The organism is Neobacillus sp. Fa239, from assembly GCF_055395235.1.
Genome location: NZ_AP041611.1, coordinates 2378118 through 2435788, shown reverse-complemented (window position 1 = coordinate 2435788; position 57671 = coordinate 2378118). Strand labels below are relative to the sequence as shown.

At 39.2% G+C, this 57671-nt stretch carries 64 protein-coding genes, 1 pseudogene and 1 riboswitch (1 of these 66 only partly in view); of the genes and pseudogenes, 16 read left to right on the top strand and 49 right to left on the bottom strand.

Annotated features, from left to right (window positions below; genetic code table 11):
• On the bottom strand, positions 1–668 hold the 5' portion of the coding sequence (locus ACZ5XR_RS11715) for a YhgE/Pip domain-containing protein (RefSeq protein WP_464501827.1). It extends 526 nt beyond the left edge of the window; 668 of the gene's 1194 nt are visible here — the first part of the coding sequence; its start codon is at positions 666–668; its stop codon lies off the left edge, out of view.
• Between the two features lie 167 nt (positions 669–835).
• On the opposite strand from ACZ5XR_RS11715, the gene ACZ5XR_RS11710 reads away from it, so the two are divergent.
• Positions 836–1453 carry a TetR/AcrR family transcriptional regulator gene (locus ACZ5XR_RS11710; RefSeq protein ID WP_464501826.1) on the top strand — a complete coding sequence of 206 codons (618 nt, stop codon included), beginning with the start codon at positions 836–838 and terminating at the stop codon, positions 1451–1453.
• A 137-nt stretch (positions 1454–1590) separates the two neighbouring features.
• Here the strand turns inward: ACZ5XR_RS11710 and ACZ5XR_RS11705 are convergent, their stop codons facing one another.
• From ACZ5XR_RS11705 to ACZ5XR_RS11655, 11 genes are all read right to left on the bottom strand, one after another.
• On the bottom strand, positions 1591–2232 hold the full coding sequence (locus ACZ5XR_RS11705; RefSeq protein WP_464498158.1) for a hypothetical protein: 642 nt from the start codon (positions 2230–2232) through the stop codon (positions 1591–1593).
• Positions 2233–2415: 183 nt separating this feature from the next.
• Positions 2416–2787, bottom strand: a complete 372-nt coding sequence (locus tag ACZ5XR_RS11700) for a DUF2185 domain-containing protein (protein ID WP_464498159.1) — start codon at positions 2785–2787, stop codon at positions 2416–2418.
• Positions 2788–3057: 270 nt separating this feature from the next.
• Positions 3058–3585, bottom strand: a complete 528-nt coding sequence (locus ACZ5XR_RS11695; RefSeq protein WP_464498160.1) for an exosporium protein C — start codon at positions 3583–3585, stop codon at positions 3058–3060.
• A 529-nt stretch (positions 3586–4114) separates the two neighbouring features.
• Positions 4115–4576 (bottom strand): hypothetical protein, encoded by a 462-nt coding sequence (locus ACZ5XR_RS11690; RefSeq protein WP_464501825.1) that lies wholly within the window; start codon positions 4574–4576, stop codon positions 4115–4117.
• A gap of 1264 nt (positions 4577–5840) precedes the next feature.
• A complete protein-coding gene (locus tag ACZ5XR_RS11685) occupies positions 5841–6320 on the bottom strand; it encodes a hypothetical protein (protein ID WP_464501824.1) in 480 nt (159 codons plus the stop codon).
• A gap of 181 nt (positions 6321–6501) precedes the next feature.
• The gene (locus ACZ5XR_RS11680; protein ID WP_464501823.1) at positions 6502–6942 is read right to left on the bottom strand and encodes a hypothetical protein; all 441 of its coding nucleotides are present in this window, start codon (positions 6940–6942) and stop codon (positions 6502–6504) included.
• 272 nt (positions 6943–7214) lie between these two features.
• Entirely contained in the window at positions 7215–7472 is a 258-nt protein-coding gene (locus tag ACZ5XR_RS11675) for a hypothetical protein (protein WP_464501822.1), read from the bottom strand.
• Positions 7473–7494: 22 nt separating this feature from the next.
• Complete coding sequence (locus ACZ5XR_RS11670; RefSeq protein ID WP_464501821.1) at positions 7495–7710, bottom strand: SMI1/KNR4 family protein; 216 nt, start codon at positions 7708–7710, stop codon at positions 7495–7497.
• Positions 7711–8441: 731 nt separating this feature from the next.
• Positions 8442–8594 (bottom strand): sporulation histidine kinase inhibitor Sda, encoded by a 153-nt coding sequence (gene sda, locus ACZ5XR_RS11665; RefSeq protein ID WP_464501820.1) that lies wholly within the window; start codon positions 8592–8594, stop codon positions 8442–8444.
• A 297-nt stretch (positions 8595–8891) separates the two neighbouring features.
• Positions 8892–9338: a GNAT family N-acetyltransferase gene (locus tag ACZ5XR_RS11660; RefSeq protein ID WP_464501819.1), complete on the bottom strand. Its 447-nt coding sequence runs from the start codon at positions 9336–9338 to the stop codon at positions 8892–8894.
• A 1353-nt stretch (positions 9339–10691) separates the two neighbouring features.
• A complete protein-coding gene (locus ACZ5XR_RS11655) occupies positions 10692–11216 on the bottom strand; it encodes a GNAT family N-acetyltransferase (protein WP_464501818.1) in 525 nt (174 codons plus the stop codon).
• A gap of 360 nt (positions 11217–11576) precedes the next feature.
• Here ACZ5XR_RS11655 and ACZ5XR_RS11650 point away from each other — a divergent pair, with 360 nt between their 5' ends.
• A complete protein-coding gene (locus ACZ5XR_RS11650; RefSeq protein WP_464496974.1) occupies positions 11577–12800 on the top strand; it encodes an IS110 family RNA-guided transposase in 1224 nt (407 codons plus the stop codon).
• Positions 12801–12933: 133 nt separating this feature from the next.
• On the opposite strand, the gene ACZ5XR_RS11645 is transcribed toward ACZ5XR_RS11650, so the two are convergent.
• Complete coding sequence (locus tag ACZ5XR_RS11645) at positions 12934–13470, bottom strand: AAA family ATPase (RefSeq protein WP_464501817.1); 537 nt, start codon at positions 13468–13470, stop codon at positions 12934–12936.
• A gap of 145 nt (positions 13471–13615) precedes the next feature.
• On the bottom strand, positions 13616–13975 hold the full coding sequence (locus tag ACZ5XR_RS11640) for an HIT family protein (protein WP_464501816.1): 360 nt from the start codon (positions 13973–13975) through the stop codon (positions 13616–13618).
• Positions 13976–14259: 284 nt separating this feature from the next.
• Here ACZ5XR_RS11640 and ACZ5XR_RS11635 point away from each other — a divergent pair, with 284 nt between their 5' ends.
• Together ACZ5XR_RS11635 and ACZ5XR_RS11630 are read left to right on the top strand one after the other, a co-directional pair.
• Positions 14260–14499 carry a DUF6429 family protein gene (locus ACZ5XR_RS11635; protein ID WP_464501815.1) on the top strand — a complete coding sequence of 80 codons (240 nt, stop codon included), beginning with the start codon at positions 14260–14262 and terminating at the stop codon, positions 14497–14499.
• A 249-nt stretch (positions 14500–14748) separates the two neighbouring features.
• On the top strand, positions 14749–15117 hold the full coding sequence (locus ACZ5XR_RS11630; RefSeq protein WP_464501814.1) for a hypothetical protein: 369 nt from the start codon (positions 14749–14751) through the stop codon (positions 15115–15117).
• Positions 15118–15739: 622 nt separating this feature from the next.
• On the opposite strand, the gene ACZ5XR_RS11625 is transcribed toward ACZ5XR_RS11630, so the two are convergent.
• The 17 genes from ACZ5XR_RS11625 to ACZ5XR_RS11545 form a co-directional block, all read right to left on the bottom strand.
• A complete protein-coding gene (locus ACZ5XR_RS11625) occupies positions 15740–17344 on the bottom strand; it encodes an N-acyl-D-amino-acid deacylase family protein (RefSeq protein ID WP_464501813.1) in 1605 nt (534 codons plus the stop codon).
• Positions 17338–18666 carry a 6-phospho-beta-glucosidase gene (locus ACZ5XR_RS11620; RefSeq protein WP_464501812.1) on the bottom strand — a complete coding sequence of 443 codons (1329 nt, stop codon included), beginning with the start codon at positions 18664–18666 and terminating at the stop codon, positions 17338–17340. The genes ACZ5XR_RS11625 and ACZ5XR_RS11620 overlap by 7 nt, the downstream gene beginning before the upstream one ends.
• Entirely contained in the window at positions 18663–19643 is a 981-nt protein-coding gene (locus ACZ5XR_RS11615) for an N-acetylglucosamine kinase (RefSeq protein ID WP_464501811.1), read from the bottom strand. The genes ACZ5XR_RS11620 and ACZ5XR_RS11615 overlap by 4 nt, the downstream gene beginning before the upstream one ends.
• Positions 19643–20521 carry a carbohydrate ABC transporter permease gene (locus ACZ5XR_RS11610; protein ID WP_464501810.1) on the bottom strand — a complete coding sequence of 293 codons (879 nt, stop codon included), beginning with the start codon at positions 20519–20521 and terminating at the stop codon, positions 19643–19645. Before ACZ5XR_RS11610 ends, ACZ5XR_RS11615 begins: the two co-directional genes overlap by 1 nt.
• A gap of 12 nt (positions 20522–20533) precedes the next feature.
• Positions 20534–21430, bottom strand: a complete 897-nt coding sequence (locus ACZ5XR_RS11605) for a carbohydrate ABC transporter permease (protein WP_464501809.1) — start codon at positions 21428–21430, stop codon at positions 20534–20536.
• A gap of 57 nt (positions 21431–21487) precedes the next feature.
• Positions 21488–22858: an ABC transporter substrate-binding protein gene (locus ACZ5XR_RS11600; protein WP_464501808.1), complete on the bottom strand. Its 1371-nt coding sequence runs from the start codon at positions 22856–22858 to the stop codon at positions 21488–21490.
• 62 nt (positions 22859–22920) lie between these two features.
• On the bottom strand, positions 22921–23550 hold the full coding sequence (locus tag ACZ5XR_RS11595) for a bifunctional 4-hydroxy-2-oxoglutarate aldolase/2-dehydro-3-deoxy-phosphogluconate aldolase (RefSeq protein ID WP_464501807.1): 630 nt from the start codon (positions 23548–23550) through the stop codon (positions 22921–22923).
• A 12-nt stretch (positions 23551–23562) separates the two neighbouring features.
• Positions 23563–24507 carry a sugar kinase gene (locus tag ACZ5XR_RS11590; protein ID WP_464501806.1) on the bottom strand — a complete coding sequence of 315 codons (945 nt, stop codon included), beginning with the start codon at positions 24505–24507 and terminating at the stop codon, positions 23563–23565.
• A gap of 2 nt (positions 24508–24509) precedes the next feature.
• Entirely contained in the window at positions 24510–24884 is a 375-nt protein-coding gene (locus ACZ5XR_RS11585) for a RidA family protein (RefSeq protein ID WP_464501805.1), read from the bottom strand.
• A 31-nt stretch (positions 24885–24915) separates the two neighbouring features.
• Entirely contained in the window at positions 24916–25644 is a 729-nt protein-coding gene (locus ACZ5XR_RS11580; protein WP_464501804.1) for an amino acid ABC transporter ATP-binding protein, read from the bottom strand.
• A complete protein-coding gene (locus tag ACZ5XR_RS11575; RefSeq protein ID WP_464501803.1) occupies positions 25641–26288 on the bottom strand; it encodes an amino acid ABC transporter permease in 648 nt (215 codons plus the stop codon). Before ACZ5XR_RS11575 ends, ACZ5XR_RS11580 begins: the two co-directional genes overlap by 4 nt.
• A gap of 6 nt (positions 26289–26294) precedes the next feature.
• Positions 26295–26960 (bottom strand): amino acid ABC transporter permease, encoded by a 666-nt coding sequence (locus ACZ5XR_RS11570; protein WP_464501802.1) that lies wholly within the window; start codon positions 26958–26960, stop codon positions 26295–26297.
• Positions 26961–27017: 57 nt separating this feature from the next.
• A complete protein-coding gene (locus ACZ5XR_RS11565; protein WP_464501801.1) occupies positions 27018–27896 on the bottom strand; it encodes a transporter substrate-binding domain-containing protein in 879 nt (292 codons plus the stop codon).
• 26 nt (positions 27897–27922) lie between these two features.
• Positions 27923–29011: an alanine racemase gene (locus ACZ5XR_RS11560; RefSeq protein WP_464501800.1), complete on the bottom strand. Its 1089-nt coding sequence runs from the start codon at positions 29009–29011 to the stop codon at positions 27923–27925.
• Between the two features lie 13 nt (positions 29012–29024).
• Positions 29025–29669, bottom strand: a complete 645-nt coding sequence (locus ACZ5XR_RS11555) for a helix-turn-helix transcriptional regulator (RefSeq protein ID WP_464501799.1) — start codon at positions 29667–29669, stop codon at positions 29025–29027.
• Positions 29670–29873: 204 nt separating this feature from the next.
• Complete coding sequence (locus ACZ5XR_RS11550) at positions 29874–30005, bottom strand: hypothetical protein (protein WP_464501798.1); 132 nt, start codon at positions 30003–30005, stop codon at positions 29874–29876.
• A gap of 281 nt (positions 30006–30286) precedes the next feature.
• Positions 30287–30610: a barstar family protein gene (locus ACZ5XR_RS11545; protein ID WP_464501797.1), complete on the bottom strand. Its 324-nt coding sequence runs from the start codon at positions 30608–30610 to the stop codon at positions 30287–30289.
• Positions 30611–30735: 125 nt separating this feature from the next.
• Here ACZ5XR_RS11545 and ACZ5XR_RS11540 point away from each other — a divergent pair.
• Positions 30736–31575: pseudogene (locus ACZ5XR_RS11540) on the top strand (tyrosine-type recombinase/integrase).
• Between the two features lie 650 nt (positions 31576–32225).
• On the opposite strand, the gene ltrA reads toward ACZ5XR_RS11540, so the two are convergent.
• The 4 genes from ltrA to ACZ5XR_RS11520 all read right to left on the bottom strand — a co-directional run bounded on the left by ltrA (position 32226) and on the right by ACZ5XR_RS11520 (position 35631).
• Positions 32226–33551: a group II intron reverse transcriptase/maturase gene (ltrA, locus tag ACZ5XR_RS11535; protein ID WP_464497298.1), complete on the bottom strand. Its 1326-nt coding sequence runs from the start codon at positions 33549–33551 to the stop codon at positions 32226–32228.
• A gap of 694 nt (positions 33552–34245) precedes the next feature.
• A complete protein-coding gene (locus ACZ5XR_RS11530) occupies positions 34246–34446 on the bottom strand; it encodes a cold-shock protein (protein ID WP_071354810.1) in 201 nt (66 codons plus the stop codon).
• 190 nt (positions 34447–34636) lie between these two features.
• The gene (locus ACZ5XR_RS11525; protein ID WP_464501796.1) at positions 34637–34834 is read right to left on the bottom strand and encodes a sporulation protein Cse60; all 198 of its coding nucleotides are present in this window, start codon (positions 34832–34834) and stop codon (positions 34637–34639) included.
• Positions 34835–35154: 320 nt separating this feature from the next.
• Complete coding sequence (locus ACZ5XR_RS11520) at positions 35155–35631, bottom strand: CarD family transcriptional regulator (protein ID WP_464501795.1); 477 nt, start codon at positions 35629–35631, stop codon at positions 35155–35157.
• Positions 35632–36231: 600 nt separating this feature from the next.
• On the opposite strand from ACZ5XR_RS11520, the gene ACZ5XR_RS11515 reads away from it, so the two are divergent.
• Entirely contained in the window at positions 36232–37821 is a 1590-nt protein-coding gene (locus tag ACZ5XR_RS11515) for an alkaline phosphatase family protein (RefSeq protein WP_464501794.1), read from the top strand.
• A 623-nt stretch (positions 37822–38444) separates the two neighbouring features.
• Complete coding sequence (locus ACZ5XR_RS11510) at positions 38445–38858, top strand: hypothetical protein (protein ID WP_464501793.1); 414 nt, start codon at positions 38445–38447, stop codon at positions 38856–38858.
• Between the two features lie 112 nt (positions 38859–38970).
• On the opposite strand, the gene ACZ5XR_RS11505 is transcribed toward ACZ5XR_RS11510, so the two are convergent.
• On the bottom strand, positions 38971–40164 hold the full coding sequence (locus tag ACZ5XR_RS11505; RefSeq protein WP_464501792.1) for a PucR family transcriptional regulator: 1194 nt from the start codon (positions 40162–40164) through the stop codon (positions 38971–38973).
• Between the two features lie 138 nt (positions 40165–40302).
• Between ACZ5XR_RS11505 and ACZ5XR_RS11500 the strand changes: the two genes are divergently transcribed.
• On the top strand, positions 40303–41139 hold the full coding sequence (locus ACZ5XR_RS11500) for an EamA family transporter (RefSeq protein ID WP_464501791.1): 837 nt from the start codon (positions 40303–40305) through the stop codon (positions 41137–41139).
• A gap of 155 nt (positions 41140–41294) precedes the next feature.
• Here ACZ5XR_RS11500 and ACZ5XR_RS11495 read toward each other — a convergent pair whose 3' ends face one another.
• A complete protein-coding gene (locus ACZ5XR_RS11495; RefSeq protein WP_464501790.1) occupies positions 41295–41723 on the bottom strand; it encodes a hypothetical protein in 429 nt (142 codons plus the stop codon).
• Between the two features lie 237 nt (positions 41724–41960).
• Here ACZ5XR_RS11495 and ACZ5XR_RS11490 point away from each other — a divergent pair, with 237 nt between their 5' ends.
• Together ACZ5XR_RS11490 and ACZ5XR_RS11485 are read left to right on the top strand one after the other, a co-directional pair.
• Positions 41961–43580, top strand: a complete 1620-nt coding sequence (locus tag ACZ5XR_RS11490; protein WP_464501789.1) for an APC family permease — start codon at positions 41961–41963, stop codon at positions 43578–43580.
• A 279-nt stretch (positions 43581–43859) separates the two neighbouring features.
• Complete coding sequence (locus ACZ5XR_RS11485; RefSeq protein ID WP_464501788.1) at positions 43860–44864, top strand: NADP-dependent oxidoreductase; 1005 nt, start codon at positions 43860–43862, stop codon at positions 44862–44864.
• Positions 44865–45035: 171 nt separating this feature from the next.
• Here ACZ5XR_RS11485 and ACZ5XR_RS11480 read toward each other — a convergent pair whose 3' ends face one another.
• From ACZ5XR_RS11480 to ACZ5XR_RS11450, 7 genes are all read right to left on the bottom strand, one after another.
• Positions 45036–45728, bottom strand: coding sequence for an LrgB family protein (locus tag ACZ5XR_RS11480; RefSeq protein WP_464501787.1), 693 nt, complete (start codon positions 45726–45728; stop codon positions 45036–45038).
• Complete coding sequence (locus ACZ5XR_RS11475) at positions 45704–46099, bottom strand: CidA/LrgA family protein (RefSeq protein ID WP_464501786.1); 396 nt, start codon at positions 46097–46099, stop codon at positions 45704–45706. Before ACZ5XR_RS11475 ends, ACZ5XR_RS11480 begins: the two co-directional genes overlap by 25 nt.
• Positions 46100–46208: 109 nt before the next feature.
• Positions 46209–47087: a LysR family transcriptional regulator gene (locus tag ACZ5XR_RS11470; protein WP_464501785.1), complete on the bottom strand. Its 879-nt coding sequence runs from the start codon at positions 47085–47087 to the stop codon at positions 46209–46211.
• A 117-nt stretch (positions 47088–47204) separates the two neighbouring features.
• A complete protein-coding gene (locus ACZ5XR_RS11465) occupies positions 47205–47393 on the bottom strand; it encodes a hypothetical protein (RefSeq protein WP_464501784.1) in 189 nt (62 codons plus the stop codon).
• Positions 47394–47606: 213 nt separating this feature from the next.
• Positions 47607–48158 carry an NADPH-dependent FMN reductase gene (locus ACZ5XR_RS11460; protein WP_464501783.1) on the bottom strand — a complete coding sequence of 184 codons (552 nt, stop codon included), beginning with the start codon at positions 48156–48158 and terminating at the stop codon, positions 47607–47609.
• A 30-nt stretch (positions 48159–48188) separates the two neighbouring features.
• Positions 48189–48635, bottom strand: coding sequence for a MarR family winged helix-turn-helix transcriptional regulator (locus tag ACZ5XR_RS11455; protein ID WP_464502287.1), 447 nt, complete (start codon positions 48633–48635; stop codon positions 48189–48191).
• A gap of 263 nt (positions 48636–48898) precedes the next feature.
• Entirely contained in the window at positions 48899–49252 is a 354-nt protein-coding gene (locus tag ACZ5XR_RS11450; RefSeq protein ID WP_464501782.1) for a DoxX family protein, read from the bottom strand.
• Between the two features lie 306 nt (positions 49253–49558).
• Between ACZ5XR_RS11450 and ACZ5XR_RS11445 the strand changes: the two genes are divergently transcribed.
• From ACZ5XR_RS11445 to ACZ5XR_RS11435, 3 genes are read left to right on the top strand one after another with little or no spacing between them, the layout of a single operon-like run.
• Positions 49559–51058 carry a spore germination protein gene (locus ACZ5XR_RS11445; RefSeq protein ID WP_464501781.1) on the top strand — a complete coding sequence of 500 codons (1500 nt, stop codon included), beginning with the start codon at positions 49559–49561 and terminating at the stop codon, positions 51056–51058.
• A 30-nt stretch (positions 51059–51088) separates the two neighbouring features.
• Positions 51089–52177: a GerAB/ArcD/ProY family transporter gene (locus tag ACZ5XR_RS11440; protein WP_464501780.1), complete on the top strand. Its 1089-nt coding sequence runs from the start codon at positions 51089–51091 to the stop codon at positions 52175–52177.
• Positions 52174–53262 carry a Ger(x)C family spore germination protein gene (locus tag ACZ5XR_RS11435; protein WP_464501779.1) on the top strand — a complete coding sequence of 363 codons (1089 nt, stop codon included), beginning with the start codon at positions 52174–52176 and terminating at the stop codon, positions 53260–53262. The genes ACZ5XR_RS11440 and ACZ5XR_RS11435 overlap by 4 nt, the downstream gene beginning before the upstream one ends.
• Before the next feature lie 217 nt (positions 53263–53479).
• On the opposite strand, the gene ACZ5XR_RS11430 is transcribed toward ACZ5XR_RS11435, so the two are convergent.
• Both ACZ5XR_RS11430 and ACZ5XR_RS11425 read right to left on the bottom strand, forming a co-directional pair.
• On the bottom strand, positions 53480–54067 hold the full coding sequence (locus tag ACZ5XR_RS11430; protein ID WP_464501778.1) for an O-methyltransferase: 588 nt from the start codon (positions 54065–54067) through the stop codon (positions 53480–53482).
• A gap of 111 nt (positions 54068–54178) precedes the next feature.
• A riboswitch (SAM riboswitch) is annotated at positions 54179–54287 on the bottom strand.
• A 213-nt stretch (positions 54288–54500) separates the two neighbouring features.
• Positions 54501–54842, bottom strand: a complete 342-nt coding sequence (locus ACZ5XR_RS11425) for a DUF2339 domain-containing protein (RefSeq protein WP_464501777.1) — start codon at positions 54840–54842, stop codon at positions 54501–54503.
• Between ACZ5XR_RS11425 and ACZ5XR_RS11420 the strand changes: the two genes are divergently transcribed.
• Positions 54799–55086, top strand: coding sequence for a TMEM164 family acyltransferase (locus ACZ5XR_RS11420; RefSeq protein WP_464501776.1), 288 nt, complete (start codon positions 54799–54801; stop codon positions 55084–55086). The two genes, ACZ5XR_RS11425 and ACZ5XR_RS11420, sit on opposite strands and share 44 nt — an antisense overlap.
• 115 nt (positions 55087–55201) lie before the next feature.
• The gene (locus ACZ5XR_RS11415) at positions 55202–55654 is read left to right on the top strand and encodes a hypothetical protein (RefSeq protein ID WP_464501775.1); all 453 of its coding nucleotides are present in this window, start codon (positions 55202–55204) and stop codon (positions 55652–55654) included.
• A 519-nt stretch (positions 55655–56173) separates the two neighbouring features.
• On the opposite strand, the gene ACZ5XR_RS11410 is transcribed toward ACZ5XR_RS11415, so the two are convergent.
• Together ACZ5XR_RS11410 and ACZ5XR_RS11405 are read right to left on the bottom strand one after the other, a co-directional pair.
• A complete protein-coding gene (locus ACZ5XR_RS11410) occupies positions 56174–56551 on the bottom strand; it encodes a RidA family protein (RefSeq protein WP_464501774.1) in 378 nt (125 codons plus the stop codon).
• A 42-nt stretch (positions 56552–56593) separates the two neighbouring features.
• Positions 56594–57130 carry a spore germination protein gene (locus tag ACZ5XR_RS11405; RefSeq protein WP_464501773.1) on the bottom strand — a complete coding sequence of 179 codons (537 nt, stop codon included), beginning with the start codon at positions 57128–57130 and terminating at the stop codon, positions 56594–56596.
• Between the two features lie 26 nt (positions 57131–57156).
• Between ACZ5XR_RS11405 and ACZ5XR_RS11400 the strand changes: the two genes are divergently transcribed.
• Complete coding sequence (locus tag ACZ5XR_RS11400) at positions 57157–57330, top strand: hypothetical protein (protein ID WP_464501772.1); 174 nt, start codon at positions 57157–57159, stop codon at positions 57328–57330.
• A gap of 15 nt (positions 57331–57345) precedes the next feature.
• On the opposite strand, the gene ACZ5XR_RS11395 is transcribed toward ACZ5XR_RS11400, so the two are convergent.
• On the bottom strand, positions 57346–57633 hold the full coding sequence (locus ACZ5XR_RS11395; protein ID WP_464501771.1) for a hypothetical protein: 288 nt from the start codon (positions 57631–57633) through the stop codon (positions 57346–57348).
• Positions 57634–57671: the final 38 nt, after the last annotated feature.

The window sequence follows — 57671 nt, the reverse complement described above, 5'->3', positions numbered from 1 at the left end:
AAGATAATAGCAGCACCTGCCAAGCTTCCAATCCATAATGGCTGAAATAAAGAAACAGGAGAATTTCCGCTTGCACTATTAGTACCAATTTCATTAACATTTGTGACTTTTTTTGTAATAGGAGTTGCTAGGCTTGCAGCTTGCTTCGCTGTTAATGTTGCTCCTTGTTTTTCAAATCCTTGAAGGAGTTGGGTACGAACATTATTATTCATATTGTCAACAAGTCCATTCAATATCTGTCCTGCCATCGTTGAGGCTGCTGTATTCATTCCCTGATTGATATAAATTTGAACTTCTGGTGAAGCAGGTGCTGGTGTCCTTAATGATGCCTGCTTAGCACTAAAATCATTCGGAATGACTAATGCAGCATAATATTTTTGATTATCCATTCCTTTTTGTGCTTCCTCTGAAGTTTTTATTTCAACCCATTTTACAGCAGGGTCTTCACCTGTATTTGTTTTGGATTTTTTTTTCATCATTTCAACAATTGTTTGACCCATATTCATTTTTTGTTGATTAGGAATCTGAACTCCTTGATCTTCGTTAACAATGGCAATAGGCAAATTTTTTGGTTGTGGCTGGACCGATGGAAATAATGTAAGTGAGAATATAAAAATCACTGCCAATGCAATGATTGGTGAAACTAAAAACAGTTTGTTTTTGAACATAATTTATTCCTCCCCTTTTTTTGTTATAATAATGAACAACCTGTTGTTTATTACATTCCTAATTTTATAATTGAATTCTTTTCTCCTCAATAATCAAAAATGTCGGATGTGTTGGTTACGGAACACTTTTTATAAATGTGTTGGATAAAAGTTAGGGAGGAAGTACATTGCGTGAAAATAATACGGATTTACGGGTCATTCGGACAAAAGAATCCATCCGAGATGCCCTCGTAGAATTAATCGATGAAAAAGGTTTCGAGGCAATTACAGTAAAAGACATAACAACCAGAGCAAGGATTAATCGAGGAACATTTTATGCACACTATCAAGACAAATTTGATTTAATTACTAAATGTGAAAACGAAATTATGCTTGAGATGTACCGAATTGCCAAACAGGGCATACCAGGAGTTATTGCCGAACTTGAAACCAATTCACCGACTTTAATACCAGTTCCCTTTTTAGTTTCAATTTTTGAATATCTAAATGAAAATAGTGGTTTTATGAAAGCTGTGTTAGGTCCAAAAGGAGATTTATCATTCCAAACAAGGTTGAAAGATTTTATTTGGAAAATAATATCTGGGAATAACCCAGATGCTCTTTTTAAGAAAGAGAATTTGCTTGTTCCAGGACAATATTTAGCTTCTTACATTGCATCTGCACATATAGGAGTGATTCAACGATGGTTGGAAAGTGATAGGAAAGAATCTCCTCAAGAAATGGCTCGTATTCTATCGACTATTTCAGTTAATGGTCCCTTCTTTGCTGCTGGGTTAAAAAAATAAATTAGTAAAAGGGACAGTACCTTAAAAAATAGGTACTGTCCCTTTTTTATAATTATGCTTATTCAACTAACCTGCACCGTTAGTTGAATAAGAAAAGAAAAAAGAGTGACCTCAATTAGACACCCCTAGGAAAGAATTTAATTTGGCAATTGAATATTAATTGAACTTAGTTTCTTGGAAAATTCATTTCCCATGTTATCTGTATCGTTGCTATAGGAATTTAGAGAACCAGACGGACTTTCAGACATCTTTTCATAATTAGTTAGAGTAGAATATAAATCAACTGTTTCACTATAAAGTTCCTTATATTTAGATGGAGGTTCTTTTAACTGATTCATAAGATTATCTATAGTTGACATTTCTTTTTGTAATTCAGAAACTGTTCCTGCTTGATCAAATGCATTTTGTTGGAGACTGATAGCTTGATTAAAGTCACTTACAATTTGAATTTGACCATCATCTGAAGTGTATGTATGATCCCAAATTGCGTCATGCCAAACCTGCTGATATTTATCAATCAAATCTTTGGCTTTCGCATTTGCATACGTTATATCCAATACAACGTCTTTTAATTTTTTTAAATATTGTATTTCAGCTTGTTTTTCCTTTTCGGCTTTTACTTTTGCAGCATGAATTTCTGCTTGTTTTTCAACTTGGACATTATAATAATGATACCCATAGGCTGAACCACCAATTACTAAAACCAGAATAACTCCAATAGAAATAAATAACCCTTTTTTCTTTTTCTTTGGTGCTTCTAATTGTAGTTCATCGGACATATAATCTCCCCCCCTTTTTACCTTTATAGGTAAATTTTACTGTATTACAAATGGAATTATTTAGAAAATTATCGACAAATTCTTATAAAAAAAAGAGTGACATTTTAGCCACTCATTCTAAAAATTTTATAGAATTTTTTTATTGATATTCTTCAACTATTGCATCCGTTGAAGAACTGCATTTTAATCTTCTGGTTGTTCCCACTCTTCATCAAGGACGAATTTACCCTCTTCATCTCGAATATATGCCGTACCTGGAGGGGAACTAAGAAACCGAATTATTTCGTTATCGTAATTACATATTGTATTAACTTGATAAACGGAATGGTTCTTAGAGTTATCCATATATTCTTCACTCTCATCACCAGCAAGAAATCTCCAACCACTATCAGGATTTCCGTTTTGGTATGGTTCTTCTCTATACATAAATCCAACTTTGCAGCCATCAACCGTTATTCTATCAGAAGCAATGCAACCCTCCTCAGAGTGAATTAATCGTTTAATCTTGTCACCTGGTATGTAGAATTTTTTTGCTTTCTTTTTAAAGCTAAACATTTCCTCACTCCTGTTCCATTTCATCGTAAATTCGACATTGAGAAAACATTTTCCTTCTTCAAGTAACCTCCACGTTGGCTCAATAACAAAAGGCTGCCTTTTGTGGCAGCCAGTCTTCAAGAAGGGGCAAGGCATCCTCTGTTTAATTGTGAACGAATTATTGACTCTACTTTTTATATTTCTTGTTTATTTCAGTATCGTCGCAACATTTAAGAAAAATAAAAACCAATCAATAATTTAATGGCTGCCTGTCCAACAAATTTTACTGGTTTAATAGGAAAACCAGAAGTCGTTGGATTTATTAGATTTCCCTTCAATTGCTAACGCACTAAACGAGATAGGTCCAACTACAGCTGCTTCCGCACATGATGTCGCATTTTCAACTGTCAGCACGTACGTATGAGATCCAGATCTTACATTTGTATCGATTGCTTGGAATGTTTCTATATAAAATAATTCTGATGCAGGATCTGATTCAACTCCCGCCTGTGCTTCAAAAATTTGTGAACCATCGCGGAAAATACGAAATTTTAATTGCGATGTTTCTGTTATACCTTCTACACCTACGGTGGCAATCAATTCAACTCTATTGTTTCTTTTATGAAAGCTGTTCGGAATAGTTACAATGAGTGTTGCAAGTGTTAGAAGATTTGGACTGTGGGGGATAGGTTGGGGTTCGGCATCATTCGTGTTATCCCGTGGTTGTGTAGCTTGGTAATCTACAATTTCAAAATTTCGGTCTTTTGAGTGAGAGCCTGAGCCAACTCCTTCATCATTCGGTTGAGTTGCTCCACTCATATCCGCCCAACCGGGATTATTTCTACTATCTAGCATTTAATCACCTCACTTTCAAAGCATGTACCATAATATATTCAGGATTTAAAAGAGTGCTTGGACAATTGTGACCGTCTAGTTAAATGACACAGTTTTTGCTCATTTAAGTGACACACTTAAATGGAAATTAGATTAAAACTAATGTCCTTTGACATGGAGCCTCTACGAACATGATTCCTTTATAAACGAAGTCAAACTGTTTTTGGCAAATAAAAAGGCAGTATGTTTTATGAATATAAAATGAGCCTAAATATACATGTAGTGCATAAAAACATGCATAATTTAGGCTCTTTCTAGTTTATTCCTTGTTTCAGTAACGCACCCGTTTCTTTAATTACAATGCCTCACAATCTTGAAGTTATGTTAAAAAAACTCCCTAAACATATTACATTAGCAGAAAAGAACCACTTTTAATGAGTCAGTCTTTTTAGGCTTCAATTATTGTAATCTTCATCCAATGTCCTATCGACCTTGACAAATTACCTGTAATGCTTTAATTAGATTCCACTTTTGATACTCCAAACGCTTGATTTTGCCAAAGAATCTGCTCTATTTTGTTCGCCAGTTCTTTTTCGCTATCAATCATCAGCACAACTTCTGTCTTTGAATGTTTTTTTATCTTTTGTGAAGAACGCTTTATGGAAATAATCTTTATCACGATTCCCAGAATCAATCCCCCGAAAAATCCAATGAGTCCCCATAATACAGGTCCACAGTATAACACGAACCCGTAAATGGTTCCTAAAGCACAGAAAAATGCTGCCACTAGCGAGGGAATGTCAAGAAAGGATCTTCCATCAGCGTGATGCATCGAATCTAACGAAACAAAAGCACTCTCCTTGTCTTTATTGATTGGTACAGCAAATATCTGATCTTTTGGGATACCTAATTTCTCTATAATCACAATTGCTTTTTCCAAATATACGTTATGGTTAAACGTTGAGACAATACGCATTTGGTTTTCCTCCTCTTTCAAATGCAAAGGGAATATGGGGGATTGGTACAGGGCTTTCAAAAAGTTCGATTGTTGTTTATCGAATAGTTTGTTGTGTTCGACCACAGCCGTATACGCCCAATACATACTGAAGCCGTAATTCGATGGTAAGAACAAAATCCATTCAGGATCGAGAACGGTGACTGCCTGTTCAAAATTTCCAGTGGGGCTATTTTTAGAAGAAAACCTTATCGTCCGTTTTCAGGCTTTCAGTCATTTCCTTGATGTATTTTAGGTAAAAATTCACATTTGATAAGTTATTGAAACACAAAAACCCGCAGGTCCTTTCCTGCGGGTTCTTGCTGAAATTATAAAATTAGGCTCTAACCACATGAGGTATGTCGCTTGCATTTTCTATTATCTTCAATTTTACCAAGTGAGCTAAAATTGAGCTACAAAAAAAGCTTCAGTCGCAGCCCTGATTGCTTATCATGGTTTTAGATGAAGTAGCATGCTTTTCTAGTTTTCTCTTTTTCTCCTGTTCTCATTTTCTCTTATTCTATCGTTTTCCCACTGTCGGTAGAGCGAGTAATATAAATATAACTAAACTAATTATAGATAAAGTAGATATCCACTAGTTATTAGCACTCATACTAATTATTTTAAATACCAAATTATACAATTATATTACAAGCAATGTAAAAGTAATTAATGGAACCACAAAACAGGGAATGAGGTGATCCTCATTCCCTGTTATATTTATGAGCCGGCTAATGTTTGTGAAAATCCTTCTTGTAGTATAGCACCCCGTTAGTGGAAGAAGAGGCTTGATATCGGGGGTAATATCAATAACACTATTGATGTGAAAATAAGTAATTTTGATACTTTTTTTGAGAGTTTTTTTCTACTTTTCCCAATAAACCACGTAGACCATCCCCAACCACTAAATTGCAATTCGTTTTTATATAATACAAAAAATAAAATTAGTATAGCTACTTGAACCATCAATCCATATCCATTTCCATAATCAATGTTAACAGCTAATTTTGAGTAAATAAAATGTAAAAAACTCCCTAAGAATAATTCAAAAAATACAAAAACCACCAAAATAAAAGCTATTCGTATTAACTCAAATATTATCTTCACTAACTCGCTACCCACCTTTAAAACCTATTTTAACGTAAAACCTTATTCAACTTTTCTACCTACGTTATTTCAACAAAAACAGGACCGCCCGCAGCGATCCCATCTTTCACTCAAGCACCCGTTACTTCAATAAGATTTTTTAATCAATCAAACCCATATAGCGTTCAGCTGCGTACCCATCAACTGGATAATCATCTATCGTGACCGAGTTATAATAAAATTCTGGTAATGAACATTCTAAACTAATATATATTTCCCTTGGATTGATTTCTTCATCTTCCCATAATTCATCATGAAAAACATAGCCAATTTGTTTTGTATTTAAATCAAGTACAATGGGGTCCCCATTTAGACCGGAACCAATAATAAACAAACCATTATCAATGCATCGATTGTGTTCCTCGTATAAATTGTTATCAGGCATTTCATTTACTATATCAAAATAAACATGTTTAAATTGTACATTTTCTGTAAATGAAAAGTCTTTGAAAAAAGAAATTACATCTTCGGGAATCTGATAATCCTGAAAAAATTTCTTTGTTATGGAATTAAAGCCAACGTTATTAAGATTTTGTTTATCTATCTTCTCTAATGCCTTTCTAAATAACTCATTATCCATGTCTACCATCCTTTTTTTAATCAATATATCAATATACTATCATGCTGTTCTTAAACTATCCTGCCAGATAGTTCAACAAGAAAAAGACCGCTGCAGCGATCATCATCTTTAACTATTGCACCCGTTTGTTTAAGAACATTCCTTCACAAACTTATTTTCTCATGAAGGCTATTGATTCATATTAATATATATCAGACTGCCAGTCCTCCCACTTTTCTTTAATTTTTTTTATGAATGCTTTACCGCCAAAAGTAATAGAACCTTCGTGAGAAGCGTAAATCACCCAATTCATCTTCTCGCTAAACCAAATTTTCTCCCCGTATCCGTCCGCTGAGTAAAAGGGTTCGAGAGATACGGTATCAATTTCGTAGATAGAGTTTTCAAATTCGTTCATATCATAAATTGCCAAATCCCCAAGTTCCAAAATACTGTCTATAATAATTTGTACCTTTATTTCATCTTTCTTTTCTTCAATATCTAACTCTTTAAAAGCGGCAACATCTTCTCGCTTACATTTGTATAGTGGATACCAATAATGCTTTCCCATCTCTATATCCCACTTTTGTTCAAGGTTTTTAATAAGAATTGCTTGTTCTTCTTCAGAAATTTTTCTTTTGTTCATAATACCTCCGTAAATTAAACGACTAACAGTTAATTTTCTATAACCAATGTAGAATGTCCTTTTTTGTGGAAGAATCACTCTTTAGCTAACCTGCCACTTTACAATAAAAAAAGACCGCCATACGACGATCATGCTCCTTTTAGCTTCAATTCAGAAAAATGAACCAGCATAACATAATGGTTAGGTTCTCCATCTTCGACAATCTCACAGTAGCCAGATGCGTTTCTTATCTGTTAAAAAAAGGCTCCAATTGGAACCTCTCATTCAAAACCTTACTCGATCTCATTCTCCTTGATCTTTGCCATTACCCATTTAACATACATTCCATAACCTCTATATCCGTTGTGTGAAATTGAATCATTGCCGTTTGGTTGATAAAACCTCTCTCCACTTTCTAAACTCCTTTTCACCCAACCACCATTACAGATCCCTTGATCAACACAAAACTTCGTTGCCTCTGCTAATGTAGTAAACATTTTAACCGCTTTGCCATTGGGTTTAAATAATGCGATCCGCTTTTCTCTTTTCAATTGATTTGCCTCCTCTTATCCATTACTCAAAACCTTTTTCTATAGCTTGCTCGAGATCTTTACCGTATATTTGAATAGCAGAGAGAATCCGTTCAACAATCTCCGCATTATTTATTAACTTCAAAAGTTCCTTGTACTGTTCTGGAAAAATCAAACCTAACTTTTCCTCTGCAAGCTTTATATCCGATTCATGAACGCCTGGTTTCTTTTTTTTGATTAAATTCCGTACATTCTGCATTTAGATAAAACTCCTTAACCCATATATCTTTCATTATTATTAATTCAATAACAAATTTATCATTTCATTCTTCAAGTAACCTAATCCGTTAGCACAAAAAGAAAGCAGCCAAAAATGGCAGCTAGACCTTTAATATAATCCCTTGTTAGTTGAATAGTCCTTACTTTATTACACATAACAGTCCTATTTCACCTTACAATAATTGGAATGAATATGATGATTAAAGTGAAAACTAAACCTAAGTGCAGGGAAATAAGCACATTTTGATTCGTCCTCCATGCGATTCCTTGCCTTATCTCTTCCTTACCTCAGGTATCCTCCTGCCTGAGGATTTCTTTTAGGTAACTCCCACATAAAGATAGATGGATTTTCATTTTGTCGTTACAGTAACCTCCTACCTTTCGTTCAACAACTGCTGCCTAAAAAATAAGCAAATATAATTTAATCATTGGTAATAAATCTTCTCATTAAAAAATGACCGCCACTCAGACGGTCATATCCTTTAAGCTTCAACTCAGAAAAATGCACCAGTATTATTTTATGATTGGGTTTTCCCTATTCGACGATCTCACAATAACCAGATGCTTATTGATAAATCATTATATAATCTTTTTCTTGAAAAATTACAGGGAATTTTTTCACGATAACACATCCAATCACTTTTTCCTTGCTTATTTCATCAGATTGTCTCTAGACAGCCTGTGACAAATACCACGGAAAAAACTTACCATTTAGTTACTTGCTTTTTTTACTATTAGGTTCCTTTTTATTAACTCTTGCTTTAGTAGTTCAATAAAATCCCGATCGATGTTTTTGCTTCCGATTGCTTTCATATAGGCTTTTATCAATTCGTTATCGCTTACAATTTTAAGTGCTGCTCCCATGCTTTTCTCCCTATTGGATTTATTTGGTTAAACGGGAATACAGAAGCAATTATCCAACCAATTGGCGAAACAATAAATGGGGAAAAATACCTGTTTTAAATTTAAGTTACTCTTACTATGTTTCAATTGTTCTATTATAAGAGAGTCTGCGATGGCATAATTGTTAATTTTATAATTTTATTGTGCTCATTCAAGTAAACTGTTTCGTTAGTCGAATAAGAAAGAGGGCTTCCGCAGCAACCATGCTTCTTAAACTCAAGCCCCCGTTACTTTAAGAAGGATAATGTTTAAACATCATTAAGAAGTAATATTTTTAGAGAATAAAATACGGTCTTGTCCCAAACCTACGTAATTGGTACTTAAGGATACAGAAAAACCCATTGATTTATGGAATGAAATAGAACCTTCGTTGACTGGAGAAGTAATGCACCGAACAGTATTACAACCTAAGTTACGAACCTTAGTAAAAAACAATTCATAAAGTTCTCTTGCTAAACCGTTCTTCCTAAGTTTGGGATTAACACCCACGAAATGTATGTAGGCTTCATTTGAATGTGTTTGCGACACGAATCCAATTAGAAAAGCGGATAAAGCTTCATTATCTTCGGCTATAAAACTTGTTGATTGGAAATGTTCGAAAAACAGTCGAGGCAACAAATGTGTCATCTGTCGTCCACCCCACCAATCATTCAAAACATCAATTACTTTATAATAATCTTCTTCTATAATGTTTCGAGTGTTCATTAGAAACCTCCTTTCATTGGTCTAAATTCACAATATCATAATCTAAACTTTTTATTAAAGTAACCTGACACGTTTGTTGAAGAAGAAATAAAAGACCGCCGCAGCGATCATTTAGTGTTACCAGCCGGAATATGATCTTTTACTCAAGCACCCGTTTGTTTAATAAAAAACATGTTGCCTCTCATCCAGATTTTCTGTTTCGGAAACTCTGGATTATTCGTGAAATCGCAAGAAATAATGTAATAAAAATAATAGCTACAAGGTTCAGTATTAAATATTCAACTATAATGCCTGTAACAGTAAACGGTGTGTGCGTAACTAAACACATAACTATATCTATAATTATAAAAACAAGAGCCCCTATGATAAACGATTTCAACTTTATCACCTACCAATTAATTAATATGCGGTAGATAGAATCAATAGTCCTTCTTCAAATAGTCGAGTAGAATGGAGACTTTCTACCTTTCGGTAGATTGTACTCCACCCCCTCCCAGAACCGTGCTTGCACTATTAATGCACACGGCTCCTCCTAGTTACCATTCACATTTCTGCTATCCTTAATAGTTTTGTTTCCATCATTATTCCTACCTCAGAGTATAGTAAATGTGTCCCTATTAAGGTTGATAACTGGTAGCTAGCCTTTCCTCCATCGGCATTACCCAACTTCATTGGTACTACGCTGCTATCCGACTCCCTATTCGGCATTTGGCTTCCTTGCTTGTTATCGCTTGTACACCATACTCTTCCATTAAGAAAAGACCAATAGGGTCTCCCGAGTTGCCGTATCATATCAATGTGTAACGTGCCAAGGTCTCTGACTCCAGAGAGGTTTTATCCATCTTGCCTTATACGATGGATAAAATGTAGCTTTCTGTTGCAGGTAAAACATCAGCCCTCTCGTTTTACTAACATTATGGAGCTCAATCCCTTCAACCAATTGGCTTTCGGCCCATCACCTAACTGTCTACGCTTAAAGACTAAAGTTACCTTTAGCCCTCCAAGACTCGCTACGAGCGAATGGCTAGTTCTTACTCGACGGGAATCCCACCCGTTATATGATACGACCTAGGCTCGGCCGCACACCTGCTTCGTTAGTACGATAAAAAATAGCCACCAAAATGGCAGCTTGAACTTCAAGTTTTGCACCCGTTAGTTTGAGTATATTACTGCACAATCTCTTGGTGTACTTAAAACTCTCTGTTAATGAGATTATTCTTTCTTTGTATGTCACTGGCAATAATGTTCAAAAACCAATCTATCTACTTTCTGTTGCTTTAGCTTCGACTATTCATTTATAGCTATTTAACTACGCCAACAATCATGGAGGGTTCCTTCCAAAGTAATGCAGCTTTAGTCTAAGTCCGAAAGCAACATTCCATATATAATGCTATCTGTCCATTCACCCTTATTCCAAAAATCCTGAATGAAATGGGCTTCTTTTCTCATACCTATACGTTCACATAATTTTTGTGATGATTTATTTCTTGCATCAAGGTTGGCTTGTATACGATGCACATAAAACTCATCAAATAACTTCCTAACTAAACCACTCACTGCTTCTGAAGCGTAACCCCTTCCTGAAACTTTGTCAGAAAAGCTATAGCCAATTTCAACAGTATCTTTCATATCTGTGTACCGCGCAGATAAATCACCTATTACTTGAGTATGGTTTACTACTGCCAAACTTAAAGGTGTATCTTTTGTGAGTATACTATTTTCTAACTTTTTATTGAATTTTTCCTGCATATTTTCATATGTCCATTTATCATGCAAGAGATATCTACATGTATCCTCATTATTGTAAATATGGAATACATCTTGTATGTCGTCACTCCGATACGTCCTAATTGTTAATCTCTCAGTAAAAAATTCCAAAAATACTCCTCCTTCGATTGCCTGTTCAGCTAAACTGCCACGCTAGCACAAGAAGATAATGGAACTACCGCAGCGGTCTTTTCTTTAACTATTGCACCCGTTAGCCAACCATGCAGCGCAAAAAACGCGCTGCACCACAGCGAATGAAAATGCACTATAACCGTCAATACTGCAACTACGGCTGGGAGAAGAAGGTCGATAAGCTATGGTGCCATTAGAGCCCATCCGTTAGTCTGACTCCAACGACCACGGTGCATCACAGACTGTCGCTCCCTTACGGGAAGCACTTATGGGAGATTAATCCTATTCTGGTTATTGCACCAGCCTCCATTTAAATTTGCCGTAGAAAGGATGTTCTCAATGGAAGTTATCATTGAACGTGCATGCGGTATGGATGTCCATAAAGATAGTATTACTGCATGTATTATCACACCAGATGGAAAGGAGATTCAAACATTTTCAACCAAAACTGTTTTTCTATTAAAAATGATTGATTGGATTAAAGAACATGAGTGTACTCATGTGGCGATGGAAAGCACAGGTGTTTTTTGGAAACCGATTGTTAATATTCTTGAAGCCGAAGACATTGTGTTTTTAGTTGTGAATGCACAACATATGAAGGCAGTTCCGGGACGTAAAACAGATGTAAAAGACGCTGAATGGATTGCCAAGCTTCTTCGTCACGGATTACTTAAAGCTAGCTTCATTCCAGATCGAAATCAGCGAGAGCTACGAGAATTGGTTCGGTATCGTCGGAGTATTATTGAAGAACGTGCTAGACAGCATAATAGAATTCAGAAGGTTCTAGAGGGTGCTAATATTAAACTTGCTTCTGTGGTATCTGAAATCATGGGTGTTTCCTCTAAAGATATGCTTCGAGCCATAGGAAATGGTGAAGATGATCCTGTTAAACTAGCTAGTCTTGCTCGACGAACCTTAAAGAAAAAGAAAGACGATCTCGAACTCGCTCTTAAAGGTTATATTCGTCCTCATCAACGTATGATGATTCGAACGATTCTTACACACATAGATTTTCTAACCGAACAAATTGATATGCTTGATCAGGAAGTTTCCGAAAGAGTCAAATCATTTCAGGAAGATATTGAACGATTAGATTCGATTCCTGGGATTGCCACTCGTATGGCTGAACAAATTTTAGCTGAAATTGGACCCGACATCAAAAATCAGTTTCCAAGCGCAGCCCATTTATGTTCGTGGGCAGGACTAGTACCTGGACATAATGAGAGCGCTGGAAAAAGAAAGTCATCTAAATCTAAAAAGGGAAACAAATATTTAAAATCTGCTTTAACTGAAGCAGCCCAATCCGTCAGAGGATCTAAAAATTATCTTGGTCATATGTATAGACGAACGGCTGCACGAAAGGGAAGTAAAAAAGCAGCCATAGTCGTTGCCCATGCCATGTTAAGAATCTCCTACTATCTTTTAACTCGGAAAGAAATGTATGTTGACTTAGGAGAAGATTATTTTGATATTCAAAGACAGCAATCTATTGTTCGTCACTCTATGCGAAGACTTGAAAGTCTAGGTTATACAGTATCAGTAAAAGAACCTGAAGTTTCCTGATCCAATCTAACATATAACCATTACCAAAACTCAGGCGCTCTCCCTTTTTTTAAAACGATTGAGCTGCGTCTTCTTTAGTATTGCCATTTTCCTTGAAAGTCAGAATTTATTTTCATGGGAGTTAAAGAAGATATCAATATTTGAATGAAGAATTTTCTCTTATATTCAGAAGGATTTCATCTAAATCCTCTGGCTGTAAATTGGTGGTATTATAGAAAAAGCGTTTATCTATCCCTTTACTTTCAAATTCATTCACTAATTCTAAACATCTTACTCCCATCTGATTTTCTTTAATCCTTAAAGCATCTCTTCTCAACAGTTCATCACTATCCACCCATAAAACAACATATATAATTTCTACGTTCTTTGTCTTTACATAAATCTTTTGAGAAAATTTTTCTACTTCTTCTGGAAAAGCAACATAATCAATGATTACATTCTTAATTGCTTCAACAAAATTGATACTTAAGTCAGCTATATTTTCCCAAATTAGTGATAGTAATTCTTCACTTTCCCACGGTGGAAGGTATCCACCAATAACCATATGATTGATTAAATCACCTTCAATATAAGCACTATGGTCATACTGTTCAGCAAGTCTCATTGAAGTTGTGGATTTTCCAACTCCAGCTGGTCCAGATATTATATAAATTTTATTCAATATTTCCACCCACTTTTTATATGTACTTATGGAATTCAATGTTAAAGCCTTGAATTCCTTGTTAAACTAAACTGCCTCTTTAGCACAATAAGAAAATGGGATCGCCGCAGCCATCCCATCATACATAAGTACCCGTTTAGTGAAAAATGCATTTTTAGCACCAAGTACCATCTAAATATTTTATACGATGCCCATAATGAACATGCCAATGCATATGCTTATTGCTCTGATACTCACCTAAATTAGTTGATACAGTACAGGCACCGTACTTGTCGTTTATGTGTTTTGATACTTTCTGAATAACTGAAAATAAATCGTTCATCACATCTTTATCTTCTGGTTTCACATCGATAAGTGAAGTAATGTGTTTTTTGGGGATTACCACGATATGTACATCATAAAAAGGACGGGTATGATAAAAGGCTAGAGTATTCTCAGTTTCCAACACTTTCTCCACTGCTGTCTTACCACTTAAAACTTCGTCACAATAAAAATCTTCAACACCATTTGCCAATAATAACAACTCCCAAATATTTTTATAACCCAATACTTATACGACAAATCCCACCTTTTTTCCTCTAATTGAAAGTAATATAGAGAAAATTTTCCTTCTTGAACTATCCTGCCCTTTAGCTTAATAAGAACTGCCGTTTCAATTTCGTCAATCAGGTCAATAATTTCTGTAAAAGGAAATTATTAGAAGAGATGAAACTTGTTATAATCTAAAGCGTGAGAAATGTATGAAGCTGATAAACGAATTGAAGGTTTTTCGTCGCAAACATTAAGGAGTCAAGCTAAATGAAAGATCAGATTGATGAACTAACGCTATTATTATTGTATCTAACATCGTTTAAAGAGGATTTGGGTTTTGAAGAAGTTCTAAGGAGTTGGGAAGGTTACCCTTTTGACTCCCTTAACGAATTATCTGAAGATGATTTCATTCGAAGCAGCAAGCGTTCAAAATCTGTTTATCTAACAGACAAAGGAAAAGATCATGCAAAAGAGCTTATGAAAAAATATAATATAAAAGGGCAGTAAGGGAAATCTCAATGATGAGATTTCCCCCAAACCTATGTATGTTTTTAGACTCTAGCCCAGTTAGTTAAAAACCATAATTGATTGTATATCTCTCTAGCCTTAAACATCAACTTCCTCTAATTTCTCTCCTTCAGAAGGTATTGCTGCAAAAAGAATTTTGTCCGGCACCTCTCTGTGAACTCTTGATAGACGCAATTCTGTTGCCGTTGATATAATAGAATCTGTATGAAATAAAAGGGAGGAAATAAAATGAAAAAGTGGGTAAGTGCCCTGTTATTGTCGATTTCCTTGATAACAGGAATCAGCGTCCCGAACTTGGAAGTTTCGGCAGCGACGCATCAGACGTATGTCCAAATTATCAGCATTAAAAATCCGGCTGCTAGAAACAGTATGGAGACGTTAACAGCAAAAGTTTCGCCGAATTCAACCGCGTACATAGCCGTTCATTACAAAAGTGGTCTAAGCAAAGCGAAGGGTTTGGGACCTAAGCGCTCTAATTCTAAAGGGTATGTATCTTGGTCGTGGCATGTGGGCGGAAACACGACGATTGGTTCTGTTCCTGTCACCGTGACATGCAAAGGTCACACCGCCAGCACAAAGTTCAGGGTGGTTCACTAGGAATATTGCAACTATCCGCTGCGCTAATTAACTTGGGGGAATTTTGCTTTTTAGCACCAAAATAACAAGGAGTTGCTGCCGCAACTCCTTGTTAAGCTAACCTGCTCCTTTAGCTTAATAACGATATTGAAAAAGGGCTGCCGAAACAGCCCATTTGTTGTGAAACTAAAGCCCTCTTTCATAGTGTTCAAATTTATCTAAAATAACTTACTTTGAGAACACGTCTTAAAATTAAAAACACAATTAATGATACCATCATACTAGTTTGAAATTGAGAATCATTAATAGTATGAAAGAAGTATCTCAAACTAATAAAAAATAATGCAACTACTATTGCAGTGCTGAAAAAAATGACCTTTTTCATTTTCTTTCCCCTTTTATGCTTTCTTGTTTATATACCATATATGATATATCAATTTAGTTTTAATTTCTCTATTTACCATTTTCTTCTTCAATTAACCTGATCCTTTAGTTGAAGAACGAAAAAAAGATTGCCGCAGCAACCCGATTGTTCAACATAAGCACCCGTTTAAATACAACACTTCACAATCTTGGGTTATTGTTGAAGTGAAGAGGTTTTATGAAATTAGGCGGTAATTGACAAAACATAAAAAAATCGACTTTAAAAAGTCGATTTTTTCAATCCACGGATCATTTCACCCCTGCATGCATGGGTATGTGTTTTAGACTGGATGGTTTTCTCCCCGTTCACGAAAACGTGGTTGATCCCGTCCGGGTATTGCATCGGGTCCTGATAGGTCGCGGTATCATAAATGGAGTCCGGATTAAAAACCACAAGATCCGCCTTGTATCCCGGAAGAAGCAGTCCGCGCTTATCCAGTTTAAAGCGTCTTGCCGGAAACGAGGTCATTTTTCGGACCGCCTCTTCCAGGGAGATCAAACGCTTTTCCCGCACATAAGTCGAGAAAACCCTCGGGAATGTTCCGAAAAGCCGGGGATGAGGTTTTCCTGTTTCGCACGTAAGACTGTCGGAGACAAATAGGGAATGGTCCCATTGGATGACTTTCTCCACATCCCGATCCGCCATATGAAAATAGACGATGCTAATCTTTCCGTCTTCTTCCAGCAATAAGTCAAGCGCGCATTCTCTTGGGTCAATTCCTCTCATTTCGCTGATCTCCAGAATGCTTTTTGCTTCCAGGTGTTTGTTCTTTTCGGTCACAAGTGCGGAAATTATGACCGCCTGCCAGCCTGTTGAACAAACCAGGTTATCCCACGTGTCCTGTTCTTCCCCGAGTTCTTCGATGACTCTCTTTCGAATAGAAGGTTCTCTCAGCCGCTCAAGCGTCGCGCCAATTCCGCCTTCCAGCACCCACGGAGGAAGGACGGTTGTTAAGGATGTGGAACCCGCCGTATATGGATAGACATCAGCGGTAATGTCGTGACCCTTCGCTCTCGAATCCTCGATCATTTCCATCGCCTGTTCGACCTGCCCCCAGTACCGTTTCCCGGCAGATTTCAAATGGCTTGCCTGAAAAGGAACCCCGCTTTTCTCCGCAATCCAGATGACTTCTTTTAAGGAAGGGATGAGGCTTTTCCCTTCCCCGCGCACGTGTGCGGAAAGTAAACCATCATATTTCGGAAGGACGCTGCAAAGTTCCGCGATTTCTTCTTTTGTGGAGTAACTCCCGGGAACATACATCAAACCGAGCGATAATCCGATCGCTCCTGCCCTCAGCCCTTCTTCGAGCAGGTCTTTCATGAGCTGTAATTCCTGCTTGGTCGCCGGACGGTTTTCAAACCCCATCACCGCAATCCGAAGCGCCCCGTGCGCCACATAGGTCGCGATATTCCCGGACGGGGAAGCGCCTTGAACAAAATCCAAATATTCGCCAACTGTTTTCCAGTTGAAGCGGGATTCGAATTTCCCTAATATCGGCTGGACATAATCATGAAGAAGCCCGCTTGTTTTTTGAAAAACCGGAGCAGGTGCGATGCCGCAGTTTCCAACGACCTCTGTTGTTACGCCCTGCTGCAGCTTGATTTCGCTCTCCGGATGTTTCAGAATCATTAAATCCGAATGGCAGTGCCCGTCAATGAATCCGGGGGAGACGACCTGACGCTTCGCATCCACCACCGTTCGTGCTTCCTGATTTACTTTCCCGACCTGAACGATCACGCCGTCCTTAACCGCCACATCCCCGTAAAACCAGGAGTTCCCGGTTCCATCGACGATTTTCCCGTTTTGAATGAGGAGGTCTAACATTTCGCCGCCTCCGTGGTTTGAAATTGAGGAAGGTAGGCGGCATTGGCAGACAATAGTTCATCCAGCACCTTCTTCGCGATGGTTGCCGACCCGACCAACGGATGAACCACAAGCGCCTGAAGTGCTGCGGAATAACTTCCCGTTACCGCCGCTTCCACCGCCAGTTCCTCATACGCTTTGACGGCTTGAAGAAGTCCTCTGATTTGCGGAGAAATGTTGGTCGAAAGTTGCACCGGAACTCCGCCTTCTGAACCAATCACACAGTTGACTTCGACACTCGCATCGTCTGGAAGGCACGAAATTACCCCGTTGTTTCTCACATTGATCGTCTGGATATCCCGCTTATTATTGTAGATGGAGCTCATCAAGTTTAATGCTGCTTCCGAGTAATAGGCGCCGCCCCGCTGCTCCAATTGCTTCGGTTTGACGGACAGGTTCACATCCTTGTAAAGCTCGAACAATTCCGCTTCGACCTTTTTCACCTCATCCGCCCGCGTTCTGCCTTCCGCCAGTTTTTTCAGCTGGTCTTCTAGCATTTGGTCACGAAGATAAAAATAACGGTGATAATCACAAGGAAGCGCGCCGAGCGAGCGGACAAATTCACCGTCCCAAGGGAAGTTCGGGATATTCTTCACGGATTGCCCTTTGCTTTCGATGACTGTATCCGTCACCTTTTGTGTCACATCTTGTCCGTCCAGCCATACTCGGGTCGTCCACGTCAGGTGGTTGATCCCGACCATTTCCACTTCAATCCGGCTCACGTCGACTTCCAGCATGTTCGCAAACTTCATCCGGTTCCCGATCGGTAGATTACACAAACCGACCGTTTTAATGGTGCTGTGCTTTAGAACGGCTTCCGTCACGAGTCCCGCCGGATTCGTGAAGTTAATCAAAAAAGCATTCGGTGCCAATTCTTCCATGTCGCGGCAGATTCCCAAGATAACTGGAATCGTCCGAAGCGCCTTGGCAAATCCCCCGGCACCGGTTGTTTCCTGTCCGATCAAACCATATTTTAAGGGAATTCTCTCATCCCTTGAACGGGCGTCGAGCATGCCGACACGAAGCTGCGTCGAAACGAAATCGGCACCTTTGATCGCTTCCCGTCTGTCAAGGGTCGTCACAATCGAAATCGGCAGATTGGCTTTTTCGACCATTCTTTTTGCCAACGCTCCGTTGATCTCCAGTTTGGTCCGACCTTCTTCAATATCCGCAAGGTAGAGCTCTTTTACCGGAAATTCATAGTGCCGTTTGATGATTCCTTCCACCAATTCCGGTGTGTAAGAAGAACCTCCGCCGATGACTGCCATTTTTAAACCGTTCATCTTATACCCTCTCCTTTTTCTTTAAAATGGTCTTCCATTTCGTCTGTCACGGGGATACCCAGCGCATCCAACCCGAGCATGACACTTCCGAAAACAGGCTCTATTTCCGGAATGGTGAGAACCATTCCCGGGAACTCCTCTTTCATGCATGCGTTTAGCGATGCGAGCAAATGTTCGCTTTTTCCTATTTGAAAAACCGAACCGACCGCAACGACCGGAATTTTTTCCGGAAAATCGCCTAGTCTCCGGACAACCGCACATGCCGAGAGTCCAAGCTCACGTCCGCATTTTCGAAGGATATCAATCGAAACTTTGTCCCCTTTTTCTGCCGACTCATGAAGGACAACCGAAAGATCGTTCGGCACTTTTCTCACGTCGCGGTCCAGGAAGTCATTCACCAGCACTTCAAAGGAAGACTTTTTAAAATAGTCTGCGATTGCTTGCGGCAATATGGATTCCTCGACCCTTCCGTCCCAAGAACGGACGGCGGCGCGGAAAGCTTCCATCGCAAGAAAGCTCCCTCCTGCCGCATCCCCGTATAGATACCCGCCGATTCCGCCGACCTGGACCGTTTCGCCGGAACAATTCCGTCCGACCGCATTGGTTCCAGTCCCACAGATGAGAACGACCCCGACATTGTCTTTGGTTCCAGCACGAAGTCCTTCATACGTATCGCACACCAAGTCCCATTGTTTAAAGGATAACGCTTCAAGTGCTGGTCGAAGGATGGAAAAATCAATATCCCTGTCCGCTCCGGCAAGTCCGAATTGACAATAACTGATCGTGGAAGGCGTGAGCCCTGCTTTTAAAAGCGCTTCCGTTGTGGACTCCCTTATCCGCTCTATCGCCGTATCGATCCCGACGGATTGATGATTGCTTCCCTGAGATTTTCCGGATGAGATGAATCTTCCGTGTTCATCGACAATGACGGTGAGTGTCTTTGTTCCTCCCCCGTCTACTCCCATGATATAACGCATTATTCTTTCACCCCTCCTGCTGTTAGTCCGCCGACAATATGCCGGTAAAAGAAGAGGGAAATAATGACGGGTGCGAGAGAGGCAATGAATCCTCCCGCTGTCATCGGACCCCAGTCCAGACTGTTTTTGCCGATGAATTCGCGGATAATGACCGGCAGCGTCTTCGCTGCCGGCGTCGCCGTCAACGCACTCGCGAAGGTAAATTCGTCCCACGCATTTAAGAGGACAAAGATGCCGGTTGCGGCAATCCCCGGCATCGCGAGAGGAAGTATCACCTTAAACATGGTCTGAAATTTATTGCACCCATCCACTAATGCCGATTCCTCCAGCTCTTTTGGAATCGCTTGAAAAAATCCTGTTAAGAGCCATATCGCAAAGGGGAGAGAAATTGTTGTGTAAATAACAATCAGTGCCCACGGCGTATCGAGAAGCGGCGGTGTGGTAAAAAATCCGAGATCAATTCCGTTGCGCATCATCATGTAAACGGGTACGATGATGCTCATCGCAGGCATGATCTGCATAATTAAGATGACAAAAAGTGCCGTCATTCGAAAAGGGAAATTGATCCTCGCAAAGGCATAGGAAGCTAAAATCGAAATCACAAGAGTGAAAATGGCGGTCATGACGCCGACAAACACACTATTTCTTAGTGCCGGAACAAAATCCCCGGAGCCGTTCCGGAACAAGGACTCAAAATTGCTCCACGTCACATGACTCGGAAGCAGATTCCCGCTGATCAAATCCCTTGTTTCAGACAGGGACGATGAAAAAAGATATAGGAAGGGAATCAAGGTGAAACAAGCAAAAAGAAACAGACCGAGCCATAAGTAAAATGGAGGAATCAAATTATTGTTTTTTACTTTAAACCATCTATTCATAACTTCACCCCTCTATTGTTTTTCTGTATTGCGCTTCAAGAGCACAATATACATAACGGCGAGTAAGAGGACGAAGAAGGTTTGGATCAACGCCATCGCCGAAGCCTTGCCGAGGTAAAAATATCGGAACCCTAGATTGAACGTCAGGTAAGAGACGGAAGTCGTCGCATCGCCCGTGAATACGGTAAGGACGTCATACACTTTGAAAGCCCCAACGAGACGAAGGATCGTCGCAATTAAGATCGTCGGCATGAGCTGCGGAATCGTCACATAGCGGATTTTTTTCCAGAACCCCGCTCCGTCGAGCATCGCTGCCTCATACAGTGTGTCTGGGATGGATTGAAATCCTGCCAAGAGCATGAGCGTCATAAACGGCGTCATTTTCCATATATCCGCAATAATCGCAAAGAAGATCACATTGTCGCTTGTGGCAAGCCACACAGGGTTTTGGTTCGGTCCTAAAATGTGGAGGTCATGCAAAATCACACTGAATGCTCCGTAACCGGGCTGATAAATCCAATCCCACAAAAGACCATTGACGAGCGTCAAAAGTGCCCACGGGATAATAATGAGGGCGCGGAAGAACATTTGCCCCTTGAATCTTTGGTTCAATAGAAGCGCACAGAAGAATCCCAGAACCAGTTCAACCACAACGGAAACCAGGGTGAAGAGCCAGGTCCGCCTGAAGGCAAGCCAAAAATCGGAGTCATGAAAAATATCCGTATAATTTTTTATCCCTATGTATTTTGTATCGCTTCCATCCATCAGGTTGTAGTGATAAAAACTCCAGATGATGGTCTCATAGATGGGATAAATAAAAATCTTGCAAAGAATGACCGCTGCCGGAAGAATGAGCAGCAGGGCAAACAACCAGTCACGCTTTTTTGCTTTCGAAATGTTTCTGAACATTGTATTCCTCCTTAAAAAAGGCGGGACGGTTCAAAAATGAACCCCCCGCCTGATGAATTAATTGTTTGCCATAACGTCTTTCATCTTCTGTGCAGCTGTGTCTAAAGCTTGCTTCGGCGTTTCTTGACCAAGCAAGGCTTTATGCAATTCAGCGGCTAACGTATCTGCCCATTCGACGTATCCTGGTACGCTTGGTCGGTTGACAGCGTATTTGTACTGTTCAGCTAATTTCGTCGCCATTTTGGTGGTATCAGCCGCTTGGAAATCCGGGCTGTTATAAAGCTCTTTCGTGGCTGGGAAGTCTCCGTTGCCTGTATATTCTTTCAACTGATACTGTTTGCCTTCCATCCATTTGATTAACGCAAGAGCTGCTTCCTTGTGTTTGCTGTGCGTAGAAATCCCAAGTCCTTCCGTACCGGTTACAGAAGTGGAAACCACACCGTTTCCATTACCAGGGATTAAAGCCACATCTGTCTGATTCACCACTTTTGACTTCGTCGGGTCGTTCAGCATCGGATAAAGTCCTTCGAAGCTCGCCGTCATCGCAAATTGTCCCGCTGCAAACGCGGTTTTCTCATCGGAACCGGACCATTGGACGCTTCCCGGTGCCACATATCCGTTTTTGTATAGATCCACCATGTATTGAAGCGCTTTTACACCTGTCTCATCATTAAATGTCGGCTGACCTTTGTCGTCTAGGAGCTTGCCTCCGAAAGCGGTATCGAACATGATGAAGCTGATGCTCAAGTTTTCCGCCTGTTTCCATGCTCCGCCGAATGCGGTGATTCCTTTTGCTTTTAATTTTTTGGCATCTTGTGAAAACTCATCCCACGTTTTAGGCGGCGCTGAAATTCCCGCTTTTGCCAGCATATCTTTATTGAAGTATAAGTGTGTCGTCGAAGAATATTGCGGCAACGCCATCAGATGACCTTGATAGACATTAGATGTTAAAGCCGAATCTGTGTACAGATTTTGGAAATCCTTTGGAACGACATTGGTTAAATCTTCGGTAATCTTCGCTTTATAGAATTGACCTGACCAGATGGTATCCATATCGAACAGGTCGACATCCGAATCACCCGCCATCGCAGCGGTCGTGATTTTAGAATACAAGGAGTTGTAATCGACGCCCTGTTCCACGACCTTGATCCCTGTTTCTTTCGTGAATTGTTGTAGCAATTGTGTCTTCGAACTATCCGGTCCTGGTGTGTTCACCCAAAGAATCGTGACGGTCTGACCCTTTAGAGACGGGTCGCTTGTTTTGTTCCAATCCAGTTCCGATGTTTTGGTTGGAGTTTTGGTGTCAGAACCAGCATTCGAACTGGTCGGTGCCCCTCCGCATGCAGCAAGGGAAGCGGTTAAACCGCCCGCTAGAATAAGGGAGAACACTTTCTTTTTGGATAAAACATTGAATGGGAATCGCTTCATTTTATGTATCGCCTGCCTTTTTATTGGAATAGTTGACCATATATACGTTCACTATAAATCGTTTAATTCCTTGCTTTTTGAACGGCTTCGACAAATAGAGCCGCTCTTTTTTGGATCGTCTCCACATCCCCGTTCATCAGACTCCCGCCGACGCCTGCCGCAATCGCTCCGGCTCGAATGAAAGAATCGATGTTTTCTAGATTCACCCCGCCGGTCGGAATCATTGGAACCTGCGGGCAAGGAGCTTTCAGGTCCTTTAAGAATTGGGCACCAAGCGTTCCTGCTGGGAATATTTTCACCGCATCCGCGCCGTGTTCCAGCGCCGTCAGTGCTTCTGTCGGTGTCATGACACCAGGGATGGCGATTTTGCCGTAACGAAGCGCCGTTTTCACGACATCCGCATGAAAGCTCGGGCTGAAGATAAACTCCGCTCCGGAATGAATGGCTTGATAAGCCGCATAGCCGTCCAGTACCGTTCCGGCGCCGACGAGCGCCTCTTCGCCGTAGCGATTGGATAACGTTTTGATCACTTGGTAAGCATCCGGTGAATCCACCGTTACTTCCAGTGCCGTAACACCTCCTGATACAAGCGCATCGGCGATTTTCTCTGCCTGATCCGCACTTACACGCCGGATTACGGCAATCACGCCTCCTCGGGCTAAGGTTTCGAGCTTTTTTGCTTTAGGAAACATATGTGCACCTCCTTAACGTGTCACTTGATTTTCTTTTTGGAATAAATCTTCTGCGTACGGATAGCCTTCGAAATCGCCTTCCGTACTGAGGGCAAAGGCACCAACCTGATTTGCTAGTTGCACGGATTTTGTTACGTTCCATCCCCGAAGCTGTCCGGACAGGAACCCTGCGGCGAATCCATCTCCAGCCCCTACGGTATCGACAATGGTCTTGACTTCGACTCCTGGGACGTATTCCGACAAGTTTTTCGTCCGGACGTAAGCGCCTTTTTCTCCTAGTTTCACGACAACCGTTTCGCAATTCCCCTGAAGCAGCATCGATGCGATTTCCTCCGGTCTCGTTTCACCGGTTAAAATCTCCCCTTCATCCAGTCCCGGAAGAACGATGTCGGACCGAAGGGCGATACGCAGCAGTTCTTCTTTCGCCTCTTCTTTGCTCCAAAGTTTCAGGCGGATATTCGGGTCAAACACCACTTTGACATGATTCTCTCGTGCAATCGTAATTGCGGTATGCACCGCTTCTCTCGCAGATTCGCTGATGGCGGCGGTAATCCCAGTGATATGTAGATATTTCGCACGTGCAATCAATCGTTCATCTATGTCACCAGGAGATAAGGCGCTTGCTGCAGAGTGCTTTCGATAATAATAAACATTCGGATCACCGCCCGGACGTCTTTCTTTAAAGAAGACAGCCGTTGGACGTTCGGTGTCAAACACAACGTTTGATGTGTCAACCCCTTCTCCGCGGATGGTGTTTCGGACAAACCTTCCAAATTCGTCATTTCCGAGACGGCTAAACCAGACGACTTCATGCCCTAATCGCGATAGCGCAACGGCAACATTTGATTCGGCGCCTCCGATCGTTTTCTGAAAAGAAGAAACGAATCGGAGCGGTCCGTTAGACTGGGGAACGAAGAGAACCATCGTTTCCCCAAATGTGACGACATCTATGCCCATCTTTATCCCTCAATTTCTGCGATGACATCAATTTCAACCAGGATGTTGGCAAGACCGCTTTGAACGGTTGTTCGAACCGGATGAGGAGCCGGGAAAAATTCCTGGTACACTTTGTTGTATTCTTCGAAATCAGCTAAATCCTGAAGATGGGCAGTTACTTTTACGACGTCTTTCATCGACGCTCCGCCAGCTTCCAAAATGGTTTGGATATTGGTCAAGACTTGTCTTGTTTGGGCAGCTGGTCCTTCCGGAACCGTGCCTGTCTGAACATTTAGCGGACCCTGACCTGCCACATAAACCGTGTTTCCTACTTTAATTCCTTGTGAATAAGATGCCACCGGCATTGGGGCTAAAGTGGTTTTGATTTCTTTTTTCATATTAAATCTCTCCTTTTATTTTTCTATTAATCTATTTTTCTAATACGGAACGAAGAAACTGCTTCGTTCTTTCTTCCTTTGGAGCAGAGAAAATCTCATTCGGCGACCCTTCTTCGATGATGCCGCCGTCTGCCATGACAATCACCCGGTCCGCCACTTCACGGGCGAAATTCATTTCGTGCGTGACGACAACCATTGTCATCCCTTCCTTGGCAAGCTGCTTCATGACATTCAACACTTCTCCGACAAGCTCAGGATCAAGGGCGGAAGTCGGTTCATCAAACAGCATGGCTTTCGGCTTCATGGCAAGAGCCCTTGCAATCGCGATTCGCTGCTGCTGACCTCCCGATAGCTGAGTCGGGAAAGCTGCTTTCTTATCCGAAAGACCTACTTTTGCCAGAAGTTCATCAACGGTCTTATCGGCATCGGATCCAGATACGCTAAGCGCATGCATCGGACCAAGAGTGATATTATCCTTTACCGAAAGATGAGGGAATAGGTTGAAGGATTGGAATACCATCCCGACCTTCTTTCGCATTTCACGGACAGATGATTTCTTCTCCTGCATCACTTCCCCATCAATCGAGATCTCGCCAGAATCAATTTTCTCCAGTTTATTGATGCAACGGAGCAGTGTGCTCTTACCGGAACCGGAAGGACCAATAATGACCACCACTTGCCCTACTTTTACTTCAAGCGATACATCTTCTAGTACGACATGCTTCCCGTATGACTTCTTGATGTTTTTTAATTCAATCATGCCTGTGCTCTCCTTTCCATCCAGCCAACGAACAACGAAAGCGGGTAACAAATAATAAAGTAAATTGCTGCAACCGCAAGGTACGCTTCCGTGATATGGGAAGAATTAATGTTCCCAACCACCTGCCCTTGTTTTAATAGCTCCACATATCCGATGATCATGGCAAGCGAGGTGTCTTTAATCATCCCGATTAGGAATCCGACGAGCGGAGGGAGGGACACTTTCATCGCCTGAGGAAGAATCACTTTTCGCATGATGACTCCATACGAAAGCCCCAATGATTCTGCTGCCTCATACTGACCTTTCGACACAGCTTCAAGTCCGGAACGAACGATTTCCGCAATGAAGGCTCCTGAATTAAGAGCAAAAACCCAAAAGACGGCTTGAAAGGCAGAAATGTTGAAGCCAAGATAGGCAGGAACAAAGTAAGCAAAAAACAGCTGCATCAAAAGTGGTGAGCCCCGAAAAATTTCAATGTACACCTTGAACGGAGCTTTTAACCAAAGGTATTTACTGTGTTGGATCATCCCGACAATCAATCCGATGATGGTGCCTGCCAGAATCGCCATTATAGAAATTTCTATGGTTACGACGGTTCCTTGCCAAAAGAGGAGTCGATATTGCCATACAGTACTGAAATCCATGCGACCCTACCTCCTGTTCACATTCGGGAAAAACCGCCGGTTTACCCATTTTAAAATTAGAATCGAAATGATTGCTACGACGTAGTAGATGATAATAACAAAGGTGTCCGTTTCCATCACCCTTGCGTTTTCTGAGTTAAAAATAGAAGAAACCTGTGTCAATTCCCGGACATCCAGCACAGAGAGCAAACTTGTGCCGAAAAGGACCATAATGAATTGGTTCGATAGAGCCGGAAATACATTCCTGATCGCTTGCGGCATAATCACCAAACGAAGGATCTGGAATTTCGTCAAACCGATCGTCTCTGCCGCTTCCCATTGCCCTTTCACAACCGCCCGAATCCCCGAACGGATAATTTCCGATATGTACGCAGCATTGTTCAACATTAATGCGAGTATTCCGGCAAGGAGAGCCGGAAGATAAATATGAAATTGCGGCAATCCAAAATAAATCAAGAAAATTTGAACCAATATGGGTGTATTCCGCATGACTTCCACATAAATCGTCGCAAGAGGATACAGAATCGGGTATTTCTGATGGCGAATAATCGCAAGCAAGCTTCCGAGTGCCATGGCAAGAAGAAACGAAACGAGTGTAATCCAGCAGGTAGTCCAAGTGGCTCTTAATAAATCAGGCAATTGCCTGATAGCCGTTCCCCAGTCAAAAAACATGTTCATCGCCCCTTTTAAAAGGTTCCTGTCAGTAACCCTGACAGGAACCGCCTATCATTAATATTGAGGGTTCAAGCTATATGGCATTTCGGTTCCAAACCACTTTTTATATAGATCTTTATTCGTTCCGTCATTATTGATTTGGAAAAGGAACAAGTTCAGGTAATTTAACCAGTCCTGATCGCCTTTTTTCACACCGAATGCGTTGTATTCAAGACTCGTTGCCGAATCACCGACCACTTGTAAGTCAGTATTTTGTTTTGCTTGGAAAGCAAGGAAGTTGGAATCTTCCATGAATGCATCAGCTTGTCCATTCTTGACAGCTGTGATTGCCTCAGCAGAAGTAGAGAAGAAAACCGTCTGAGCCTTTGGAGAAGCTTTTTTGACGATATCAGCATTGGTCGAACCTTTGACAACCGCTAGCTTTTTGTTATTCATATCCGCGACGCCTTTGACCGAACTTCCTTTTTTCACAATCAAACGCTCACCTGCTACGATATACGGATTGGTAAAATCAATCTTCTGGGCGCGCTCAAGCGTACGGGTGAAGTTTCCGATAACAAGATCCACTTTTCCTGTTTCCAAACTTGGAATACGGGCATCCGCCGTCACATCCACCAATGTCAAATCCTTAGCTGGATCCAGACCTAGTGATGTAGCAACTGCTTTTGCCATGTCCACATCATATCCTTCTGGGTTACCGGAGGTATCTTTCGTACCAAATGGCGGGAATGAAAGAATAACCCCAACGGTCAAATGATGGTTCTTCAACACTTTTTGTAGCGTGCCTGTATCACTTACCGTCTTGCTGCTTGCACTTGCAGAGGTAGTTGTGCTGGATGCAGCGTTATCTCCTCCGGTCGCTGCGCAGGCTGATAAAGAAACCGCTAATAATCCAGCAACGATAATACCGCCTAACTTTTTGATTTTCCTCATTAATATTACCCCTCTCTTATGTACGTTTATTTATTCTTCCCCCGTGCACTGACAGGGAAAGTGGTTACCACTTCTTCACCTCGAACGGCGATTAGTTCATCACAAAGATTTGGAATCATGCACGAATGGTTCGGAATCACCGTCAATTTCTGACCGATGGAAAGCTTCAGGGATTCAGGAAATCTAAGATACCCGTGCTCTTCATTTAATTTGTAAATTTCGATTTCCGGATGTTCCACCACATATCCGTGTCCGGTCGCAAAAGAGGCGGTATCGGACGTGAGGGTTTTCGACCCTGCATCAATAACGGCACGCCCCGGAGCGGCAGCGCTTACAACGGTCACAATGACACGAAGCGCGCATTCATCGACATTGGCTAACCCTGTCGCCAGCTGTGCCTGGTCATGGAAGATGTAATTGCCTGCCCGCACTTCTGTTATGCCATGCATGTTGCCGGCAAATTTAGAAGAAATGGAAGACCCTCCGCTCACTTCGCGGATCTCAAATCCTGCTTCGCGGAGTGCATTGGCGGTGCCCGCTAGTGTATTCGCCTCTTCCTCTGCCATCTCCCGGATCCTTTCTTGATCATTCAAGCCGTAAATCTGACCGGCGTAGGAAAGGATTCCCATGATATCGATGCCAGGAAGATCTGCGATGGACTTGGCAAATAAAACCGTATCCTCGCCGGGTTGACGTCCGCAGCGTCCGATACCTCCATCGACTTCAATGTAAACCTGCACTTTTTTGCCAATTTTCTCTCCCACAGTGGACAATCCTTCTGCCACTTCGCGGCTGTCTGCGACCGTTTTAATGTCGATTTTCTTCATAAGGGCTTCAAAGCGACCTAAATTCTTTTCTCCGATCACTGGAAACGCCAGTAAGATGTCGTCGAATCCTTCGGCAGCAAATATCTCGGCTTCCCCAAGCTTCGCACAGGTAATCCCCTTTGTACCCGCTGCTTTCTGCATGTTGGCAAGGAAGACGGATTTATGGGTTTTAATATGCGGGCGGTGTTTCAAACCCGCTTTTTTGACGATATCCGCCATGTTGTTGATATTTTTTTCCACGATGTCCAAATCGACAATCGCAGCAGGTGTATCCAAGTTTTGAATCATGTTTCTATCCTCCTTAATTTTTCACCGCACGAACCTCATCCAAGATCTGATAAAGCGTAAATTTGCTGATATCAAAAAACTGACATACCCGGTCTCCTGCTTTTTTCACCAGGAACGCACCCTTCTGATCGAGGAATTGAATGGCTCTTGTCTTTTCTTCCTTTGTCATGTGGGAGACAGGCTTGTTGATTTCCTGCTGGCATTCCTGCAACAGGTAATCGAGCAGTTCATTGACGTCATTCACAAAGACTTCTTTTACTTCCTGTTCGAACGAATGCATAGTGATGGTCCGAAGTGTTTTCTCCGCCATTAATAAATCCGAAATATCCAGGTTCATGCAAAGGGCACCGATATTTTTCCCTGACTCATCCTTCAGATAAACCGTGGAAGACCGGAGGATTTTCCCGTCTTTGGTCTGGGTGATGTAGTTATAGCGGTTTCCGTTTCCGGTTGTGCCCCTCATCACTTCAAGTCCCAGGTTGGTTCCGGAATCCCCGACTCTTCTTCCGGTGATCTGACCATTTTCGATCGCCACGATGGTGCTTTCATATCCTTTTGTCCAATCGTGGAGTACGACTTCACATTTCTCGCCGAATTGTTCGGCGATGCATTCCATAATGCTATGCAAAAAATCACGGTCTAGTTTCACATTTTCCATGATTCTTCCTCCTATCTGCAAAATAATTTTTATATAGTCTAAAAATTTTTAATATTATGGCTTGTCTCAATCATAACGCTTGGTGAATCCGTTTTCAAGACAAAATATTCGGAATTTTTTCGACAAAAAATTTAAAAGTAACATTCGACAAAGGCATATAAAAAACCCTGATCCAGGGCTTTTTTATTAAAACAATTTTCCAATTCAAGCCGCGGTCGGAATGATGATTCCGCCGATCCAGTCGATGGGCAATGAAAGGGTCGTATGGATATCCATCGAAACGGTCGAAAATCCCCTATTTGGGTATTTAACAGAACCGGCTCTAAAATTTGACAATAAAAAAAGGACATCCAATTCATACGCGAATTGATGTCCTTTTTCATGTTTTTTATAAACTTGTACTTAAAAACAAAACCCGTTACCATTTAAGCGCTTTTTTATCTGACTTTTGCCACACCAGTAGTCAATTAAACTGCCCGTTAGCTCAACAATAAAATATGACCGCCGCAGCGATCATTGCCGGAAAACGTTCTTTCGCTCCAGCCACCCTTAGTCAAATAAGATTACAAACCTCTATCTTTATTCAACCATTCTTCATTATTCCATTCGGCATACATTCAACCTAAATCTGGGAAATCAATTGTTGCATCATTTGATTGAACAAATGCAAGTAGTTTAATGCCTTCAATTAGAAATCTCCACGAGTTGATTTGAACAATGTCTAAAATATGATAAGCGGCTTCAGGTTCCTTTATGGCAAATAAATTATAGTTTTTAAATATCAAGACAATCCCTATTTCATTCGGTACCATATCGGGTAAACAGTCATTAAAAGCATCCAAATTCTTTCCGTAATAGTTGGGGAAATCCAAAGTGGAGGCTAGATCATTGTGGTAGTTGTTTATGTCCCACTTTGAACAATCAAGGGAATATAATATCAAACCCTTCCCGAGATATTTCGGTTATAAATTTATCTAAAATCTCATTCCTCCAAAATAACTTAACAGAGCCATTTCATCATTTAGGTCAATAATTCCTGTAAAAAAAATTTCCGGGAGAGATGAAATTGTTATTGTCTAAAGCATGGGAAAAGTATGAAGCAGATAAACGAATAGAAGGTTTTTCGCCGCAAACATTAAAAGCATACAAACTACAATCCGTTTTACTATTACGTTATTTTAAAGATGTTCAACTCGATATGGTCACGACAGACCAATTAAAAGCTTACTTAGCAAAATCAAGCGATAGCCTCAAGCCCGCTAGTTTGGCTCATCGCGATCGGTTTATCAAATCATTGTTTCGATGGTCACATGAAGAAGGGCATATCCCTAAGAACCCTGCAGCTAAAATAAAAGAGCCTAAAGCTGGAAAACGTATCCCTAAATTTTTGAACGAAATGGAAATTGAACACCTACGTGAAGCCTGATGCAACCCAATGGAAAAGGCTCTCTTTGAATTCATGTTCTCCACCGGATGCCGAATAGGAGAGATTGTCACCTTAGATCGAAACAGAATTAATTGGTCCAACCGTTCCGCGGTTATAAGAGGTAAAGGTGATAAGGAACGGGAGGTCTATTTTAATATCCGTTGCGAAATCTGGTTAAAGCGATACCTGGATAATCGTGTTGACCGGGATCCTGCAATTTTTGTAACGGTACGCGTTCCTCATCGAATGAGCATTGCCCAGATGCGGTACATTATTAAGCGGATTTCTAGCCGTGCCGACATCAACAAGGACATTCATCCGCACCAACTCCGTCACAGCTATGCAACTCACCTTTTGAACAATGGGGCTCCGCTTGATGTAATTCAAAGCTTATTAGGACATGAAAAAAGTGAAACGACCCGGATATATGCTCAGCTAAGCGGGAGTATCAGGCAGGAACTATATAGGAAGTATTTTTAACAAAAAAAATGAGCAACGCGATTGCGTTGCTTTATTTCACTCTTGCACCCTTTAGTGGAACAAGGACTTCTCCTTTAGTGCATATTTATTTCGTAATGCACATTTGTCAAAAGGTCTTGATTAGCAAGGGAAAGATTTTTTACAATATATGGAATAAAATAATAATTAAGAGCAAGGTTAGCCCTCCATATACATGCCTTGTTTCTTTTTTATAGCTACAAGACTAATGCCCAGGAATTACTTGCTATATCCCATAGAATAGAGTGTCATATATTAATTGCCAACCAGTTATGAATTTTTAAGGCATCAAATGTGCCTTTATTTTTTTTGCGATACCTATTACTTTCAAATTCCATTTTCAAGGATTGTACTCAACTAAGAAAAAAACATCCATATATTATTGGGTAGTTTTTTCTCATTTCAAATGAAAAAGAGCTGCTTTCCAGCCACACTAAATTTAAACGAATTAGGTGATTCCCTTATTGTATGCTACACTTAGTTTACCATTTGATTTACTGTTTTCATGTTCCCCACTCATTCGCGAGTGGGGTTTTTTGTTTTTTAAGAAAAAAATAGAGTAGGCGCATGAGAAATTTCATGCGCCTCTCACAGATCCGTACGTGCGGGTCATCGCATACGGCTCCTCCACTTTATCCCCTTTGGGGATGTAGTTCGTTGTATATGTCTAAAAGAAAAACAAGTTTAATTTCCCGAAACCTTTCATTCGGAATCGCAAAATGAACGTGCTCAGTCTTAGAATTCCTCCATCTAGTCATTGAAAGATGCGGAAGTTCACCCTTCCAATTCCTTTTCCGAAGCTCCCTGTGGAGCTTTCTTATTTTTCTCCAGCTTCTTAACTGAATCATTCTTAGCCTTCTTCGAATCCATGTATCCAATTTTTGAAATAGTTTTTTTGAAAAGCCAATTCCAAAGTATCTTCCCCATCCTCTAATAATGGGATTTAATCGATGCTTGACGAATTCTTCCAGGTTAACTGTTAGATTTCTTTTCGTTACATCTTTGATACTTTTCTTAAACTTCTTTACTGCTTTGTCTGATGGAGAATGGAAATATCCTCTTTTGAAAACATACCCTAAGAAGATAAACGGTTCTTCGTAGTTGTCTACAATCTTAGTTTTGTCTGGGTGCACTTTCAATCCTAACTTTTCATCTAAGAGCTTCACTACCGTTCTTAGTACTCTTTCTGCTCCCTTTCGGGATTTGCAACAGATGACGAAGTCATCCGCGTACCTTGTAATACGGTGACCTCTTTCCATCATCATTTCATCGAGCGGATGCAAATAGATGTTCGCTAACAATGGACTGATTACGCCACCCTGAGGACTCCCCTTGTCACTCTCATAGAAAATACCATTTTCAAGGATTCCCGATTTTAAGAACTGCAAAATTAGCGCCAATACTCTATTATCCACAACTTCTTCTTTGATTAATTCGATAAGCTTATCATGAGGAATTGAATCAAAATAAGTCTTTATATCGGCATCAATTACAAAGGTGTACCCATCCATCAAATCCTTTCGGATTTTGTCTATCGCCATATGTGCACTACGGTTCGGACGAAATCCAAAACTACAGTCTAAGAATTTCTGTTCAAAGATTGGTTCAAGTATTCTTTTAGTTGCAGCTTGGAGAACTCGGTCTTCTACTGTTGGAATTCCCAGTGGACGTTTTGTACCATCAGCTTTTGGAATAAAAACTCTTCTAACTGGTTTTGCACGATATGTTTTCAAACGCAAAGATTCTTGGAGCACTCTTAAGTTGTGTTCCAATTCAATTTCATAATCTTTAATCGTTACTTTATCCACTCCGTGTGAACCGCGATTTTTCTTCACGTCATAGAAAGCTTGTTCCAGGTTTTGATAGTTCCATAATTTATCCATTAGGCTGTACCACTTGCGTTTCTTTTTAGAATTCTCCACTACACGTAAGCTTCGTTTTCCTATTGATTCATTCATGCATTCGATTCCTTTCCCAATACAATATCAACTGAATAGGTAAACCAATGGCTGATATTTGATATTAGTACTTCGCCCTAAACAACCTACTTTCTTTCGGTCTCGATTCTTCGGCTTTCTGCCTCATCGACTTCTGTTTAGTACATGACGAGTAAATAAGTTCGTATTGCTTTTCTTCGATGGACAGACGGGCTTCGCATCAGTCCACTGCCTTTTGAGTCAGTGCCCGCCTTATCAACTTTGTGATAAGTCACTTGTCTTTGTGGCGTTTCCAACAAGTTTATTCACTACTATCCCCTGCTCTGACTTCTCACCTTCCATAATCCATTTCTTGTCCTTCGCGGCTTTGAAAAAGAGTTACCACCTACGGTGGAGATGATGAGATCTCCTTGGGTCACGTTCATCGCCTTTCACTCGAATCCAGTCCTCATAACTAATAAGATACAGAGTGGTATTGGACATCCCCATTTTATGCAAGGTTATCCCACCTTACCAGCCAACATGGTTACAGCCACCTGTTCCGAGTTTTGCCTTCAAGTCCTCCGCACGAAATCTCACGATACTCGCACTACCTGTCAGCTATACATTTCCGCCACAACGGCATGTTAGGGACTTTCACCCATTAGAGCGATGCGCTGCCAAGCGCACATAAAAAACAGACTCTATATAAGAGCCTGTTTAAAGGATTCTATAATTAAGCTTTGTGTACGTTAGCTGCTTGAGGTCCACGTTGACCTTTTTCAACGTCAAAAGTCACTTCTTGACCTTCTTCTAATGTTTTGTACCCTTCGCCTTGAATCGCTGAGAAATGAACGAATACATCTTCTCCACCTTCACGTTCGATGAATCCGAAGCCTTTTTCGCCATTAAACCATTTTACTTTACCTTTTTCCATGTTTGTTGCCTCCTAGTGTGTAAACACACACAATGTAATACTATCCTTGCTCTCAGTGATCATCAAGACGAAAAGTTCAAACTCATACAAATCCTTTACACCGAACAAAAATAATTCTTTTTAAGAATAGCATTTTTTGTAAGATATTGCAAGAAAACCAAAAATCCAGCACAAAACTGTTTTGAGCTTACTATTTTTTAAATATAATCATTGCAGTATATTTTGTATCTGGATAAACCCCATACTCTGTATGGGTGCTTACAGCAAGAGGAACAGAATTGTATTTAACATCTATCAGCTTTCCTTCCTCTAATGAGCCAACAAAATCATTAACTACTCGAATAAGTTCTTCGAAGTCTGTACTTTGAAAACCTTTTGCCTCATACATTTATTCTCCCTCTTTTCATGGAACATTTTTTCAATATAAATTCCTATGAGAACAATATTTAAAACATAAGAAAAAACCCCTTTTAAAACAAAAGGGTTGTCTTTAAGTGACCCCACATTAATTCAAAAGTTGTATGACCGCACCAGTTGATAAAATTTTTAAATAAAATTAGCGATTTTTTACGTATCCAGTAAAAATAGAATTTAAAAGGAAAAATTAATACTTTCTAATGATGTTAGAAATTAAGAGGATATGAATAATTATGATTTGAGTGGTTATGATATTTTTCACAGTTACCGCGTGAAAGTTAAATAAATTAATTATCCTACCTTGTTGCTTAATAAATCTAATGCCTGATTTTCAGTGATACCTCTAATTAAACCAAGTTCACTAATAAACATCTTTCGTGCGCTTTCCAGCATCTGCTTTTCACTTGAATTAAGTGATTTATTTTTGTTTATCCGCATTAAATCCCTTACAACTTCAGCTTCCTCTTGGATATTGCCTGTTCTAAGTTTTGCGGTATTAACCTTGTATCTTTCTTTCATTGAAAGGGTTGTATCGGTTAGACCATGATGGAAAATGTTCAATACGTTTTCAAGTGTAGTCATATCGGAAACTAAGCGAATCCCTGATTTGTGTACTTTTGCAATAGGAATCATAACTTGCATTTTATTCATTAGCATATTTATTATATAATACTGATGTTTCTCACCTTGAATTTCCTTTATTTCTATTGCTTCAATAACTCCTGCTCCCTGCATAGGATAAACAATATAATCACCAACTTGAAACAACTAACCACCTCCAAATATAAAACATCTTAAGTATACCATATAAAACTCAAATAACAAATTTATCATTTTATCATTTGTTTTTTGTAAATGTCAATAAAATTATTTCTTTAGCCGTGTGTAAAAAACAATGGAATCGCCACCCATTGTTTTTTTACAGTGCGAAAATAGGTAAATTGTTAAACTAACCTGCTTACGTTACTCCATAAGAAAAACCGCCGAAAATGGCAGCCAGATCTCTACTAACATCTTTCGCTAAAGCCCCCGTTTGTTTAAGTGAAAAACTTCACAATTTGTTGAAGTACCGATTATTAACATTTCACTTGTTTACAAAAACCTACACTTTGGAATGCACTACTAATGCCGGATTAACGACTACATTCACAACTATTAAACACATACCTGAAATATCTGCAAACGTTCTTCAATTTTATTATTACGAACTAAAAACAAGGCTTTGGAGTCTAATTCCTTAAAAAATTGTGGCTGAAACAGAACTGATACTTTCATTTAACTTTTGCTTAACAATATATTAACTCACACTTAACAACCAAATTTTATTCTTTTATAGAACTTATTAAACATTTTGAGGAGTTGAAGAAAATGATGAAAAAATGGAAGAAAATGAAATCGAGGAAAGCCGCACTTGGACTTGCTGCTAGTATCGTTGCATTGAGTAGCCTTTTTGCAACGCCTAGTTTTGCGGCAACACCAAAATCTACCGTTCATAGCACCGTCAAAAGCGCCGGTCACCAGTATAACAAAATAAAACATGTATTATTAATCAGTGTTGACGGCATGCATGCGGCTGACCTTACGAACTACATAAAAAACAATTCGCATTCCTATATGGCTACATTAAGCAATCATGGAATCACGTATTCCAATGCATCGACTTCAAAGCCGTCTGACTCATTCCCAGGGCTACTGTCCATGGTAACCGGCGGTTCACCGAACTCAACCGGCGTATTTTATGACAACAGCTATGACAGAAAACTTTTGCCCCCTAGCGGCTGGAAAATGGGCGACAAGCCGGGAACGAACGTCCTGTATGACGAGACAATCGATAAGGATCTGAACAAAATTGACGGCGGAGGCGGCATCGACCCAACCATGCTCCCGCGTGACCCTAAGACAAAAAAACCGGTATATCCGCACAATTACGTAAGGGTAAATACCATTTTTGAAGTGGTCAAGAAGGCTGGAATGCACACTGCGTGGGCGGATAAGCATTTGGCATATGATTTATTGAATGGTCCGTCCGGAAAAGGTGTTGAAGATTTATATACACCTGAAATCGCAGCCAACGGTGATGCAACGAAGAGTATCAAAACAACGGAAGCAAATGATGATTTAAAAGTAAAAGCGATTGAGAATGAAATCGATGGAAAAGATCATAGCGGAACAAAAAAAGCTCCGGTCCCTGCCCTGTTCGGCATGAACTTCCAAGAAGTCAGCGTGGCGCAAAAACTTCCTGGAAATGGTTATAAAGATGGAAAAGGAACATTCAGTGCAGGTCTTGCTGAGGTGATGAAGCATACCGATGAATCGATTGGCAAAATCGTCAATGAGTTGAAGAAAAAGAACCTGTACGATTCAACCATGATCATCCTGACGGCTAAGCACGGACAAGCTCCTATGGATTCAGCTAAATTGAACATAACAGATGAAAAGTTGATCACTGCTGGTGTTCCGTCCAATCTGATTGCGCAAATGACTACTGACGACATTGCAATGATCTGGCTAACTGATCAATCGAAAACGGCTGAAGTAGTAGCTCAGATCAATAAGAATAAGAAACAAGCGAACATTAAGGAAGTCACTTCCTATGTGACAACCCGGTCAAAATGGTTATTTAATAACCCTGCTAAAGATTCCAGAGTACCTGATATTGTGATTCGTCCTAAAGATGGTGTTATCTACACGAAACCAGGCAAGAAGATTGCCGAACACGGTGGTTTCAGCAAAGATGATACGAATGTTGCTTTATTGGTATCAATCCCTGGAATGGAAAAAGGAATGAAAAACACTGATTCGGTCCTAACAACCCAAATCGCTCCGACAATTTTAAAAGAACTTGGATTAAATACTAACGCGCTTCAAGCGGTTCAAAAGGAACATACACAATTATTACCTGGTATTGAAAAAGAGTCATTTGAGAAAAAAGATAGAAACATAAAAAAAGATAGATAGTTAAGAAGAAACATAACAGTCGAGGACTAGTCCTCGGCTTATTTTCATTTAATTTAATTCAAACAGAATACGCTTTAGTGAATTCGCTTATAAAACAAACGCCCCGGTACATGAAAAGTGGAGACATTTTTTCAATTGTAGGCAGAACAGGGTTGGCACTAATAAGGGCTGGTCAGGCTGATCAGGCTCACGAAATGTGGAAAAGGGTTAAATCTTCAAGCAGTTATGAGGAAGCTCTGTGCATTATCATTGAATATATAGATTGGAATTGATATTTTTTCAGGAACCCGCATTTTAAGGAATCTAAAATTCAATCATTGATGCCCTATTCATACGGAGCAACACACACATCGCTGGTTCATACGTGCGGTTTTTATGAATTATATGGAGGAAGCAGGCACTCGTTTTCTCCTTTTCTATTACTCTATCGTTTTTTCACTATCAGTAGGTTTAGTCAATATAATCGCACCTCAATCATCAAGAACTAGGTCAAGATGTTCGCAAATTTTTTATCTATGAATTAGGTCTGCAAAAATATTTTTTTTTAGAAAGTGGTCGAAAGGGCAATCAAATCTATTATCTAGTAATAAAATATATCAGAATCTCAGAAAGGAGGGATTTTTTTGACATACGAAAATTATTTACGAAATCGTCAAAACCGCTTAAGTAACATGAGTGGATGCGATTGTGATAATGCACTTGAATCTGCAGCAGCTTGTTGTGAAGGATCACACCTAAGAGATGAAGGAATTAAAAGAAGATCAGATAATGTATTCTTTGCGGATGCTGACCTACAGTGTGCTACGATTTTCTGTTCTGGATCTGACAATGATATTGAGTATGATTGGACCTTTGAACGTTTATCAGGAGATGCACGACCAATTCTACCTCTTCATAAAGTTGGTAATAACTCATTGACAGTTGTTGGCTCAGGCACCTTTGCACTTACAGTGAAGGTTACTTTCCCTTGCAAAGTCTTAGGCGCACTTACAGCTCGCTGTGTAAGGACATCACAAACAATTATCTTTGAAATTTAAGACCTATTCATAGAGGAAAAATTTCAATTTTGACCTTTTTCACCAATGAAAATAAAAAGCCTAATCCTTCCATATTTAATTAGGATTAGGCTTATTTTTTCATGAAGCTGTTTCAAATGAGGGTATGAATGAGTAGTGCAAGGTTTAATTTAAATGCCACTTCAGGATCCTTCAAATTTTCACCTAATAGTTCTTCACATTTTTGTAATCGATAAATTACTGTATTCCGATGAACAAAAAGTTGCTTGGCTGTTTCGCCAATATTGCCGTTATTTTTGAAATAAAGGTTTAGTGTATCCAGTAAGCTGATCTTATCTTGGTCCAATGGTTGTGCAAGCTCCTTCAATGTTTTCACATAGAATTCCTGCAAATTTGGGGTAGGTATTAAGCTCAGAAGCTCGCCTACCGATTGGCTTCTCGAATGCTGGATAAATTTCCTCTTCCCTAAACGATAGCCCATATCCAATTCATTCTTTGCTTGCCAAAAACTAGTTTTTACGTCTAAAACATGTTCTACATAATTTCCCATACCAAAGGAAAAGGGAATGTCAAAAGTATCATCAATCAAATCCTGCAGTTTTTGCAGCCAATTAGCTATTTGCCCTTCTATTGTTTTGCTCAAGGAGAAGATTGGGAAAAGAAAAAGGAATAAATCTTCTTTCATAAAAAAGATATTTTTATTCATTTGATTCACTAACTCCACTTCAATTAGTTCAAGAATGGCATCTTTCCTATGATTATCGAGTGGAGCATCCCCATCGGGCTTTCCCACAACCATTAGATAATATGGGGATTTCACTAAACCATAGGCCACCCCTTGAGCTAAAATTTCTTGTTTAGTAGAGTAGGTCCCTTCCAAAACATGTGCAAAAAATTTATTTTTTTCACTTCTTAATTGCAATAGATGAAGCAGATTACCAGGTCTTTTCATTAAAATAAAAGGCAATGTTTGATTGACAATATCCCCCAGTGAGTGTGTTAACGGGATATCAATAATAGGAAATGCTAACTCGTCAGCCATCCGAATGACTGAATCGGGAATTTCCAGTAAATAACGTTTGGTTTTAATCCCTAAACCAGCACATCCATTCCTCGCCATGTCCTTAATAAGCGGCACTAGGTCTTCAGGATTTTCTTTAAACCAGAAAGCGGTGGTTACTAATAATTCATGCGGTTTTACAAAATCGATAATATCTGGAGCATCCATCATGGTCACTGTGTGAACAGTGCGATGGCACCCTCTTTTGCCTGCTATAATGCTTGCCCCTTCAAAGATGGGGATTTGCATGAGATCCAAAATTTCCATAAACTCTCCTACTACTATTTAGTTACGGTGACTAACGACACGAAAAATATTTTGTTATTTCATACAATGACAAAATATACCTTGTTCCCTTATATTTTACATAGACGATAGACGAAACGCAAAATAGGAGGAGACTATATGTTTTTGCTTGCCTTAATGAGTTCATTTTTTAACGCTGCCGTTACTTTGTATGCAAAAAAAATTATGATAGAAATGAAGAATAGCCATAGTTTTATAGTAACTTCTTTCATTCCCGTAAGTATTCTTCTTGCCTTTTCAATGCCGTGGCTTTTTTCATTTCAGGTGAACATGGCTTCGGTTTGCTTGTTAGTAATGATTATCCTTTTTGATACCGTATCTAATATCCTGTTTTTTAAATCTATGGAGCAAATTGAGGTTTCTAGACTCGCAGTTTATTCTTCACTCACACCTCTCTTTACCTTTCTACCCAATATCTTTATCAATGGGTTTCATACAAAAACGCTCATTTCGGTATTATTTATAGTACTTGGCATCTATTTTTTAAACTTAAAAGGCCGCAATCCTTTGGCTCCTTTAATAGAGTTAAAAAAAGCAGGTAACATGCTTGGGATTCTAGCTTCCGTCATGATTGGCATTAGCATGGTACCAACGCAGCAGCTGCTCATCCATGAGTGGACCAATGCTCCCACTCTTTACCTCATGCGCGCTACTGGAATTAGCTTTCTTATTTATATCCTTTATCGCCCGAAAATTTGGTTTCCAAAATTAAACGTATCTTTAGGATTACGTGGGGTTCTATCGATTATCCAATGGATGTGTCTTTTAACGGCATTGAAAGGGGCTGATGGGACATTGGTTGTAGCTTTGGCTTATACTTCCCCGCTTTTTGTTCTCTTTTTAGCCCGAATTTATTTTAAAGAGAAAATTACCATTCCGAAAGTGGCTGCATGCCTCATCACTATTTTGGGGATCGTTTGGACCATGATGGATTAGTGTTGCGAGAAGGAAAGATTTTATGGGGCTCTAGCTATATTGATAGAGCCCTTTTTACTTGAAATTTATCTTCTAGCTATCATCTCGATTTCAACCTGTGCACTAAGAGGCAGGGATGACACACCTAAGTACAATCTGTTAATCTCTTACCTGTTTTACTGAGTAAATCTTACCGTAGCTTCTCTGATACAGCTTTTAGTTCCCACTAAAGCATTACAACGGAACGTTACTCTTACATGTAAATCAAATGTACCAGTTCCGGCTACTTCTACTCGGTCGTCACCAACTTTACGTGAATTTCCTACGATTTTTGGCGGATTTTCCGAAATTGGGGGAACTGGAGTTAATGACCATTCATATATAGTATCCGAATCACTACCTGAACACAAAACTCCGCATTCTAAATCAGCATCAGCAAAGTATACACCCGAAGTCCCTGTATTTTTAATTCCTGGGGGTCTTAGGCGAGAGCCGGAACAACAACTATTTTCTTCACCTACTCCATTACAGTCACAATTACAATCCCCTTTATTACCGTTTCTTAATCGATTTTCTCGATTCCGCAAATATTGTTCGTATGTCAAATTATCACCCCATTCTACTTGATATAATATTGTATTCAAGATAAAAAGGATGTCATATACGCTTGTCCACTACTTTAAACATCAATTTTTATCATTTAGTAAATTATTCATTTGATACAAAAACAGAATGAATAGTAATATAGTATTATTTTAATAGAATATTATATTTTTGTAGAATATTTTGAATAATTTTTTTATAATTAAAGGCGGTTACATATTTTATTTAGGAGGATATATATGCAGAAAAATCACAGAACAATTGGACCATTCGCACTGACCATGATTGGTCTGGGTTCGATAATCGGATCCGGCTGGTTGTTTGGGGCCTGGAAAGCAGCAAAGATTGCAGGTCCTGCTGCCCTTCTTGCTTGGCTTATTGGTATGGCAGCAATTATGATTATCGGATTTACCTATGCCGAATTAGGGGCAATGTTTCCGGAATCCGGAGGTATGGTTCGCTTTTCGCAATATTCCCATGGATCGTTTTTAGGATTCTTGTCCAGTTGGTCCAGCTGGATGGCCTTTGCATCCGTTGTCGCCATTGAGGCGGAGGCATCTGTCCAGTATATGTCTTCATGGCCATGGGCCTGGGCAGCATGGACCAAAGACCTGGTCGTTAACGGCCAATTGAGTGCGCTTGGTCTGCTCTTCACAGCTCTTCTTGTGGGCATTTACTTTTTGTTTAACTATTGGACAGTAGAATTATTTGCAAAATCCAACACAATCATTACGATCTTTAAATTTTTAATTCCTGCTTTGACCATTATTGGTCTGTTAACCTCTGGCTATCATCCGGGGAATTTCACACAATATGGCGGATTTATGCCTAATGGTTTTTCCAGCGTATTAACCGCTGTAGCTAGTTCCGGTATTGTTTTTGCGTTCCTAGGTTTCCAGAGTACGATTAACCTGGCCGGGGAAGTGAAAAACCCGAATCGTACCGTTCCGATTTCTATTTTTGGCTCGATTCTTCTTGCTGGTATTATTTATCTGTTTTTACAATTCGCATTTATTGGTTCTGTACCAGCCAATTTACTAACAAAGGGATGGGCTGGCATTGATTTGAAATCGCCGTTTGCTGACCTGGCTTTGATCTTAGGTTTGAATTGGCTCGCTATTGTGCTTTTTGCAGATGCGTTTGTGTCCCCATCGGGAACCGGTATGGCATATACGGCAACGACAGCTCGAATCGTGTATGGTATGGAACAAAATCATACGTTTCCAAAGGTTTTCGGACGCTTGCACCCGAAATATGGAGCGCCTCGTCCGGCACTATGGCTTAACTTGGTTCTAGCCCTTATTTTCGCATTTATATTCCGTGGTTGGGGTTCCTTGGCTGATATTATCTCTACCGCGACAGTAATCACGTTCATTGTTGCACCAATCTCTGTCATGTCACTTCGCCGAACTGCATCACACCTTAATAGGCCTTTGAAAATTAAAGGATTGAACATTATCGCACCCGTTGCTTTTGTTGTATCGACATTGATACTTTACTGGTCAAGCTGGCCGATTAATGGCGAAGTTATCTTAATCATGTTAGTAGGTCTGCCTGTTTACTTCTACTTCCAGGGAAAAAACAAAAACCTTCGTCAGGAAATAAAAGGCGGTCTATGGTTCGTTGTCTATTTGGTCTTTTATTCCATTATCGCTTACTTCGGCAGCGATAAGTTTGGCGGACATAATGTGATCCCGTACGGACTTGACATGGTAATAGTTGTTTTGACATCACTTGGATTTTACGCTTGGGGTACGCGAAGTGGCTGGGTTAATGAATATTTGAAAGAGGCGGAAAAGATCAACGAAACGACTCTTGAAAAGAGACATGGTCACAACGATTTGGAGAAAGCGTTATAAATGTAATCGATATAGAAAAGTGGGTCATAATCTGGATAAATATTCCAGTTATGACCCGTTTTTAATGAATCTTCTTTTAAAGCAAGTTCTTCCATTATGAAACACCCATTCTTATATCCTTTCAATGAAAATTCACCAAAAAATGAGGATTAGTCCAAAGTGCAGTATGAACCCGGTAAAAACACAAAAACTAAAGACACGAGCAATTCTTTTTGATTCATCAAGTGATTAATATATAGTTAATATGTTTCAAATTTAGGGAAAAAGGAGTCTCATACAGTGCCAAAACAAATACTATTAAAAACTAGACCAACAGGTATGCCAACACATGAGAATTTTGAAATAAGAGAAACTGAAATTCCCCAACCAGGACAAGGTGAATTACTAATCCGTACCGTTTATATTTCAGTTGACCCTTATTTGCGGGGGCGTATGAACGATACGAAGTCCTACATTCCACCCTTCCAATTAAATGAGGTTATTTCAAGTGGTGTAATTGGCCAGGTTGAAGAGTCTCAATCAGACCTCTTTAAAAAGGGCGATCTTGTTTTAGGTTCTTTAGGATGGGAAGAATATTCCATTGCAAAAGAAACATCCGTTCGAAAAATAGATTCAACCATTGCACCTGCTTCTTCCTATTTAAGTGTGCTCGGAATGACGGGACTTACAGCATATTTCGGTTTAATCGACATTGGTAAACCAAAGACAGGCGAAACGGTTGTCGTATCTGGTGCTGCCGGTGCAGTCGGATCAATAGTCGGTCAAATTGCCAAGCTTAAAGGCTGCCGAGTGGTAGGAATTGCCGGTTCAATTGATAAGGTCAAGTACTTGGTGGAAGAACTCGGGTTTGATGCAGCCATTAATTATAAAACTCAAGATGTAGGTGAGGCCCTTAGAGAAGTGTGTCCGAATGGAATTGATGTTTACTTTGAGAATGTCGGAGGAAAAGTGACAGACGCAGTCTATCCTTTATTAAATAACTTTGCTCGAATTCCGGTATGTGGTGCCATTTCCTCCTATAATAACGAAACTGAGGATATCGGACCGCGCGTTCAGACCTATCTGATTAAAACGAGCTCATTAATGCAAGGCTTTACTGTTGGCAATTATTCATCACGCTTTGGTGAAGGAATCCAAGCATTGGCAGGTTGGCTGAAAGACGGCAATTTAAAGTATGAAGAAACCATTACAGAAGGTTTTGACAATACAATTGAAGCTTTTCTAAGTCTTTTCAAAGGAGCCAACCTTGGAAAAGCAATTGTAGCAGTCTCAGAAATTCAGTAATGAATTTGTTAGTTTAACGATAATAAAAGGACCACACATTTTAAATAACTCTAAAATGTGCGGTCCTTTTTCATCTGGGTTGCTTTTTGTACGTTCAAAAAAAAACGGGATCGCCTCCACCCCGTTATTGAACATAAGCGTCCTTTTATACAGGGTGTGGCACCCATTTTCCTACACGTTCAAAGTATGGATAAAAGGTGTTAGGATTAATGCCCAGATGACTGTAAAGATGGCAGTCAGAATGTAGGATACACTGGAGGTTGTTCCCTCTTTTTCCCCGATTTGAAACGCTTTTGCTGTCCCAAGTGCCTGTGCACCCAAACCATACATCATGCCGATGGACAATGGATGCTTAATGGAAAAGTGCTTCATTATAGCTGGTCCTATGAAGACACCGACAAAGCATGTCAACATACTAAAAAGAACCGTTATGGCAGGAGTTCCTCCAATGGATTCAGACAAACTGACAGCAATTGGAATGGTGACAATGCGAGGAATAATACTGAGCATATAATCCTTCCCCATTGCAAGCAGGTATGTACATAAAATGCCCGAAACAACAGCAATCAAGGAGCCGGCGGCAAGACTACATACAATCACGCGCCAATTTTTCGCCAGAAACGACCAGTTTCGATACAATGGAATGGCTAATGCAACGGTTACAACATCTAACAATTCATTTAGTGGAAAAGTGCCATTTGCATATTCTTTGTATGGTATATCCATTATCAAAAGGAGAACAATGAGCATAACAGGAGTGAGAATGATTGGTGAAAATAACAATCCTGGCTTTTTCTTATTGACCTTTTTCGCAAAAAAATAAAAAAGGACAGTAATCATTACATAAACAATCTTGGTAACCATCTCCTTGCTTCACCGCCTTTTCTTTCTAGGATCCTTTCGGAGATGACACCTGTTGCTATCATCATAAGTGCTGTACCACTAACAACAATGAATAAAATACTTAGTCCTTTGATGCCAAATATCCATGAATATTGCATAAATCCAACGACTGCCGGTATGAAAAATAACATCATTTCGGAAATAATAAGCGTAGCCCCCGCTTGCACCCAATCTAATTTAATCAAGCCAGAATGAAGACCGAAGAATAATAAAATCATCCCAATAATACTTCCTGGAATAGGTACATGAAGAAGGGAGACAATATATTTACCAATCCAGGTAAACACAATAATAACCCCAATTTGCCATAAAATCATTAAGCCCTTTTTCAAGAGCGACACCTCCGAAATAGAACAATATGTAACATAGGATCATTCTACTTGGAGAATTACGATTCGTAAAATACATAAAAGTCATCAAAACTATTCTATGAAGTTATAGTTAGGGTTTTCCTTCCTGAATATAAGTAATGAACTCCCGAACTGCATAGGAAAGATACTTATTCTTTTTATAAATCAATGCCAATTCCCAATCAACCTGAGGTGAAGTAATAGCAACTATAGAAACCTGATCCTTAAATCGGTTTGCTACCGACTCAGGAACGATAGATATCCCAAATTGTGCCGATACCATCTCTCCAACGATATCCCATAAGGAACTTTTGTAGACTATATTAGGTTCAAATCCCGATTGCAAACAGGCCTTCATTACCACATCATGCAGAACATATTCCTCGGAAAAAAGAATAAAGGCTTCTTCCTTTAAATCGGATAAAAATACTGATCTTCTTTCCGACAGCCAATGATCCCTATCAACCATGATAACCAGCTCTTCTTTTAATAAGGGGATGGATCCAAACATTTCAGAGTCAACTGGTAATACAGTAATACCCACATCCACTTCCCCTTGTACTACCTTTCGTTCTAATTGTTTCCCGCTAAATTCGACCATTTGCATATCAATTTGCGGATAAGTCTTTTTAAAACCGGCAAGCACGTTCGGAAATAACATCACTCCCAAAGTTGGCATTAATCCCATTTTGATGGTTCCCTTTTTTACATGAACGACTTCGTTTAAAGAAGAATGGATATCTTCTATCATTTGCAAAATTTTCAATGCTTGATCATAAACAATCTTCCCCGCATCTGTCATCTCCACTTTTCTTTCCGTACGATCTAGCAACTCCACTTGAAGCTCCACTTCCAGGCTTTTTATCATCTTACTGATGGAAGGCTGAGATACATGCAGGCTCTCAGATGCCTTCGTAAAATTCTTTTGTTTGGCAACTTCTACAAAATATTTAAGATGTTGAATATCCATTTTAAAACTCCCCGGTACTAAAATAATAATTCCTTCCCACCATACTTAAAGGTTTCATATTTTTATTTAAACCTTCTAATTCAACAAAAAATGTTGTCAATAGGGGTCATTAATTTGTTAAAAGATTTCTTTTATGAAAGTAAAATTATTAAGAAGTTCTCTTTCATTGATCGATACCCTATTCGTTAAATCTTTTGTTCTTAATACAAACTCTTTAACCCCTATAAATTCTGATTCACTAATCAAGTAAAACTGTGTTCCTTTTTTATATCCATTAAACCGCTTTTTTAGTCTATATAACTTCATACTATACCTCTAGTGATGAATTCTAATATTAGAAAAACGATGCCTTATAAAGCATCGCTTCTGTTTTAGCTATTTACACAGTCAAATCTACATAGAATGTTGGCTCAATATCATTCATACGTGCGTAAAGCCACAATTGTCCTTTGTGATGCGCCTCATGTCCGATTAGTCTATGGGATATGATATTCGAATTTCAGATCAAAATATATTTGATTATTTTCTTAAAGTTTTTAATGCACCACTCCAAGCAACAACTTGGTCAAGCATTGTATTTACATTATTAAGGTGTAATTCAGCTGGCTTGAATGTAGTAAAGTTTTCAAAATCGGTAAATAAGGACAGTGTAGGGTGAACGCGAACATCTGCAATCATTAGCTCTCCCATTATTCCTCGTAAATGTTCAGCTGCACGGGCACCGCCAGTTGAACCATAACTAACGATACCTGCTGCTTTGTTATTCCAGGCTTCACGAGCGAAATCAAGTGCATTTTTTAAGGCTCCTGTTATACTGTGATTATATTCCTGAACGATAAATACGAATCCATCCAAGTTGTTAAGTTTTTCATTCCAAGCTGCAATTCCTGGTTCAGTCCCATCTGTTGTTCCTAAAAAAGGTAATTGATAATCAGCAATATCTACAATTTCATAGTTTGCATCTCCACGTTTGTCAGCAATTCCTTTAACCCATTCTCCCACTTGTGGGCTAACTCGTCCCTGTCTTGTACTACCTAAAATAATACCTACATTTAATTTTTCATTTGTCATTGTTTTTTCCTCCAATTTAGTTTTTTAAATTTATTTTTCCAAATTTTGTGCACCCATTCCAATTCTCTTTAATAAATCAATTAGCTGTTCTTTTTCATCATTCGAGATAAATGATAAATTTTGAGAAATGGTTGCAATGTGTTTGGGAAAAATCTCGTCAAATAATGCTCTTCCTTCTTCTGTCAGTACGACATTAGAAGCCCTTCTATCATTTGGGTTTGGTTGTCTTTCTACAAGACCTTTCTTTTCTAACTTATCTACGACATACGTAATACTTCCACTGGGAATAGAGAATTTCTCACTAATTTTTTGGACAGGATGAGGACCTTTACTATAAAGAAATTCAAGAATCATAAAATTTTCATTATTAATTTTATGACTTTCAATGTCCTTCTGAATATTTACGACAACAGCTCTGGAAGCATTCATCCAAACACGAAACAATCTCAAATCCAGATTACTTTGTTCTTCCATCAGCAAACCTCCTTTAAACATTAAGGTAATTTTGGTTTTCTCTATAAAGGATAATCAATTTCAGATGGAATCTCTATTATCAGCATCCGAAGTTCTTCACCTATAGGCTGAATGGTAACTGTTTTAACTTTCTCTGAAGGAACCTTCACCAGAAAAGCAAATAGGTGTTTGCTTTGTTATTTTACCACCATCAAGCTCACCAAACACTCGTTCCTGTGGTTTAACAATTTGGATTTTCATATTATTCCCCATTTATGTTAATAGGATTAAAGCAAAGAACCAAAATTTATTAGTAATACAATTAATCCTAATATTAATAAAATGATTGGCATCATCATATTTTTGACTGAATCTTTAATTTTGATATGAGTAAAAATAGCCCCAATCATAGTTACAGCTATTAATAATCCACCCCAAGCAGCCAATGTTTCATTCCAAATACCTGCAATAACTAAAGCAGCCGAAATAAGTTCCACTAATCCTGTAAATACTCTAAACCATCCTGGATACCCATAATGTGTAAATCCTTCAACCATTTGCTTTGAACCGAACTTCATAAATCCAAACATTAGGAATCCTAATCCTAATAGAACTTGGAGAATAATTGATAAAACAGTCATTTATATTTCTCTCCCTTTACCCTAATATAATTTATCCTAATATTATATATCCTAATCTTAGGACTATTTTATCCTAACATTAGGATATATTTTGTGTCAACAAAAAAAACAGCCCAATTTATGGTTATTGGGTTGTTTTTTTATCTAGTATTCGAATTGTGTTTTATTAATACAGATAGGTAACCGTACGTGAAATTTTCGAATCATACGGCATTCCAATTTATTCGTTCTCTGTATTAAGAGGTATGAATAGGTTTGCCTTTTTAGCATACTACTAAACAAAATACGGGGTATCAGGTGAGAATATTGAGAAACGAATGGTTTGGAAAAAAGAGTGAGCAACAAGCGATGACCATCTCAGTTAAATTACAGGAGTTAAAGAAATCGGCAGACTTTCTTCATTACCATCAAGAAAATAAACCTCAGCCTTATACTATTTGTTATTATAGATCATTAATTGACCCTGAAGTCTTGCATCGGGACATCCTTCCTTATCTGAATAGCGAATCTGTTACTTCTTTGAGCAAGTTATACGAACAGATACCAATCACTGATAAAAAGATCTCCTGTGACTGGAAAGAAATAGAAGAGAAAATCTTACGCGGAAACATACTGATTCAGTTTAGCGAGCATGAATGCCTCCTAGTTCAGGCATCCTTTTTTGAAGGACGTCAAATAAATTCACCAGAGGTCGAATTTAGTGTTGTGGGACCAAAAGAAGCTTTTGTCGAATTACTTGACCGTAATATGAATCTACTTCGTAAACGATTACCCACTCCCAACCTTAGATTTAAGGAAATTATTATTAGTGAGCTCTCGAAAGTAAGAGTAATGATTTGCTATATCGATGGTATTACAAACGAAGAATACGTAAATACCATGACCCAAAGGTTAATGGACATTGAATTTGATTTTATTATGGATAGTACTATGTTAATTCAAATGATTGAGGATAACTCGAAATCTCTGTTTCCTCAATTAGTTGAAACTGAGCGGCCGGATCGTGTTGCTTCCTTACTCGGATATGGGCAAGTTGCCGTACTTGTTGATGGATCTCCAAATGCAATTCTCGGTCCAGCACCTCTAGCGGGTTTTTTTGTGGCATATGAAGATTACTATCTACCTTGGAATATCGCTTCGTTTTTAAGGTTAATACGCATATTTGGCGTAATGTTTTCCATTGTAGCAACTTCCTTATACGTTGCGATATTGACACACCATTCTCAAATTATTCCCAATAATTTACTGAAAACAATCATCTCATCAAGGGTAAATATCCCTTTTTCACCTTTTGTTGAAGTGATTGTTATGGAAATATCCATTGAGTTATTACGTGAATCCAGCATACGATTACCTAAAAGAGGAGGAAGCACAATCGGTACCGTTGGAGGCATTGTGCTTGGTACTGCCGCTGTCGAAGCGTCTCTATCTAGCAATATCTTGCTGATTTTGGTGGCTGTATCAGCTTTAGCTTCATTTACCACCCCTCTTTATCGAATGAGCAATACCATTCGGGTCCTGCGTTTTTTCTTTATCATCGCCGCACAAGAATGGGGAATTTTGGGGATATTAATTTGCGGAATGTTTATCCTTTGTCATTTGTTACGGTTGAAATCACTTGGTATACCTTATTTGGTTCCCTTTTATCCACTTCGTACAACGGACTTTGAAGATTCTCTGGTGAGAGCTCCCTTCTCCCACTTTTCTTTTCGCCCAGGCTTCTTTCGAACTAAGAATCCTAGGGCGTTTGATGGAAAAAATGCAAAAGCAAAGAAAGATAAAGTAAGGATTGATATCGATGAATAACAGGCTTAGCACATTTAGGGTTCATAAACTATGAGTGTACAGATAAACGAGCGATTTTTGGTGTCGCCTTTTCTAGCATTTTTTATTATTCACAGTGTTCAGTTTGGACTGGGTTATCTCTCGTTTCAAAGAGGGCTTGTCCAAATAGTCGGGCAGGATGCTTGGATTACTGTGTTAATAACCGGGATTAGCTTCCATATTATCATTTGGATGATATATCAAATTCTCGATACCCACCAAGGTGATCTTGTCTATATTCACCGAAAACTTCTAGGCAAATGGATTGGAGGGCTACTGAGTATTTTTTTCATTGTATATTTGCTCTTACTTGGTAGTACAGTTTTAAGAACCTTTATTGAGCTTGTCCAGGTATGGGTGTTTCCCGAGTTAAAAACTTGGGTAGTGGGGTTAGTTCTGCTTGTTCTCGCCTATTATATCGTTTCAGGAGGGTTTCGAGTTATTGTAGGGATTTGCTTTTTTAGCCTTCTTAATTATATTTTATTTTCTATTTATGCATTATTTATAAAGGATTTGCATTTTAGCAATTTAACACCCATTCTCCAACACTCAATCATAGACATTGTTAAATCAACAAAGCACATGGCATTTTCTTATCTCGGTGTGGAAATTTTACTGATGTGCTACCCTTTTATAAAAACACCAAGTAAATCAAAAAAATGGGTATATCTTGCCAATCTAGCAACAACTATACTTTATCTGATTACAGTTATTCTTACATTGGCTTTTTGTACCCAAAAACAGATAGTCAAAGAATTTTGGCCTACTTTGGCATTCTTTCGATTTGTTCAACTGTCTGCGGTTGAACGCTTTGAATTTATTGGGATATCATTTCAACTATTACGGGTGTTTCCTATTTTAAGTTTATCGCTTTGGGCTGCTAGCCGCGCAACAAAGCTATTGTTTACAGTAAAACAATATGTAGTTATCCCCGTGTTTTTGCTCGTAATCTTTATTATTATTTGTCTTATGCCAGATCAACGAAATATCGATGCTGTATCTTCTTTCGTGTCAACGGCTGGATTGTACCTAGTGTATATTTATATTCCTTTGTTATATATTTTGCATATTTTAAGAAAGGAAGTAAGAAGCCTAACATGAAACGGATAATCATCTTCTTGCTGGCTCCGTTCCTTACATTATCTGCTTGTACGCAAGCAGAGATTGTCGATCAAATTGCAATGCCTATAGTAATGGGAATTGATAAAACCCAAAACAATAAACTCCAATATACAATAGCTGTTCCTATTTTTCAGTCTAATCAATCTGTCTTGAACACGACATATACATTTTCGGACTACACATTGAAAAACTCTAGCCAGGTGTTGCAAACAGAGAATAACAAACCTATTTCCAACGCAAAAATATCAGTTGTTCTTTGTAGTAAAGATTTGGCTAAGGATGGTTTAATGAGAAGCATGGATACGATTCTACGAGATCCTAAGATGTCACGTAAAATCTATTTAGCGATCGTGGACGGGCAGGCAAAAGATTTACTGGAATCAGATTTCAGCTCGAACGAGGAAAAAGGAATCTTTTTAAATCAGATGATCAATGGTAACATACAAGGCGGCTTCCTTCCCGAAACCCACCTGCATCAGTTTGAATATGCTATGCTGGGAGAAGGAATGGATCCGTATATGCCACTCTTTAAAACGTATAAAGAAAATAAAAAAAATATGGAGCGTATAAAAATTTCTGGTTTAGCTTTATTTAGAAAAGACCACTTTGTAGCAACACTCCCTTTGAAACAAATGCCGATCTTTCGATTGATGGTTGGTAATGCCAATAAGGGTGTCTATCAAGTAAAAATGGAGAATCATTCATACGCAGCCGTGAGAAACCAAGGTTCGAAAGTTCGCTATGAAATTAGCGGCAGTACAAAAAAACCTGAGATAACAATCAATTTGACAATGGATGGAATCGTTACAGAATACTCAGGTTTTAACCTAACAGAAAAAAATCGATTGTATCTCGAGAAAAGCTTCGAGCAGCAAATTACTAGTACAGGAAAATCTTTATTACATACATTTCAAAAACTACAGATTGATCCCCTCCAAATTGGGGATTTTGTTAGAAGTCAAAGACGAGATTGGGAGGCTGATAAATGGCGTCAGAAGTATCCTGAAGTGCCAATTCGTCTGAAAGTCGATGTGCATATACTAGAAATTGGAGCTACCCAATAACCATCGAATCTGATGCAAAGATTGCATTTTTGCATTAGACTTACTACCAAATACCCAACTAAGATGGGTAGATAAAAAGACATTCAAAATGAACTGCACCTCCAATTGTTAGACACAGCTAACCATTGGAAGTGCAGTATGGCTAAATATTCAATTGTGTTAAAGCTTAAGGCGGTACTACCTAGATAAATGGAAAAGTAACAGTTTTTTTTCAAAATTATACATTGGTCTTGATTGCCAATAACAGCCCAGTAGACCAATCGACTTCGGTTATGACTAAATCTGCTCTATTCCGTAGAGTCTGAACAAGTTTTGGCGCTTTGATTCTATATAACTCCGGCAATTTTGAATCCGGAAGCAAATCTTTAATAACATAAAAACCTCCTACGTTTAAATGATCTAATGTTTTGTCCAATAACTCGAATTTTCCCGGCCACGTATCCGCAAAGATAAAATCAAACCGCTCTGACATGTTTTGAATAAAAACCGCCCCATCCTCACAACGGAACGAAACTCTTCTGTCATCGCCCAAATACTTCTTTGCTATTGATTGCACACTACCATCTATATCCACTGTTGTAAGTGTACTATCTTCATCCATTCCCTCTATAATCCATGAAGCAGATGCCCCAGCACCCGTTCCTAACTCTAAGAAGGTTCCTTTTGTTTTTGAAGCTGCCAATCCCTTGAGCAAAAAACCAGTTTTTCTATCACATGACTGCTGGAAGCCAAATAGCTTAGATTCTTGTAATATTTTCTCGTAGGCTGATGGCACTTTCAAATCATTGCTTTCTTCCATGCTCATACTTCCCTTCTTCCTTAACAGATGTTTCAGTTCCATTCAATGAGCCTGACATATATTTAGGGAACAAAAAAAGCCCCTTAATAAAAGAGGCCTTTGCATTAATATATTGACCTCTTATCTAACAGAGTATTTTACCTCTGTTGGAATTAGCACCTTCCTGAAAAAATCAGGGGTTGCTGAGGTTTCACAGGGCCAGTCCCTCCACCTCTCTGGATAAGAATTATTTTTATGAGATTACATTAATTTATATTAAGTATTGCACAGTTTATACAAAAAAAGCAATCCTTTAATACACATAGAATGCCTACACTAATAAAGAATGTTTAATAACGATACTTTTACCATACAAATAAAATAGCAATTATTTCTAATGCATTAGGTGAAAATAAAGTGATTGCATTCAAAAGTTAAAGGTATTTTATGGACTATTATTTTATGAATCTTGCTTCTCCTTCTTGCTATAAAACATTCTCGACATCAACAGTCCCAATACCCCTAATCCTAAGAAAAGGATGGCACGGATGAAAATCGATACCGCAAGAAAATCCACCAATAATACTTTGCCAAGCGAGACAAAGATAAAAATGATCCCAAATCGCTGCAAGACCACATGTTTCCGTACGCGGCCGAACACCACAGAGAGAATCGCATAAAGCGCCCACACGAAGGATACACTCAGATGCTGAATGTTATCGGTGCTATGGAACGTGAAATAATCGGTTACATGGGTTATGAATACCACACTTAAGGCGGCTATCGCAATCGTTAAAGGCATTTGGATGTCTTTTCTCGTATCCCTTGGCAGAATAAGCTTCTTGATAAAGGCATTGGTAAATAAGCTTACGAACGGGAATTACATGTTTTTGTCGCACAAACCATTGCATGGCTCAGCTTTGGATTTTTTGGGACCCTATCCATGGTATATCTTTTCACAGGAAGGAGTCGCACTGCTTTTATTTTTTATCCTGCTGCTTCCGTTTTTCCATTATAAGAAACAAAAAGAAAATATGTCTGCCTGATTTCACTGTAAAAAGGGCTTATCCTTCCCCTTCTGCCTTGCTCTCATCATCATTGCCATTTTGATTTGAAACGATTTTGCATTGGAGTCCGTCTCATTTTACAGGGGGGATGAAGTTGAGAAAGATTATAAGTCTATTATTCGTTTTTCTAACTAGCTGTTATTTTCTTACTAATACAACTTATGCAAGTTGGGCCTACCCTTTTGTTGTCTACGATGGGAATGTCTATGTTGTTTCAGAAACCCATATAGAACCCAATAAAATCGGTAAGAAAATTGGGGAGGTAACGAAGTATTCAGACCTGGAAGGCACTTATAGTGGGAATTTTTCAAATCAGTTTCCTAAAGGAACGGAATACTATGAAATCAGAAGTGTATCAGTAAAAGAAGCAATTGCCATTAAAGAAGGTAAGGAATCATTTATTAAAGCTACATTTAACGGCAAATATGCGGGCAGCGGGGAAATTGATCATCAGAAATATATGATGATCCATTTATTGCTGTATGTTATCGGAGTCATTTTATTATTCGGGATCATTTATTTATTTTTCAAAAGAAGGAGGAAATAACCAACTAAAAAGAGCTGTCAAAAGATAACGGGTTCAGTGTCCTGTCGCGAAACCCGAATGTAGCCCATTTGCACTGCCTTTTGTATCTGTTTTTGCAATAAAAATAAAATAGCTCAGTTCACTGAGCCATTTTTGGTTGCCTGAATGGCTACCTGATAAAAAAATGCTGATTCCCTTTTCTGGGTCCTCTCTTATCGGTTGGGAGTAAGTTAAATTAGCGGAGAATTTTCTCTTAATTTGGAAATTGAACTGAAAATAGCGAAAATAGACGGAGAGATTCCCCCTATTGACTCGAAAAGCATGAAAATGGGGGATTTTCCTTTGCATAACCGGAAATCCTCCCCTTATTTACCCGGAAACGAGCTCCATTTTGCAAATAACCGAAAAATCTCCTCTTATTTTACATATCACAAGGGTACACAATTAAGGATAATACTTTATAATGTTTGTGATATGAAACGGAACACGTTTGTCAAAAGACAGCCTTTTTAAGGACACTTCCTACAAGCTCCTCAATATTCATCTTCTGGCTATCATTTCTATCTCAATCTGTGCACCTAGAGGAAGGGATGATACACCAAGTGTTGTACGAGCAGGATATGGCTCAGAAAATTGTTTTGAATAAACTTCATTCATTGCTGTGAAATTATTCATATCCGTTAAGAATACATTCACTTTTTCAACATGATCTGGAGTTAAACCTGCTGCCTCCAATACATTGAAAAGATTCATAAAACATTGATTTGTCTGTTCCACAATATCACCTTCTACAAGCTTTCCAGTCTGTGAGTCTACTGGGGTTTGCCCGGATAAAAATACTAAATCACCTGCTTCAATGGCATGCGAGTAAGGACCAACTGCAACCGCTCCAGATGCACTAAAAGCCTTTCTTGGCATATAAACTCCTCCTTTTAGAGAATATTTTACATTTGATCTTCCCTATCTCTTCCTCCGATATTTGTGTTCCGAATTAATGATTTGTTTCAATTTACCTCTCCAAAACGTATCCTTCCATTCGTGTGGTCTAAATGGAATAAGTGGAGCGAAATAAGGTACTCCAAATGGCTTTAGGCTAGCACCCCAAATAAAGAAAACAAGAAAGACCGCTATCAAACCTGTGTATCCAAAAAACCAAGCTATTGGTATTAATATCCATCTCATAGTGGATGCCAGCGGTAAAAAACCTTTTACCAGTACTAAGTAAACACACAATTGGGCAAAACCTCCTACGATCAATCCACCAGAACTGATAATTTTAGTGCTGACAGCAAATTGCCCAACAATCATGACTGCTAATAAGGCTATCATCAGATTTAAGCTTTTATAAATGTGTAGAGAAGTATCATAAATAATTCTTAAGACAAATAATATAAAAACCATTTCCCAAAATCCATTTAAAATTTCGCCAGTAAATAGGAATTTATTTAATAATTCTGTTTTATGTTTACCTATGTGAAGTTTTTTAATGTCATCCATATGAAACCGTTGGGTGGCAATATAAAATGCAGGTAAATGCAAAGAAAGAATCAGATAAATTTACGTATATGAAATTCTACAAACATAAAAAAATCCAAACTCGTTTCTTATTGAAAAAGAGATTGGATTTTTTTGAATTTCATTACAAATTTAGCCAGTTAGGCGATTTTCATCCGCATCAAAAAGGCATTGTTTCGTGAAATTGTATTTGTTCCCTAATTTACTTGAATGGTGGAAACGACCAAATGATTATGGTCCACTTCGATTTGATACTGTTTTCCGTTTGCCCCTTTAACGAGGTAAATCGAATCTGCTCCAAGGATTGATTTGGTTTTTGAATATAGGCGATACGAGATCATGTTTGTTCCCTTATCTTTCACCGCCTGGTTCAAGTTTTCATCCAGCGTTGAGTGGTTTATGTAAGTTGAAAATCCAATAAAAATCACGACGGCAACGGCTACAGCAAAAAGAAAAAACCAACCTTTTTTATTATCTTTAGACATAGATCCCTTCCTATCTGTTTTTAATATTGATTATCCAG

Coding starts and splice junctions, on each gene's coding strand:
- ACZ5XR_RS11565 (WP_464501801.1), bottom strand. CDS start 27,896: ATGAGGAAAATCAAAAAGTTAGGCGGTATTATCGTTGCTGGATTATTA.
- ACZ5XR_RS11695 (WP_464498160.1), bottom strand. CDS start 3,585: ATGAGTGGAGCAACTCAACCGAATGATGAAGGAGTTGGCTCAGGCTCT.
- ACZ5XR_RS11590 (WP_464501806.1), bottom strand. CDS start 24,507: ATGGGCATAGATGTCGTCACATTTGGGGAAACGATGGTTCTCTTCGTT.
- ACZ5XR_RS11690 (WP_464501825.1), bottom strand. CDS start 4,576: ATGCGTATTGTCTCAACGTTTAACCATAACGTATATTTGGAAAAAGCA.
- ACZ5XR_RS11480 (WP_464501787.1), bottom strand. CDS start 45,728: ATGGTTACCAAGATTGTTTATGTAATGATTACTGTCCTTTTTTATTTT.
- ACZ5XR_RS11450 (WP_464501782.1), bottom strand. CDS start 49,252: ATGACTGTTTTATCAATTATTCTCCAAGTTCTATTAGGATTAGGATTC.
- ACZ5XR_RS11630 (WP_464501814.1), top strand. CDS start 14,749: ATGAAAAAGTGGGTAAGTGCCCTGTTATTGTCGATTTCCTTGATAACA.
- ltrA (WP_464497298.1), bottom strand. CDS start 33,551: ATGAATGAATCAATAGGAAAACGAAGCTTACGTGTAGTGGAGAATTCT.
- ACZ5XR_RS11465 (WP_464501784.1), bottom strand. CDS start 47,393: ATGAAGTTATATAGACTAAAAAAGCGGTTTAATGGATATAAAAAAGGA.
- ACZ5XR_RS11530 (WP_071354810.1), bottom strand. CDS start 34,446: ATGGAAAAAGGTAAAGTAAAATGGTTTAATGGCGAAAAAGGCTTCGGA.
- ACZ5XR_RS11705 (WP_464498158.1), bottom strand. CDS start 2,232: ATGTCCGATGAACTACAATTAGAAGCACCAAAGAAAAAGAAAAAAGGG.
- ACZ5XR_RS11420 (WP_464501776.1), top strand. CDS start 54,799: ATGAATACCACACTTAAGGCGGCTATCGCAATCGTTAAAGGCATTTGG.
- ACZ5XR_RS11610 (WP_464501810.1), bottom strand. CDS start 20,521: ATGAATAGATGGTTTAAAGTAAAAAACAATAATTTGATTCCTCCATTT.
- ACZ5XR_RS11435 (WP_464501779.1), top strand. CDS start 52,174: ATGAAACGGATAATCATCTTCTTGCTGGCTCCGTTCCTTACATTATCT.
- ACZ5XR_RS11620 (WP_464501812.1), bottom strand. CDS start 18,666: ATGAACGGTTTAAAAATGGCAGTCATCGGCGGAGGTTCTTCTTACACA.
- ACZ5XR_RS11490 (WP_464501789.1), top strand. CDS start 41,961: ATGCAGAAAAATCACAGAACAATTGGACCATTCGCACTGACCATGATT.
- ACZ5XR_RS11555 (WP_464501799.1), bottom strand. CDS start 29,669: ATGGAAAATGTGAAACTAGACCGTGATTTTTTGCATAGCATTATGGAA.
- ACZ5XR_RS11615 (WP_464501811.1), bottom strand. CDS start 19,643: ATGCGTTATATCATGGGAGTAGACGGGGGAGGAACAAAGACACTCACC.
- ACZ5XR_RS11395 (WP_464501771.1), bottom strand. CDS start 57,633: ATGTCTAAAGATAATAAAAAAGGTTGGTTTTTTCTTTTTGCTGTAGCC.
- ACZ5XR_RS11525 (WP_464501796.1), bottom strand. CDS start 34,834: ATGTATGAGGCAAAAGGTTTTCAAAGTACAGACTTCGAAGAACTTATT.
- ACZ5XR_RS11585 (WP_464501805.1), bottom strand. CDS start 24,884: ATGAAAAAAGAAATCAAAACCACTTTAGCCCCAATGCCGGTGGCATCT.
- ACZ5XR_RS11680 (WP_464501823.1), bottom strand. CDS start 6,942: ATGAACAAAAGAAAAATTTCTGAAGAAGAACAAGCAATTCTTATTAAA.
- ACZ5XR_RS11595 (WP_464501807.1), bottom strand. CDS start 23,550: ATGTTTCCTAAAGCAAAAAAGCTCGAAACCTTAGCCCGAGGAGGCGTG.
- ACZ5XR_RS11670 (WP_464501821.1), bottom strand. CDS start 7,710: ATGCAGAATGTACGGAATTTAATCAAAAAAAAGAAACCAGGCGTTCAT.
- ACZ5XR_RS11500 (WP_464501791.1), top strand. CDS start 40,303: ATGTTTTTGCTTGCCTTAATGAGTTCATTTTTTAACGCTGCCGTTACT.
- ACZ5XR_RS11405 (WP_464501773.1), bottom strand. CDS start 57,130: ATGGATGACATTAAAAAACTTCACATAGGTAAACATAAAACAGAATTA.
- ACZ5XR_RS11560 (WP_464501800.1), bottom strand. CDS start 29,011: ATGATTCAAAACTTGGATACACCTGCTGCGATTGTCGATTTGGACATC.
- ACZ5XR_RS11400 (WP_464501772.1), top strand. CDS start 57,157: ATGCAGGTAAATGCAAAGAAAGAATCAGATAAATTTACGTATATGAAA.
- ACZ5XR_RS11460 (WP_464501783.1), bottom strand. CDS start 48,158: ATGACAAATGAAAAATTAAATGTAGGTATTATTTTAGGTAGTACAAGA.
- ACZ5XR_RS11660 (WP_464501819.1), bottom strand. CDS start 9,338: ATGAACACTCGAAACATTATAGAAGAAGATTATTATAAAGTAATTGAT.
- ACZ5XR_RS11685 (WP_464501824.1), bottom strand. CDS start 6,320: ATGGATAATGAGTTATTTAGAAAGGCATTAGAGAAGATAGATAAACAA.
- ACZ5XR_RS11575 (WP_464501803.1), bottom strand. CDS start 26,288: ATGGATTTCAGTACTGTATGGCAATATCGACTCCTCTTTTGGCAAGGA.
- ACZ5XR_RS11700 (WP_464498159.1), bottom strand. CDS start 2,787: ATGTTTAGCTTTAAAAAGAAAGCAAAAAAATTCTACATACCAGGTGAC.
- ACZ5XR_RS11570 (WP_464501802.1), bottom strand. CDS start 26,960: ATGTTTTTTGACTGGGGAACGGCTATCAGGCAATTGCCTGATTTATTA.
- ACZ5XR_RS11410 (WP_464501774.1), bottom strand. CDS start 56,551: ATGCCAAGAAAGGCTTTTAGTGCATCTGGAGCGGTTGCAGTTGGTCCT.
- ACZ5XR_RS11600 (WP_464501808.1), bottom strand. CDS start 22,858: ATGAAGCGATTCCCATTCAATGTTTTATCCAAAAAGAAAGTGTTCTCC.
- ACZ5XR_RS11635 (WP_464501815.1), top strand. CDS start 14,260: ATGAAAGATCAGATTGATGAACTAACGCTATTATTATTGTATCTAACA.
- sda (WP_464501820.1), bottom strand. CDS start 8,594: ATGGGAGCAGCACTTAAAATTGTAAGCGATAACGAATTGATAAAAGCC.
- ACZ5XR_RS11430 (WP_464501778.1), bottom strand. CDS start 54,067: ATGAGCATGGAAGAAAGCAATGATTTGAAAGTGCCATCAGCCTACGAG.
- ACZ5XR_RS11425 (WP_464501777.1), bottom strand. CDS start 54,842: ATGCCTTTAACGATTGCGATAGCCGCCTTAAGTGTGGTATTCATAACC.
- ACZ5XR_RS11440 (WP_464501780.1), top strand. CDS start 51,089: ATGAGTGTACAGATAAACGAGCGATTTTTGGTGTCGCCTTTTCTAGCA.
- ACZ5XR_RS11650 (WP_464496974.1), top strand. CDS start 11,577: ATGGAAGTTATCATTGAACGTGCATGCGGTATGGATGTCCATAAAGAT.
- ACZ5XR_RS11580 (WP_464501804.1), bottom strand. CDS start 25,644: ATGATTGAATTAAAAAACATCAAGAAGTCATACGGGAAGCATGTCGTA.
- ACZ5XR_RS11505 (WP_464501792.1), bottom strand. CDS start 40,164: ATGGAAATTTTGGATCTCATGCAAATCCCCATCTTTGAAGGGGCAAGC.
- ACZ5XR_RS11605 (WP_464501809.1), bottom strand. CDS start 21,430: ATGTTCAGAAACATTTCGAAAGCAAAAAAGCGTGACTGGTTGTTTGCC.
- ACZ5XR_RS11515 (WP_464501794.1), top strand. CDS start 36,232: ATGATGAAAAAATGGAAGAAAATGAAATCGAGGAAAGCCGCACTTGGA.
- ACZ5XR_RS11625 (WP_464501813.1), bottom strand. CDS start 17,344: ATGTTAGACCTCCTCATTCAAAACGGGAAAATCGTCGATGGAACCGGG.
- ACZ5XR_RS11470 (WP_464501785.1), bottom strand. CDS start 47,087: ATGGATATTCAACATCTTAAATATTTTGTAGAAGTTGCCAAACAAAAG.